This window comes from Aquipseudomonas alcaligenes NBRC 14159, assembly GCF_000467105.1.
Taxonomy (GTDB): domain Bacteria; phylum Pseudomonadota; class Gammaproteobacteria; order Pseudomonadales; family Pseudomonadaceae; genus Aquipseudomonas; species Aquipseudomonas alcaligenes.
Genome location: NZ_BATI01000017.1, coordinates 55,884 through 113,554, shown reverse-complemented (window position 1 = coordinate 113,554; position 57,671 = coordinate 55,884). Strand labels below are relative to the sequence as shown.

At 66.9% G+C, this 57,671-nt stretch carries 44 protein-coding genes, 2 tRNA genes and 1 riboswitch (2 of these 47 cut by a window edge); of the genes, 19 read left to right on the top strand and 27 right to left on the bottom strand.

The features are described 5' to 3' along the window. Nucleotides 1–362 carry the 5' portion of a DUF4345 family protein gene (locus tag PA6_RS11395; RefSeq protein ID WP_021701071.1) on the bottom strand. It extends 28 nt beyond the left edge of the window, so the window shows 362 of its 390 coding nt (coding positions 1–362); the start codon lies at nt 360–362; its stop codon lies beyond the left edge, outside the window. Nucleotides 363–491: 129 nt separating this feature from the next. On the opposite strand from PA6_RS11395, the gene PA6_RS11390 reads away from it, so the two are divergent. Continuing rightward, nucleotides 492–923: a DUF411 domain-containing protein gene (locus PA6_RS11390; RefSeq protein WP_021701070.1), complete on the top strand. Its 432-nt coding sequence runs from the start codon at nt 492–494 to the stop codon at nt 921–923. Nucleotides 924–992: 69 nt separating this feature from the next. After that, entirely contained in the window at nt 993–1,859 is an 867-nt protein-coding gene (gene ypfJ, locus PA6_RS11385; protein ID WP_021701069.1) for a KPN_02809 family neutral zinc metallopeptidase, read from the top strand. A gap of 63 nt (nt 1,860–1,922) precedes the next feature. On the opposite strand, the gene PA6_RS22485 is transcribed toward ypfJ, so the two are convergent. Further along, complete coding sequence (locus tag PA6_RS22485; protein WP_021701068.1) at nt 1,923–2,930, bottom strand: AraC family transcriptional regulator; 1,008 nt, start codon at nt 2,928–2,930, stop codon at nt 1,923–1,925. Nucleotides 2,931–3,076: 146 nt separating this feature from the next. Between PA6_RS22485 and PA6_RS11375 the strand changes: the two genes are divergently transcribed. After that, nucleotides 3,077–4,906, top strand: a complete 1,830-nt coding sequence (locus PA6_RS11375) for a long-chain-acyl-CoA synthetase (protein WP_021701067.1) — start codon at nt 3,077–3,079, stop codon at nt 4,904–4,906. A 147-nt stretch (nt 4,907–5,053) separates the two neighbouring features. On the opposite strand, the gene PA6_RS11370 is transcribed toward PA6_RS11375, so the two are convergent. Both PA6_RS11370 and tesB read right to left on the bottom strand, forming a co-directional pair. Next, on the bottom strand, nt 5,054–5,671 hold the full coding sequence (locus PA6_RS11370) for an HAD family hydrolase (protein ID WP_043216579.1): 618 nt from the start codon (nt 5,669–5,671) through the stop codon (nt 5,054–5,056). Nucleotides 5,672–5,718: 47 nt separating this feature from the next. Next, complete coding sequence (gene tesB, locus PA6_RS11365; RefSeq protein WP_021701065.1) at nt 5,719–6,588, bottom strand: acyl-CoA thioesterase II; 870 nt, start codon at nt 6,586–6,588, stop codon at nt 5,719–5,721. A 209-nt stretch (nt 6,589–6,797) separates the two neighbouring features. Here tesB and PA6_RS11360 point away from each other — a divergent pair, with 209 nt between their 5' ends. After that, on the top strand, nt 6,798–9,338 hold the full coding sequence (locus tag PA6_RS11360) for an EAL domain-containing protein (protein WP_021701064.1): 2,541 nt from the start codon (nt 6,798–6,800) through the stop codon (nt 9,336–9,338). Between the two features lie 3 nt (nt 9,339–9,341). On the opposite strand, the gene PA6_RS11355 is transcribed toward PA6_RS11360, so the two are convergent. After that, nucleotides 9,342–9,884: a GNAT family N-acetyltransferase gene (locus PA6_RS11355; RefSeq protein WP_021701063.1), complete on the bottom strand. Its 543-nt coding sequence runs from the start codon at nt 9,882–9,884 to the stop codon at nt 9,342–9,344. Nucleotides 9,885–9,928: 44 nt separating this feature from the next. Between PA6_RS11355 and PA6_RS11350 the strand changes: the two genes are divergently transcribed. The 5 genes from PA6_RS11350 (at nt 9,929) to PA6_RS11330 (ending at nt 15,786) form a co-directional block, all read left to right on the top strand. Then, on the top strand, nt 9,929–10,843 hold the full coding sequence (locus PA6_RS11350) for a histone deacetylase family protein (RefSeq protein ID WP_043216601.1): 915 nt from the start codon (nt 9,929–9,931) through the stop codon (nt 10,841–10,843). Between the two features lie 31 nt (nt 10,844–10,874). Then, complete coding sequence (locus tag PA6_RS11345; RefSeq protein ID WP_021701061.1) at nt 10,875–12,128, top strand: BaiN/RdsA family NAD(P)/FAD-dependent oxidoreductase; 1,254 nt, start codon at nt 10,875–10,877, stop codon at nt 12,126–12,128. A gap of 89 nt (nt 12,129–12,217) precedes the next feature. Continuing rightward, on the top strand, nt 12,218–12,688 hold the full coding sequence (locus PA6_RS11340) for a DUF2271 domain-containing protein (protein ID WP_021701060.1): 471 nt from the start codon (nt 12,218–12,220) through the stop codon (nt 12,686–12,688). 16 nt (nt 12,689–12,704) lie between these two features. Next, nucleotides 12,705–14,885, top strand: coding sequence for a PepSY domain-containing protein (locus PA6_RS11335; protein WP_021701059.1), 2,181 nt, complete (start codon nt 12,705–12,707; stop codon nt 14,883–14,885). Then, complete coding sequence (locus tag PA6_RS11330; RefSeq protein WP_021701058.1) at nt 14,875–15,786, top strand: FAD:protein FMN transferase; 912 nt, start codon at nt 14,875–14,877, stop codon at nt 15,784–15,786. Before PA6_RS11335 ends, PA6_RS11330 begins: the two co-directional genes overlap by 11 nt. 410 nt (nt 15,787–16,196) lie before the next feature. On the opposite strand, the gene PA6_RS11325 is transcribed toward PA6_RS11330, so the two are convergent. The 3 genes from PA6_RS11325 to PA6_RS11315 all read right to left on the bottom strand — a co-directional run bounded on the left by PA6_RS11325 (nt 16,197) and on the right by PA6_RS11315 (nt 23,028). After that, complete coding sequence (locus PA6_RS11325) at nt 16,197–17,111, bottom strand: transglutaminase family protein (protein WP_021701057.1); 915 nt, start codon at nt 17,109–17,111, stop codon at nt 16,197–16,199. After that, nucleotides 17,108–19,603, bottom strand: a complete 2,496-nt coding sequence (locus PA6_RS11320) for a circularly permuted type 2 ATP-grasp protein (protein WP_021701056.1) — start codon at nt 19,601–19,603, stop codon at nt 17,108–17,110. The genes PA6_RS11325 and PA6_RS11320 overlap by 4 nt, the downstream gene beginning before the upstream one ends. Before the next feature lie 113 nt (nt 19,604–19,716). After that, nucleotides 19,717–23,028, bottom strand: coding sequence for a transglutaminase family protein (locus PA6_RS11315; RefSeq protein WP_021701055.1), 3,312 nt, complete (start codon nt 23,026–23,028; stop codon nt 19,717–19,719). A gap of 47 nt (nt 23,029–23,075) precedes the next feature. Between PA6_RS11315 and PA6_RS11310 the strand changes: the two genes are divergently transcribed. After that, nucleotides 23,076–23,498: a bacteriohemerythrin gene (locus PA6_RS11310; protein WP_021701054.1), complete on the top strand. Its 423-nt coding sequence runs from the start codon at nt 23,076–23,078 to the stop codon at nt 23,496–23,498. Nucleotides 23,499–23,605: 107 nt separating this feature from the next. Here the strand turns inward: PA6_RS11310 and PA6_RS11305 are convergent, their stop codons facing one another. Then, nucleotides 23,606–25,918, bottom strand: coding sequence for a YgiQ family radical SAM protein (locus PA6_RS11305; protein ID WP_021701053.1), 2,313 nt, complete (start codon nt 25,916–25,918; stop codon nt 23,606–23,608). Nucleotides 25,919–26,103: 185 nt separating this feature from the next. Between PA6_RS11305 and PA6_RS11300 the strand changes: the two genes are divergently transcribed. Then, nucleotides 26,104–28,020 carry a diguanylate cyclase gene (locus PA6_RS11300; RefSeq protein WP_021701052.1) on the top strand — a complete coding sequence of 639 codons (1,917 nt, stop codon included), beginning with the start codon at nt 26,104–26,106 and terminating at the stop codon, nt 28,018–28,020. 6 nt (nt 28,021–28,026) lie between these two features. On the opposite strand, the gene alr is transcribed toward PA6_RS11300, so the two are convergent. The 8 genes from alr to rnr form a co-directional block, all read right to left on the bottom strand. Beyond that, entirely contained in the window at nt 28,027–29,103 is a 1,077-nt protein-coding gene (alr, locus tag PA6_RS11295; RefSeq protein ID WP_021701051.1) for an alanine racemase, read from the bottom strand. 83 nt (nt 29,104–29,186) lie between these two features. Continuing rightward, a complete protein-coding gene (dnaB, locus tag PA6_RS11290) occupies nt 29,187–30,581 on the bottom strand; it encodes a replicative DNA helicase (protein WP_021701050.1) in 1,395 nt (464 codons plus the stop codon). A gap of 152 nt (nt 30,582–30,733) precedes the next feature. Then, on the bottom strand, nt 30,734–31,180 hold the full coding sequence (gene rplI / locus PA6_RS11285; protein WP_021701049.1) for a 50S ribosomal protein L9: 447 nt from the start codon (nt 31,178–31,180) through the stop codon (nt 30,734–30,736). Between the two features lie 21 nt (nt 31,181–31,201). Then, nucleotides 31,202–32,071, bottom strand: a complete 870-nt coding sequence (locus PA6_RS11280; RefSeq protein WP_021701048.1) for a hypothetical protein — start codon at nt 32,069–32,071, stop codon at nt 31,202–31,204. Between the two features lie 36 nt (nt 32,072–32,107). Beyond that, a complete protein-coding gene (gene rpsR, locus PA6_RS11275) occupies nt 32,108–32,338 on the bottom strand; it encodes a 30S ribosomal protein S18 (RefSeq protein ID WP_021701047.1) in 231 nt (76 codons plus the stop codon). Between the two features lie 28 nt (nt 32,339–32,366). Continuing rightward, nucleotides 32,367–32,780: a 30S ribosomal protein S6 gene (gene rpsF / locus PA6_RS11270; protein WP_021701046.1), complete on the bottom strand. Its 414-nt coding sequence runs from the start codon at nt 32,778–32,780 to the stop codon at nt 32,367–32,369. A gap of 169 nt (nt 32,781–32,949) precedes the next feature. Next, on the bottom strand, nt 32,950–33,702 hold the full coding sequence (gene rlmB, locus PA6_RS11265; protein ID WP_021701045.1) for a 23S rRNA (guanosine(2251)-2'-O)-methyltransferase RlmB: 753 nt from the start codon (nt 33,700–33,702) through the stop codon (nt 32,950–32,952). Then, complete coding sequence (gene rnr, locus PA6_RS11260; RefSeq protein ID WP_021701044.1) at nt 33,699–36,203, bottom strand: ribonuclease R; 2,505 nt, start codon at nt 36,201–36,203, stop codon at nt 33,699–33,701. Before rnr ends, rlmB begins: the two co-directional genes overlap by 4 nt. 434 nt (nt 36,204–36,637) lie before the next feature. Here rnr and PA6_RS11255 point away from each other — a divergent pair. Both PA6_RS11255 and PA6_RS11250 read left to right on the top strand, forming a co-directional pair. Continuing rightward, nucleotides 36,638–36,724: transfer RNA gene (locus PA6_RS11255), tRNA-Leu, on the top strand. A 108-nt stretch (nt 36,725–36,832) separates the two neighbouring features. After that, nucleotides 36,833–36,919: transfer RNA gene (locus PA6_RS11250), tRNA-Leu, on the top strand. A gap of 110 nt (nt 36,920–37,029) precedes the next feature. Here PA6_RS11250 and PA6_RS24785 read toward each other — a convergent pair. Together PA6_RS24785 and PA6_RS11240 are read right to left on the bottom strand one after the other, a co-directional pair. Then, nucleotides 37,030–38,964, bottom strand: a complete 1,935-nt coding sequence (locus PA6_RS24785) for a methyl-accepting chemotaxis protein (RefSeq protein ID WP_021701043.1) — start codon at nt 38,962–38,964, stop codon at nt 37,030–37,032. A gap of 136 nt (nt 38,965–39,100) precedes the next feature. After that, entirely contained in the window at nt 39,101–40,543 is a 1,443-nt protein-coding gene (locus PA6_RS11240) for a TolC family outer membrane protein (protein WP_021701042.1), read from the bottom strand. A gap of 208 nt (nt 40,544–40,751) precedes the next feature. Further along, nucleotides 40,752–40,858: riboswitch (TPP riboswitch) on the top strand. Between the two features lie 83 nt (nt 40,859–40,941). Between PA6_RS11240 and thiC the strand changes: the two genes are divergently transcribed. After that, nucleotides 40,942–42,825 carry a phosphomethylpyrimidine synthase ThiC gene (gene thiC, locus PA6_RS11235; RefSeq protein WP_021701041.1) on the top strand — a complete coding sequence of 628 codons (1,884 nt, stop codon included), beginning with the start codon at nt 40,942–40,944 and terminating at the stop codon, nt 42,823–42,825. 55 nt (nt 42,826–42,880) lie between these two features. On the opposite strand, the gene PA6_RS11230 is transcribed toward thiC, so the two are convergent. The 8 genes from PA6_RS11230 to PA6_RS11195 all read right to left on the bottom strand — a co-directional run bounded on the left by PA6_RS11230 (nt 42,881) and on the right by PA6_RS11195 (nt 53,199). Then, the gene (locus tag PA6_RS11230) at nt 42,881–43,630 is read right to left on the bottom strand and encodes an RsiV family protein (protein WP_021701040.1); all 750 of its coding nucleotides are present in this window, start codon (nt 43,628–43,630) and stop codon (nt 42,881–42,883) included. 112 nt (nt 43,631–43,742) lie between these two features. Then, on the bottom strand, nt 43,743–44,945 hold the full coding sequence (locus PA6_RS11225; protein ID WP_021701039.1) for a DUF1302 family protein: 1,203 nt from the start codon (nt 44,943–44,945) through the stop codon (nt 43,743–43,745). Next, nucleotides 44,945–45,727, bottom strand: a complete 783-nt coding sequence (locus tag PA6_RS11220; protein WP_021701038.1) for an outer membrane lipoprotein-sorting protein — start codon at nt 45,725–45,727, stop codon at nt 44,945–44,947. Before PA6_RS11220 ends, PA6_RS11225 begins: the two co-directional genes overlap by 1 nt. A gap of 11 nt (nt 45,728–45,738) precedes the next feature. Beyond that, on the bottom strand, nt 45,739–46,626 hold the full coding sequence (locus tag PA6_RS11215) for a hypothetical protein (RefSeq protein ID WP_021701037.1): 888 nt from the start codon (nt 46,624–46,626) through the stop codon (nt 45,739–45,741). Beyond that, the gene (locus tag PA6_RS11210) at nt 46,619–49,144 is read right to left on the bottom strand and encodes an efflux RND transporter permease subunit (RefSeq protein WP_021701036.1); all 2,526 of its coding nucleotides are present in this window, start codon (nt 49,142–49,144) and stop codon (nt 46,619–46,621) included. The genes PA6_RS11215 and PA6_RS11210 overlap by 8 nt, the downstream gene beginning before the upstream one ends. After that, nucleotides 49,141–50,355 carry an acyl-CoA dehydrogenase family protein gene (locus PA6_RS11205; protein ID WP_021701035.1) on the bottom strand — a complete coding sequence of 405 codons (1,215 nt, stop codon included), beginning with the start codon at nt 50,353–50,355 and terminating at the stop codon, nt 49,141–49,143. The genes PA6_RS11210 and PA6_RS11205 overlap by 4 nt, the downstream gene beginning before the upstream one ends. A 2-nt stretch (nt 50,356–50,357) precedes the next feature. Then, a complete protein-coding gene (locus tag PA6_RS22480) occupies nt 50,358–52,097 on the bottom strand; it encodes a HesA/MoeB/ThiF family protein (RefSeq protein ID WP_021701034.1) in 1,740 nt (579 codons plus the stop codon). Nucleotides 52,098–52,320: 223 nt separating this feature from the next. Beyond that, complete coding sequence (locus tag PA6_RS11195) at nt 52,321–53,199, bottom strand: PAS domain S-box protein (RefSeq protein ID WP_021701033.1); 879 nt, start codon at nt 53,197–53,199, stop codon at nt 52,321–52,323. A gap of 220 nt (nt 53,200–53,419) precedes the next feature. Between PA6_RS11195 and PA6_RS11190 the strand changes: the two genes are divergently transcribed. The 5 genes from PA6_RS11190 to parE form a co-directional block, all read left to right on the top strand. Further along, nucleotides 53,420–54,019, top strand: a complete 600-nt coding sequence (locus tag PA6_RS11190; protein WP_021701032.1) for an NUDIX domain-containing protein — start codon at nt 53,420–53,422, stop codon at nt 54,017–54,019. Continuing rightward, complete coding sequence (locus tag PA6_RS11185; RefSeq protein WP_043216576.1) at nt 54,010–54,462, top strand: DUF1249 domain-containing protein; 453 nt, start codon at nt 54,010–54,012, stop codon at nt 54,460–54,462. The genes PA6_RS11190 and PA6_RS11185 overlap by 10 nt, the downstream gene beginning before the upstream one ends. Nucleotides 54,463–54,558: 96 nt before the next feature. Continuing rightward, nucleotides 54,559–55,374, top strand: a complete 816-nt coding sequence (cpdA, locus tag PA6_RS11180; RefSeq protein WP_021701030.1) for a 3',5'-cyclic-AMP phosphodiesterase — start codon at nt 54,559–54,561, stop codon at nt 55,372–55,374. 62 nt (nt 55,375–55,436) lie between these two features. Continuing rightward, nucleotides 55,437–56,045, top strand: coding sequence for a YqiA/YcfP family alpha/beta fold hydrolase (locus tag PA6_RS11175; protein WP_021701029.1), 609 nt, complete (start codon nt 55,437–55,439; stop codon nt 56,043–56,045). 15 nt (nt 56,046–56,060) lie between these two features. Continuing rightward, a protein-coding gene (gene parE, locus PA6_RS11170) for a DNA topoisomerase IV subunit B (RefSeq protein WP_021701028.1) crosses the window boundary here: on the top strand, nt 56,061–57,671 show its 5' portion. Its footprint extends 288 nt past the window's final position; 1,611 of the gene's 1,899 nt are visible here — the first part of the coding sequence; the start codon lies at nt 56,061–56,063; the stop codon falls past the right edge of the window.

Below are 57,671 nucleotides of genomic sequence, written 5' to 3'. Positions count from 1 at the left end.
AGCCAGAACGCCAGCGCGGCGGAGACGCCCTCGAACAGCATGGCGTAGAGGTTGAAGGTCTGCTGCGCGCCGCCGTCCAGCCATAGTCCGCCCAGCCGCGCGAGGAACAACGCGCTGTAGAGCAGCACCAGCAGCATCAGTGCCGGGCGCAGCAGGTCGCCCCGCAACAGGGCCAGCCCCAGCCAGGCCGCCAGCCCCAGCTGCAGGCCACCGTAGTAGGCACGCACATCGGTGAGCGCCGCCGGCGCCATCAGCAGCATGCCACTGAGGTTGGCCGTCTCCTGCGGGCGGACGAAATAGGCCAGGCCGAAGCCGGCGAGAGTCAGGATCTGGGCGATCAGGAACAGGCGAACGGATAGCATCGGCGATCTCCATGGCGGGTGCTGGCAGCGAGCATAGGCGCTGGCGACTCACCCGGAAACAGTCACAGCCTGGGCCGCCAATGCCGCGGGGTTTATCCTCGGCGTTTTGTACCCGTTCGAGGAAATCCCATGCGCCTCCTGCCTCTCGCCGCCCTGCTCTTCGCCGCCTCCGCCCAGGCCGCCGAGCCGATCACCATGGACGTGCACCGCGACGCCAACTGCGGTTGCTGCAAGGACTGGATCAGCCACCTGGAAGCCAACGGTATCCGGGTCAACGACCATGTCGAGAGCGACATGAACGCAGTCAAGCAACGCCTCGGCGTGCCCCCGCGCCTGGCGTCGTGCCACACCGGGGTGATCGACGGCAAATTCGTCGAGGGCCACGTACCGGCCAGAGACGTGCTCGACCTGCGCCAGCGCCGCGACCTGCTCGGCGCCGCCGTACCGGGCATGCCGCACGGCTCGCCGGGCATGGAAACCGGCCGGGTGGATGCCTACCAGGTGATCGGCCTGAGCAAGGATGGCCAGGAAAGCGTGCTGGCCGACTATCCGGCCGAGTAACGCGCCGCTGGCGCACTGCCCGTCCGAGGACGACACTGTCAGCCCCGGACGGAGAAAAGGAGTGCGCACATGCGCTGGGAACGCGGCAGACGCAGCGACAACGTGGTGGATGCGCGCGGTGGCGGCAGACGCCTCGGCGGCGGCAAGGGCCTGAGCCTGGGCGGCATTGCCGTGGTGGTGGTGATCGGCCTGCTGATGGGCCAGGACCCGCTGACCATCCTCGGCAGCGTGGTCAACCAGGGCCTGCAGCAGGGCGCGCCGGTGCCGGAACAGCGCGCGCCGGCCGCCAACGATCCGCAGCGTGAATTCGTCCGCGCCGTGCTCGGCGATACCGAGGACACCTGGCGCGCGATCTTCCAGGCCTCCGGCAAGCAGTACCAGGACCCGAAACTCGTGCTCTTCAGCGGCGGCGTGCGCTCGGCCTGCGGTTTCGCCGATGCCGCCGTCGGGCCCTTCTACTGCCCCGGTGATCGCCAGGTCTATCTCGACCTGAGCTTCTTCCGCGAGATGGAGACCCGCTTCGCCGCCGCCGGCGACTTCGCCCAGGCCTATGTGATCGCCCATGAGGTCGGCCACCATGTGCAGACCCTGCTCGGCGTCTCGGCCAGGGTCAACGCGGCACGCCAGCGCGGCGAGCGGGTGGAAGGCGACAACGGCCTGCTGGTGCGCCAGGAGCTGCAGGCCGACTGCTTGGCCGGCGTCTGGGCACACCATGCGCAGCAGCGCCTGAACTGGCTGGAGCCGGGCGACCTGGAAGAGGCACTGAACGCCGCCAACGCCATCGGCGACGACCGCCTGCAGAAGCAGAGCCGCGGCACCGTGATGCCGGACTCCTTCACCCACGGCACCTCGGCGCAACGCGTGCGTTGGTTCCGTAACGGCTTCGACAACGGCGAGCCGGGGCGCTGCGATACCTTCAAGGCAACGAAACTGTAGGGCGGGTGAAGCCCGCGTCGATGTAGCGTCTCAGGCAATTCGCGGGCGCGGATTTCACCCGCCCTACCGGCTTTCCTGGTAGGCCTTGGGCGATACCCCGAACCAGCCCTTGAACGCCTTGTAGAAGGCACTCGGCTCGGCAAAGCCCAGCTCGCGGCTGAGCTGCTCGATGCGGCAGTCTGCCTGGCACAGGCGCCGCAGCGCGTGCTCGCGACGCACCTCGGCGAGCAGTTCGGAGAAGCTGCAGCCCTCCTCGCGCAGGTGGCGGTGCAGGGTCTGCCGGCTGGTATGCAGACGGCGCGCCACCGCCTCCACCGACAGCGCACCGTCGATCAGCCCCAGCTCGATCAGCTGCTGCACCTGCTGACGCAGGCTGCGGTGGCTGGGCAACTGCGCCTGCATGTCGCTGACCCGCTGCAGCAGAAGGCCCTTGATGTAGTCGTTGCCGCCGAGCAGCGGCAAACGCATGTCCGCCGCCGTCATCTCGATATAGTCCAGCGGCTCGCCGAAGCGCACCGGACAACCGAGGATCTGCCGGTAGCTGGCGGGGCCGGCCAGCGGCCTATGGCGAAAGCCCACCCGCAGCGGCATCAGCCGCGTGCCGCTCATCTGCCGCCCCCAGCACAGTGCGGAGCTGAGGCTGTATTCGCAGGCAGGCGGATGGCCGGCCAAAGGAGCGGTGAACAGGAAGTCGATGCGCACGCGATCGCCGCTCTGCTCCACCCGCAGGTTCTCGCATTCGCTCATCACCGGACTGTGCCGGCGGAACAGCTCCAGCGCCTCGCCGAGGGTGGCACTCATCGCCGCCAGGTTGGCCACCGGACCGCGGCTCTGCAGGCCACGCTGCTGGCCCAGTTGCAGACCGAGATCGGCCGGCGCGCCACGCTCGGCCGCCAGCTGCCACAAGCGCAGCAGCCAGGCCACCGGGATGCGCGCCTCCAGGTCCAGCGGCGCGTTCGGCGCCAGGCCCAGTTCGACCAGATCGGCCGGGCCGACCAGCTGCCGGCGGCGCAGGCTCTGGTACAGGTCGAGGAGCAGCGAGGCAGTGGCGCTGGGCGCGGTGTGCAGCATGACGGCAAATCCTTTCACCCACGAGATGACCGATTGTGCGGCGCCCTTGAGACGAATTGCCAGTCCGATGCGACCTTCGGCTATCAACAGCTCGCGTCGGCCTTGCGTAGATTGCGGCGAATAACAACAACATCGCAGGTCCCGCCATGAACCATGCCGCCGCTCTCTCCTTGCCACGCCTGTTGTCCCGCGTGCCCTATCTGCTCGCCGGCCTGCCCGGCATTCTCCGTGGCCTGCGCCTGGCCAGCCGTGCCCGCGGCAGCGCCGTCGGCGGCCTGGCCGACTGCGTGGAGCGCGCCGCCCGCGGCAACCCACAGGGCGTGGCGCTGATCCAGGGCGACGAGCGCCTCAGCTACGCCGAGCTGGACCAGTGGGCCAATCGTCTGGCCCATCGCCTGCGCGCCGGCGGCCTGGAACAGGGCGACTGCGCCGCGCTGCTGCTGGAGAATCGCCTGGAGTTGCTGGCCTGCGTCATCGCCTGCGCCAAACTCGGCGCCGTCTCCGCACTGCTCAACAGCAGCCAGCGCGGCCAGGTGCTGGCGCACAGCATCAACCTGGTGAAGCCACGCATCGCCCTGGTCGGCGAGGAGCTGCTGGGCGCCTTCGAGGAAGTCCAGGAACAGCTGCAGCTGCCGGCGGACGGCCGCTACTACTTCGCCGACCGCCCGAACTGGCGCGACCCTGGCCAGGCCCCGGCCGGCTGGCAGCACCCGGCCGCCGAGCTGACCGCACAGCCGGATACGCCGCCCATGCTGGCGCGCCCGGTAAAGGCCGAAGACCCCTGCTTCTACATCTACACCTCCGGCACCACCGGCCTGCCCAAGGCCGTGGTGTTCAACCACGGGCGCTTCCTCAAGGGCTACGGAATCTTCGGCTTCGGCGCCGTGCGCCTGGGCCGCGACGATCGCCTGTACTGCAGCCTGCCCTTCTACCACGCCACCGCCATGGTGGTGTGCTGGGGCTCGGTGCTGTCCGCCGGCGCGGCGCTGATCATGGTGCGCAAGTTCAGCGCCAGTCGCTTCCTCGACGAGGTGCGCCGCCACGGCGCCACCGCCTTCGGCTATGTCGGCGAGCTGTGCCGCTACCTGCTGGACCGTCCTGCACGCCCGGACGACGCCGACAACCCGCTGCGCATCATGGTCGGCAACGGCATGCGCCCGGCCATCTGGGGCAGCTTCAAGCAGCGCTTCGGTATTCAGCGGGTGGTCGAATTCTACGCCTCCAGCGAGGGCAATATTGGCTTCACCAACCTGCTCAACCTGGACAACACGGTGGGCTTTACCCCCTACCCCTACGCCATCGTCCGCTACGACCGCGACAGCGAGGCGCCGCTGCGCGATACCCAGGGGCGCCTGCAACGGGTTAGTCCTGGCGAGCCCGGTCTGCTGATCGGCGAGATCACCGCGAAGACGCCATTCCACGGCTACACCGACCCGGCCAAGACCGAAAGCTGCATCCTGCGCGACGTGTTCAAGCCGGGCGATGCCTGGTTCAACACCGGCGACCTGATGCTGCACCAGGGCTGGCGCCACGCCCAGTTCGTCGACCGCCTCGGCGACACCTTCCGCTGGAAAGGCGAGAACGTGTCCACCACCGAAGTGGAGACGGTGCTGGACAGCATCGAGGGGGTCGGCGAGGCGGTGGTCTACGGCGTCGAGATCGCCGGCACCAACGGCCGCGCCGGCATGGCCTGTATCCGTCTGGACCGCGATCCGGCCGACTTCGACTTCCAGGGCTTGCTGACTGAGCTGCGCCGCGAATTGCCGCACTATGCGGTGCCGCTGTTCCTGCGCCTGAGCGAGAGGATGGAGACCACCGGCACCTTCAAGCACAAGAAGGCGCCACTCAAGGACCAGGGATTCGACCCGATGCGCTGCGCCGACCCGCTGTATGCCTGGCTGCCCGGCGAGGAGCGCTACGTGCCGGTGGACGCCGAGCTGCATGCGGCGATTCAGGGAGGCGAGTACCGCTATTGAAGGGTGGAGGAGCCTGAGCGTCCCTCACCCTACGCGGGCCGCCCCATCCCTCTCCCAAAGGGAGAGAGTGACCAATCCCGAAGCTCCCTGCCAAATCTCCCTTCTCCCTCCGAGAGAGAGGTGGGGCTGCTCGGCACTAACAAGCCCCTATGAGGTGATCTGCGCCAGCAGCGCCGCACAGTCCACCGCATGCAGATCGGTCAGCTCCGGCCACGGATTGTCCGCCAGGTTGACCAGTACGCCCTGGGCGCCGGCGGCGCGGGCGCAGTCGAGGTCGAAGCGGTAGTCGCCGACCATCACCAGCGCACCGGGCTGCACCTGCCAGCGCGCCGCCAGATGCAGCAGGCCTCCGGGATGCGGCTTGGGCGGCGCCTCGTCGCGGCCGATCACATCGTGCGGCTCGAAACAGTGGCCCAGGCCGATGGCGTCCAGGGTCAGCAGCGCCAGTTCGTGGGCGTTGCGGGTGAGGATGCCGAGGCGGCAGCCGCACCCGTGCAGATGGCGCACCAGCTCGACGGCACCGGGAGCGGCCACCGAGCCAAGCGCCAGCTCGCGCTCGTGCTCCAGCAGCCAGGCGTGCTTGGCCGCGGCCTCGTCCGCCGGTAGCGCGGCGAGGTGATGGAGGATGTCGTCATCCTGAGGAATGCCCAGCGCGCGCTTGATCGCCGGAAAGTCGTGCACGGCCACCGTCAGGGTGCCGTCCATGTCGAACACCCAGTGGCGGCAGCTCTGCAGGGTGGGTGCAGCCCACTCCGTCGCTTCCATTTGCAGGGCGGGTGAAACCCGCGAGCGGGTTTCGCCCGCACCATCCGTCACTTCCAGTCCTCGCGCAGACGGGTAAGGCCCTCCTGCGCCGACGAGGCCACCAGGCGGCCGCTGCGGTCGAAGATGCTGGCGCGGGAGAATCCGCGGGCGTTGCCCGACCAGGGGCTGTCCATGGCGTACAGCAGCCAGTCGTCCATGCGCAGGTCGCCGTGGAACCACAGCGAGTGGTCGAGGCTGGCCACCTGCATGAACTTCTGGAACACCGACACGCCATGCGGCTGCATCGAGGTGGTGAGCAGGTTGAAGTCGCTGGCGTAGGCCAGCAGCAACTTGTGCAGCTGCGGCTCGGCGGGCAGCTCGCCGGCGGCGCGGAACCACACGTACTTGACCGGCTCGCAAGGCTGCGGGGCGAAGGGGTTGATGCGCGTGACCGGACGAATCTCGATCGGCTTGTCGCTGGTCATGCGCTCGCGCATGCGCTCGGGAATCAGGTGCGCCACCTGGCGCGCCAGCTCGGTTTCCGAGGGCAGGCCTTCGGGGCCGGGCACCTCGGGCATCGCCAGCTGGTGGTGGAAGCCCTCCTCGTCGGCCTGGAACGAGGCGGCGCAGGTGAAGATCGGCTGGCCCTTCTGGATCGCGGTGACGCGCCGGGTGCTGAAGCTGCCGCCGTCGCGCACGCGGTCGACGCTGTACACCACCGGCAGGCCGGCATCGCCGGGGCGCAGGAAGTAGCCGTGCAGCGAGTGCACATGGCGCGCCGGCTCGACCGTCTGGTTGGCGGCAGAGACGCACTGGCCGAGCACCTGGCCGCCAAACAGCTGGCGGAAGCCCAGGTCCTGGCTGCGCCCACGGAACAGGTTCTCCTCGATCTGCTCCATGCTCAGCAGGGACACCAGATCATCCAGCACTTGGCTCATTCGACTACTCCTCGCAAACACGCCACCGAAAGGATGCCCATGTTACTGGATTGAGTCGCGAGGCGACGATTACCGAGCAGTCGGCCCGACTCGTTGACATGGAGCAAGAAAGCCTCTCGAAGGCTGATGCACCGGTTGCTGGCAACTGGCCACTTGGCTAACGTCATCGGATTACCCCGCTCGGCTTCCCAGCCGTACAGGCGATCCGCATGCCAAATCGCAACCTCTCGAAGATTTTCATCCAGACCCTGGAACAGGCTGTCGACAGTGTGGTGGTCATCGACAGCCGTAACCAGGTAATCCTGTTCAACCGTTCGGCTGAACATCTGTGGGGGTTGCCGCGCGAAAAGGTCATCGGCCACAACGTCAGCATCCTGGTACCGCCGGACATCCGCGCGGACCACGATGGCTACATCGAGGCCAATCGCCGTACCGGCATCAACAAGATCGTCGGCAGCAGCCGTACCCTGCATGTCCAGCGCCCCGACGGTAGCCGCCGCTGGGCCTCGATGTCGATTTCCAAGATCGAGGCCGACGACGAGGTGCTGTACACCGCCTTCATCAAGGACATTACCGAGCAGCACCAACAGGACGAGAAGCTGCGCCTGGTCTCGCTGGTGGTCGACCGCACCGACAGCGCGATCATGATCATCGACGGCGAATGGCGCACGCTGTACGTCAACGACGGCTTCAACCGCCTGCTCGGCTATTCCCGGGAACACCTGGACTCGCACACCCCGCTGAGGCTGCTGGCGCCCTACATGTCAGACGAGCACATCGCCGCCATCCGGGCCCAGCTGGCTGCCGGCCAGCCCTATAACAGCGACGAGCTGGCCTACTGCGCCGACGGCCAGCGCATCTGGTGCCATGTCGCGATCAACCCGGTACTGGATGCCGACGGCGTGATGAGCAATGCCGTGGTGGTGCTCACCGACATCACCCAGTCGAAGATGCACGAGGTCTTGCAGCATCGCATCCTCGAGGCCATGGCGCGCGAGGAACCGCTGGAAGCCCTGATGGAAAAGGCCTGCCGCGAAGTCGAGCGCATCTGCCCGGAAATCACCGCCTCCATCCTGCGGGTCAGCGAAGGCGGCCTGCTGCATTCGCTGGCGGGGCCGAAACTGCCCGCCAGCTACTGCGCGGCGCTCGAAGGTGTCGCCATCGGCCCGAGCGTCGGTTCCTGCGGCACTGCCGCGTTTCGCGGCGAACCGGTGCTGGTCGAGGACATCGCCAGCGACCCGCTGTGGGACAACTTCCGCCACCTGGCCCTGCCCATCGACCTGCGTGCCTGCTGGTCGACGCCGATCAAGGACAACCACAACCGGGTGCTCGGCACCTTCGCCTTCTACTATCGCGAACCGCGCGGCCCCAGCGCCTTCCACAAGCGCCTGCTGGACGTGCTGGCGCATCTCTGCTCGCTGGCCCTGCAGCGCGAGGAGAGCCGTACGCAGATCCGCCAGCTGGCGTTCTACGACAGCCTCACCCAGCTGCCTAACCGCAGCCTGCTGCATGCCAGGGCCGACCAGGCGCTGGCCGAGGCCGCACGCAACAGGACGCCATTGAGCGTGCTGTTCGTCGATCTGGATCGCTTCAAGCAGGTCAACGACTCGCTCGGTCATCCGGCCGGGGACGAGCTGCTGCGCCTGATCGCCGGTCGCCTGTGCGAGAACCGCCGCAGCAGCGATATCGTCGGCCGCCTGTCTGGCGACGAATTCGTCGTGGTCCTGCCGCAGTGCGGCAGCCAGCAGATCGCCGAAATGCTCGAACAGCTGCGCCACACCCTGAGCCAGTCTTGCGAGATTGCCGGCAGCACCATTCGCCCCTCGGCCAGCATCGGCATTGCCATGTACCCGGCGGACGGACACGACATGGGCACCCTGGTCCACCGCGCCGACATGGCCATGTACCAGGCCAAGAGCTCCGGGCGTGGCCGTTACAGCTTCTTCAGCCACGAGCTGAACCAGCTGGCCCAGGAGCGCCTGGCCCTGGAAAGCGCCCTGCGCGACGCCCTGGAACAGAACCAGCTGAGCCTGCATTACCAACCGCAGGTACGCATGAGCGACGGCATGCTTTACGGCGTCGAGGCCCTGGCGCGCTGGCACCATCCGCAATTCGGCGACATCTCGCCGGCGCGCTTCATTCCGCTGGCAGAGGAATGCGGCCTGATCAACCAGCTCGGCCTGTGGGCCGTACGCGAGGCGTGCAGCCAGCTGGCGCAGTGGCGTCGGCAAGGCCTGGCCATCCCGTCCGTCTCGGTGAACCTGTCGCCCACCAACTTCCACAACCTCGACCTGCCCGGGATGATCGCCCAGACCCTGGAGCAGAACCGCCTGCAGCCCTCCGACCTGACCCTGGAGATCACCGAAAGCGTACTGCTGGATACCAACCCCAGCACGCTGAAGACCCTCGACGAGGTGCACAACCAGGGTATCCGCCTGTCCATGGACGACTTCGGCACCGGCTATTCCAGCCTCAGCTACCTGCGCCGCCTGCCGATCCAGGAACTCAAGCTGGACCGCAGTTTCGTCCTCGACCTGGAGCAGGACACCACCAATCAGGCCCTCAGCGAGGCGGTGATCCGCCTGGGCGAGAGCCTGCACTTGACCGTGGTGGCCGAAGGCGTGGAAAACCACGGCCAGCAGCGCATCCTCAAGCAGCAGCGTTACCACGTGGGCCAGGGCTATCTGTTTTCCCGCCCGCTGTCGGCTGCCGACCTCGAGAGTTGGCTGCGCAGTGTCAGCGAGGACTGACTCTCAGCTGTCGCGCTCGATGCGATAGAGCCAGTGCGGGCGCAGCGGGTGGCCGACCGGCAGGTTGGGATGCTCGAAGTCGCCTGCCGCGTCGCGGCGCATGCCCAGGCGCTGCATCAGGCCCCAGGAACGCTGGTTGGCCGGTACAGTGAAGGACACTACTTCATCCAGCTGCAGATCCTCGAAGGCGAACTGCAGCGCACGCCGCGCCGCCTCCAGCGCATAGCCCTGGCCCCAGTAGGGCCGGGCCAGGCGCCAGCCGATTTCCACCGCCGGCACGAAGGGCGCCGCGAAACCGACCCGCGCCAGGCCGGTAAAACCGACAAAGGCCGCGTCCTCGCGCCGCTGCAGCGCCCAGAAGGTGAAGCCATGCTCGGCCTGGTGCGCCATCAGCTTGCCGAGCAGCGCGGCGCTGCCAGCGCGGTCCAGGGGCGCGGGGAAATGCGCCATTACCTCGGGGTCAGCGCACAGCTGCGCCAGGGCGTCGAGATCGTCCTCGCGCCAGGGCCGCAGGATCAGGCGTTCGCTGCTCAGGGTTGTGCTCATATACTGGGCTCGCCTCGATTTTCAAATGGCTGCGAGAGTTGCTCATTATGCTGCCGCTGGTCTACCACGACGACTACAGTCCGCCCTTCCCGGCCAACCATCGCTTCCCCATGGAGAAGTTCCGCCTGCTACGCGACCACCTGGTGGACAGCGGCCTGGTGCGCGACGGCGAACTGCATCGTCCCGAAATCTGCCCTGCGGACGTGCTCGCTCTGGCCCATTGCCCGGCCTATATCGAGCGCTTCGCCAGCGGCGAGCTGACCTACCAGGAACAGCGCCGTCTCGGCCTGCCCTGGAGCGAACCGCTGGCCCGGCGCACCGTGCGCGCGGTGGGCGGCTCGCTGCTGGCCGCCGAACTGGCGCTCAAGCATGGAGCGGCCTGCCACCTGGCCGGCGGCACCCACCACGCACACTTCGACGAGGCCTCCGGCTTCTGCATCTTCAACGACCTGGCCGTGGTTGCCCGCTACATGCTGGAGAGCGGGCGCGCCGGCCGGGTGCTGATCTACGACTGCGACGTGCACCAGGGCGATGGCACCGCGCGCCTGCTGGAGAACGTGCCGGACGCCATCACCGTATCCCTGCACTGCGAGAAGAACTTCCCGGCGCGCAAGGCCAAAAGCGACTGGGACATCGGCCTGCCGATCGGCATGGGCGACACCGACTACCTCAAGGTGGTGCACGACAGCCTGGGCTACCTGCTGGCCCTGTACCAGCCCGATATCGTGCTCTACGACGGCGGAGTCGACGTGCACAAGGACGACGCCCTCGGCTATCTGCAACTGACCGACGCCGGCATCGCCGCCCGCGACGAGGCGGTGTTCCGTCATTGCCTGGAACGCGACATCCCGGTGGTCGGCCTGATCGGCGGCGGCTACGACAAGGACCGCGCCGTCCTCGCCCGCCGCCACGGCATCCTTCATCACAGTGCGGCGCGGGTGTTGGCGCAGCTGCGCTAGAATGCGCACCCGCCCTCGCCGCCGAACCGCCATGTCCGCTCGTCCCGCCTCTACGTCTCCCCTGGTCGCCATCATCGGCGGCGGCCCTGCCGGGCTGATGGCCGCCGAAGTGCTGGCCAACGCCGGCGTGCGGGTCGAGCTGTTCGACGCCATGCCTTCGGTCGGGCGCAAGTTTCTACTGGCCGGGGTCGGCGGCATGAACATCACCCACTCCGAGGCCAAGGCACCGTTCCTCGCCCGCTACCGCGAGCGCGAGGGCGAAATCGCCGCGCTGCTGGCGGACTTCGATGCCGAAGCCCTGCGCGCCTGGATTCATGATCTCGGCATCGACACCTTCGTCGGCACCTCCGGTCGGGTGTTCCCCGCCGATATGAAGGCCGCACCGCTGCTGCGCGCCTGGCTCAAGCGCCTGCGCGAGTCCGGCGTGGCCATCCACACCCGCAGCCGCTGGCTGGGCTGGGACAAGAGCGGCGCGCTACGGATTGCCACGCCCGAGGGTGAGCGCCTGGTTACAGCCGATGCCTGCGTGCTGGCCCTGGGCGGCGGCAGCTGGGCACGACTCGGCTCGGACGGCGCCTGGGTGCCGCTGCTGGAGCAGCTCGGAGTCGAGGTGTCGCCGCTGCGCCCGGCCAACAGCGGCTTCGAGGTGGCCGGCTGGAGCGAGCACCTGCGCGGCAAGTTCGCCGGCGCGCCGCTGAAGAACGTGACCCTGGGGCTGGACGGAGAAGCACCACGGCGCGGCGAATTCGTCCTCACCGAGCACGGCATCGAGGGCAGCCTGGTCTATGCGCTGTCCGCCGCCATCCGCCAGCGCATCGAGCAGCACGGCAGCGCGCAGGTGTATCTGGATCTGCAGCCGGAGCGCACGATCGAGAAAGTCGAGGCGCTGCTGAGCAAGCCGCGCGGCTCGGCCTCCATGGCCAAGCACCTGCACCGCCAGCTCGGCCTGGACGGCGCCAAGGCGGCATTGCTGCGCGAGCTGACCACGCCTGCGGATTTCGCCGATATGAACCGCCTGGCTCGCGCGATCAAGGCGCTGCCGATCGAGCTGCTGCGCACCCGCCCGCTGGACGAAGCCATCTCCAGCGCCGGCGGCGTGACCTTCGAGGCGCTGGAGCAGAACCTGATGCTGCGCGCCCTGCCCGGCACCTTCTGCGCCGGCGAGATGCTCGACTGGGAAGCCCCGACCGGCGGCTACCTGCTCACCGCCTGTTTCGCCAGTGGCCGCGCGGCCGGGCTGGGTGCACTGGCGTGGCTGCGCAGCGCAGGATCAGAACAGTCTTAAGATCTCCTTAAGGCCCGTCCTAGAGGGGTTCAGCTTCGCTTAAGTGAAGCCCGATAAGGTTGTCTCCAGCACTTCTGGAGGACCTTGAAATGAACAAGACCGCACTCTCTTTCGCCCTGGCGGGCATCTCGGCATTGCCGGCCATCAGCCAGGCCCGCGAAATCCACCTGACCACCACCCTGCAGGAATACCGCGGCAACGAAGCCTACCTGGCGATCTATGTCACCGATGCCCAGGGCGCCTACCAGCGCACGCTGTGGGTGGCCGGCAAAAAGGCCAAGTACTACCGGCATCTGCGTGACTGGGCCCAGGGCGGTGGCAACCGGCCGGCGGAGTTCGACGGGCTGACCGGCGCCAGCGTCGGCAGCGGCGAAACCCTGGAGGTTGCCGTCGAGCTGGAAGACGCCCTGATCGATGCCGGCTACCAGATCCGCATCGACACTGCCGTGGAAGACAAGCGCGACAACCGCGGCGAAATCCAGGTACCGCTGTCCAGCCAGGCGACCAGCGTCAAGGGTGGCGGGCAGGGCTACATCGACAGCTTCGGCTATACGTTCTGAGCCCCGGAGCCCGCCCATGTCGCAGCGCATCCATCTGTATCTCAGCCTGGCCCTCGGCCTCCTCCTCATGCTCTCGGCGGCCAGCGGCCTGGTGCTGTCCGCCAGCGTACTGAGCGGGCACCTGCAGGCCCCCGCGAGCGATACGCAGTCGGTCGGTCAGGTCGCCGAGCGCCTGGCGCAACAGTTGCCGAACATCGAGCGCCTGGAGCGGGCGCCCGACGGTGAACTGCGGGCCACCCTCGCTACGGCCGAGGGCACCGATCAGGTACGGATCGATCCGCTCACGGCAGCGGTCATCGGCCCGTACCAGCCTTCGGCAACCCTGGGCTGGATCCGTGACCTGCATCGCGAGCTGCTGCTGGGCTCCGCCGGGCGCTGGCTCAGCGGCCTTGCCGCGCTGGCCCTGCTGGCGCTGGCCGTGAGCGGCGGCTGGCTGCTGGCCCGGCGCCTGGGCGGCTGGCATCGGTTGCTGCTGCCGATCAAGCCGGGCCACGGCCTGGCGCACTGGCACAGCGTGGTGGCGCGCTGGGCGCTGCCGGTGCTGCTGGTCAGCGCCGGCAGCGGCCTCTATCTCGCCGGCAGTAGCCAGGGCTGGATCAACGACGGCCAGGACGTGGAGCTGGCCTACCCCGAGAGCGTCGACGCCGCGCCGGCGGCAGCGCCGGGCACCCTGTCGGCCTTGCGCAACCTGGCGCTGCAGGACCTGCGCGAGCTGGAGTTCCCCAGCGCCAACCAGGCCAGCTACTTCACCGTCCGCACGGCGACCGGCGAGGGCTTCGTCAACGCCGGCAGCGGCAACTGGATCAGCTACCAGCCCCATGGGCCGGCGCGCCAGCTGTACGAGACGATGTACGAGCTGCATACCGCTGCCGGCTCGCCGATGTGGTCGCTGATCCTCGGCGCCGCCAGCCTGGCGTGCCTGTTCCTTGGCATCACCGGCACCTTCGCCTGGTGGCGGCGCCAGCGTCAGTCGCGCACCGTTGCCGACAGCAGCCCGGCGCAACAGGCCGAGGCCATCATCCTGGTCGGCAGCCAGAGCGGCAGCACCTGGGACTACGCCCGCCAGCTGCATGAGCAACTGGCGGCCAGCGGCATGTCGGTGCACAGCGCCAGCATGAACCAGCTGCAGCCCAGCTACCCGCAGGCCAGATACCTGCTGATCCTCACTGCCACCCATGGCGACGGCCAGGCGCCGCAGTCGGCCTCGGCATTCCTCCAGCGCCTGGCCCAGAGCCGGATGGCGCCGGAGTTACAGGCGGCGGTCCTGGGCCTTGGCGACAGCAGCTTCCAGCACTTCTGCGGCTATGCCGAGCAGGTCGAGGAACAGCTGTGCGCGCTGGGCATCAAGCCGCTCCTGGCGCTGCACAAGGTCGATCGCGGCAATCCTGGTGGCCTCGACCTGTGGGCTCAGCGCCTGGGCCGCGCGCTGGACATCGACCTCAAGCTGACAGCGGTGCAGTCCATGCCGGCCCTGCAGCCGCTGCGCCTGCTGAGCCGCGAAGTCTTCGGCGAAGCCGACGAGGCGACGGCCGCCATCCTGCGCTTTGCGCTCGATGCCGGGCAGCCGCTGGCACGCTTTGCCCCCGGCGATCTGCTGGCGGTCAGCCCGGGCCCCGGACTGGCGCCACGCTACTACTCGATCGCCAGCGCCGATGACGACGGCGCGGTGGAAATCTGCGTACGCCGGCAGCCACAGGGGCTCTGCTCCCAGCTGCTGCATGAACTGCCGGTCGGCGCGTGCGTTCAGGGCTTCCTCCAGCCGCACCCGGATTTCCGCCCCGATGCCGGCCAGCATCCGCTGATCCTGGTGGGTGCCGGCACCGGCCTGGCACCGCTGATCGGCTTCGCTCGCAAGAACCTCGCGCAACGTCCGTTGCACCTCTACTGGGGTGGTCGCCATGCACAGGCGGGCTTCCCCTACCAGGCCGAACTGCAGGAGTGCCTGGCCGATGGCCGCTTGACCCGGCTGGGCCTGGCCTTCTCCCAGGGCTCCGCGGCGATGTACGTGCAGGATCGCCTGGGTCAGGACGCGACTGAACTGCAGCGGCTGCTGGCCCAGGGCGCGCAGATACTGGTGTGCGGCTCCAGAGAGATGGCGGCCGGCGTGCGCGCCGTGGTGGAAACGCTGCTGGCCGGCCAGGGCGGCAGCGTCGAACAATTGAGGCAACAGGGCAGGTACCGCGAAGATGTCTACTGAGCAGCGCTACAGCCTCAGCGGCGCGACCATGGGCACGCGCTACAGCGCCGTGTTCTATGCCGCAGAGAGCATCGACCAGGGCGCCCAGCAGGCCGAGCTGCAACAGGCGGTCGACCGCGTCGACCGGCAGATGTCGACCTGGCAGGCCGACTCCGACCTGATGCGCCTCAACGCCGCGCCGCCGGGCCAGTGGGTCGAGCTGCCAGAGGAACTGCTGTGGGTGCTGGCCACCGCCCTGCAGATTGGCGAACAGGCCGGCGGCGCCTTCGATATCGGCGTCGGCGCTCTGGTCAGCGCCTACGGCTTCGGTCCGCAGGCCGCCACCGAGCAGCTACCGCCGCGGCCACCGCGCGCGCGGGATGCGCTGGAGCTGGATGTGCCTCGGCGCGCGGCGCGCACCCACAGCCGCATCAGCCTGGACCTCAACGGTATCGCCAAGGGCTTCGCCGTCGACCAACTGGCGCGCTGCCTGCGAGAACACGGCGTGAACAACTTCCTGGTGGGCATCGACGGCGAGATGCGTGCCGCCGGGCACAAGCCCGACGGCAGCGCCTGGGCGGTAGCCCTGGAGAAGCCGCTGCGCGGCCGCCGCGAAGTGCTCGGAGCCCTGGAGCTGACGGATGCGTCGATTGCAACCTCAGGCGACTACCGGCACTGGCGCGAACGCGACGGCACCAGCGTCTCGCACACCATGGACCCGCACAGCGGCGCACCGCTGCTGTCGCCGCTCACCTCGGTCTCGGTCATCTGCACCAGCTGCATGCATGCCGACGCCTGGGCCACCGCCCTGCTGGTGCTGGGCGTCGAAGCCGGTTCGCGGGTGGCGCGGCAACAGGGACTGAGCGCGATCTTCGTGGTGCGTGAAGGCGATGCGCTGCGCGAGGTGCTGGTCGGCTTCTGAGCCGCAGCGCTCGGGCGTGATGCTCGACTGAGGCGCCCAGCGGCGGCGACCTGCTTTGCCGGTGGCCGGGCTGGGTGCGTTGCAGTAGCTCAACAGGTAGCCCGGATGCAATCCGGGAAGCAGGCAACTCCGGTCCCGGATTGCATCCGGGCTACGGACTGAAGAGCCAGGGCGCATTGCCGACATGAACTACCAGCCGCCATTACCCTCTCCCCCGGCCCCTCTCCCGCAAGCAGGAGAGGGGAGCACGACAGGAGCCGCCCTCCAGTGACGCCAATACGGACTCTGCCGCCGGTAGCGGTCCTGAGTGCCGAAGAAAATCCGAGCCCCGACTGACATTCCCTCTCCCATTTATGGGAGAGGGCTAGGGAGAGGGCCGAGGCCACCCCGCCCTCTCCCGCGAAGTGCTGTCAGCCCACCGCCGGCAAAGGCGCCTCCAACGGCGTCACCGTCACCCGTACGTCCGGATCGTGGCTGCCGCCGCCGAGGATCACCCCGCGCAGCGGCGATACATCGGCGAAGTCGCGGCCCCAGCCGAGGGTGATGTGCTCCAGGTTGGGCAGCAGGTTGTTGGTCGGGTCGAAGTCGACCCAGCCGTGGCGCGGGCAGTACAGCGATATCCAGGCGTGCGAGGCGTCGGCGCCGATCAGGCGGGGCTGGCCGGGCGGTGGCTGGGTCAGCAGATAGCCGCTGACATAGCGCGCGGCCAGGCCCTGCGAGCGCAGGCAGGCGAGCATCAGGTGAGCGAAGTCCTGGCACACGCCACGGCGCTGTTCCAGCACCTGCACCAGCGGCGTCGCCACCTGGGTGGCGGCGGCATCGAAGGTGAATTCGCGGAAGATCTTCTGCATCAGCAGCTGCGCCGCACGCAACAGCGGCCGGCCGGGGGCGAAGCAGTCGGCGGCGTAGTCGGCGAACAGGCGCTTGAGGTGCACGTAGGGCGACTGGAAGCGGTAACGCGCAGCCTCCAGCAGCTCCGGCGCCAGCGGCTGGCCGGAGTAGCCGAGCGCCGCTACCACGCTTTCCCAGGCCGGAGAGTCGTCCAGCACCAGGCTGTCGCGGGCCAGCACCTCGACGCGCAGGCTGGCGATCACCCGCAACTGCTCGTGCGGGCGCTCGAAGACCAGGCGGGTCAGCGGATTGCCGAACGTATCGAGGCCGTCCTGGTGCGCGGTCGGCGGCGGGGTGACGGTCAGGTGCCGCTCCTGGCACAGCTGCCGGGCGCAGTCGCGCGGCCACAGGTGGGCCAGCTGCTGGGCCAGGGACACCGGCGCCGAGTAGCGGTAGTGGGTATCGTGCAGGACCTGGTACAGGGCGCGTTTCATGAGGAAAGTGTCCCGCGGCTGGCATCGACATGCACGAAAAAGCGCAGCGCCAGCTGATCGGAGACCCGCCCGGAGACCTCGGCGATCTGCAGCAGCAGGTCGGCCAGGCCGCCGAGCACCGCGCGCTGGCCGGAGCTGCCGAACAGCGGGCTCTCCAGGCTGCCCAGGCGGAAGGCGGCGAGCTTGCTCGCCAGCTCGCCCAGGGTGGGGCCGGCGCGGAAGTCGAAGCCCTCCTCCAGGCGCTCCAGCGAACGCAGCAACTGGCGCAGCTGGAACAGCACCGCATGCGGGTTCTGCTCGTCGAGCAGCAGCAGGTCGAGCACCGGGATCAGCTGCGGCGCGGCCAGGTAGCGGGTGCGGTAGGTGATGATGCTGTTGCCCAGCTCCAGCAGCCACTCCAGCGCCGACTGGTCCTGTGCCGCGTGGCTGCGCAGCAGCCCGGCGACGCTCTCGCAGAGGAACTGCAGGCGCTCGATGCAGCGGCCGAGCATGAGGAAGCGCCAGCCGTCGTCGCGGGTCATGTCATCCAGGGCGAAGCCTGACAGCGCCGCCAGCGACATCAGCAGGCGGTCGAGAAAATCCAGCAGCTCGCCGAAGTCGGCGGGCTGCCCTTCCAGGGCCTGGGCCTCGCGCTGCAGCTCCACCAGTGCCTGCCAGTTGGCCTGGGACAGCTTGCCGCGCACGCTGCCGGCCGCCCACTGCAGGCGCTGCAGGTTGGCGCGCAGGCTGGTCGGCCAGTCGGCGCCGAACAACGCCTGCTGCAGGCGGGCCTGCAGCGAGCCGCTGGCCGCGCCGGGCAGCAGGCCGAGGCCTTCGGCCAGGGCCAGCGCAGCCTGCAGGGCCTGCGGATCATCGTCATCGTCGACATAACGCTGCAGCAGGATGCGCAGCAGGCGCGCACTGTCCTCGCAGCGCTCGCCGTAACGGCCGAACCAGAACAGGTTCTCCACCACCCGCGACGGCAGGTAGGGGTCGCTGCGCACCAGGTCGGCGACCCCGAGCGGGCGCAGCCATTGCCAGGGCTCGCCGCCGGGGTGACGCTCGCCGAGCACCCAGGTGTCCTTGCTGGCGCCGCCGCGCTGCATCGACACCACCTCGGCATCGGCATCGGCCGCCACCCGGGTCAGGCCACCGGGCAGCGCCCGGTAACCTTCGGCACTGGCCACGGCGAACACGCGCATGCCGATGGCGCGCGACGCCAGGCCGCCCTCCTCGGCCAGCCACACCGGCGCCTGCGACAGCTGGGCGCGAGCCTGTGCCACATAGGCATAGGGACGGCTGCGGATGCGCTCGGCCAGCGCGCTGCGCTGCGCCTCGTCGAGGTCGCGGGCGAATACCGGGGCGAAGCTCTGCGAAGGGAAGCTGGGGCGCACCAGTAGCTCGTCGAGCTTGTCCAGCGCCTCGTCCAGCACCGGCGCCTCGCCGCACCACCAACTGGCGATGGAGGGCAGCAGCAGCTCCTCGCCGAGCAGCTTCTCGGCAATCGCCGGCAGGAATCCGGGCAGGCCCGGCGATTCCAGCACACCGCTGCCGAGGGCGTTGGCCACCAGCACATTGCCCTGGCGCACCGCCTCCAGCAGGCCGGGCACGCCGAGGGCGGAGTCGGTGCGCAGTTCCAGCGGGTCGCAGTAGTCGTCGTCCAGGCGACGCAGCACGGCATGCACGCGGCGCAGGCCGGCCAGGGTCTTGAGGTAGAGCTTGGCGTCGCGCACGGTCAGGTCGCTGCCCTCGACCAGCGGATAGCCGAGCTGGCGCGCCAGGTACAGGTGCTCGAAATAGCTCTCGTTGAAGCGCCCCGGGGTGAGCAGCACCACCAGCGGTGTCTCGCCGCCGTCGACCGGCGCCTGGCGGGCCAGAGTGTCCTGCAGGGTGCGGAAGAAGCCGGCCAGGTACTGCACGCGCAGGTCGCGGTAAAGCTCGGGGAAGGCGCGCGAGAGGATCTGCCGGTTCTCCAGCGCGTAGCCGGCACCGGACGGCGCCTGGGTACGGTCGGCGGTGACCCACCAGCGGCCGTCCGGCGCACGGGCCAGGTCCACCGCATACAGGTGCAGGAAGGTGCCGCCCGGCGGCTGCACGCCCTGGCAGGGCCAGAGGAAGTTGTCGTGGCCGAACACCAGCTCGCTCGGCAGCAGGCCTTCGGCGAGCAGCTGCTGCGGGCCGTACAGGTCGGCCAGCACGGAATTCAGCAGGCCGGCACGCTGGGCCACGCCGGCGGCGATCTGCTGCCACTCGTCGGCGGGGATCAGGTTGGGCAGCAGGTCCAGTTCCCAGGGACGGTCGGCGCCCTCCGGGTCGGCGTAGACGTTGTAGGTCACGCCGTTTTCCTGAATCTGCCGCGCCAGCGTGGCCTGGCGCTGCTGCAGCTGCGCCGGGGTACTGCGCTGCAGCTGGTCGAGCAGGCGCCGCCAGTGCGGGCGCACCTGGCCCTGGGCATCGAGCAGTTCGTGGTAGGCCGCGTGGGGGCGCGGGTAATCGGCAAGCAGGTCAGGCATGGCAGGCTCTATCAGGCACAGCGCGCCCCTCGCCTATTCAGGGGAGAGGGATCGAGGGAGAGGGAAGCAGTCCGCCCCTCTCCCCAACCCTCTCCCGCAAGCGGGAGAGGGAGCTAAACGCGGCGCAAATCCAAAGTCATGGGCAGTTCATTATTGTTGATGGGCTCGCTCAGCGTCTGCTCACCCGGGCTGTGCCCGTGGCGGAAGAAACGCGCCAGGCGCCGGCTCTCGGCGGCGTAGGCATTCACCGGCAAAGCCTCGAAGTTGCGCCCACCGGGATGCGCCACATGGTACTGGCAACCGCCAAGCGAGCGCTGCATCCAGGTATCCACCAGGTCGAACACCAGCGGCGCGTGCACGCCGATGGTCGGCTGCAGGCAGCTGGCCGGCTGCCAGGCGCGGTAGCGCACGCCGCCGACGAACTCGCCGACCTTACCGGTGGGCCGCAGCGGCACCGGCACGCCATTGCAGGTCAGCAGGTAGCGGTCCGGGGCCAGGCCGGCGAGGCGCACCTGCACCCGCTCCAGCGAGGAATCCACATAGCGCACGGTACCGCCGACGGCGCCTTCCTCGCCCAGCACATGCCAAGGCTCCAGGGCCTGCCGCAGCTCCAGGTCGATGCCTTTCACCGCGTAGTCGCCCAGCTTGGGGAAACGGAACTCCAGGTGCGGGGCGAACCACTCGGCGCGTAGCGGGTAGCCGGCGGCATTCAACTCCTGGATGACATCGGCGAAGTCCTGCTCGACGAAATGTGGCAGCAGGAAGCGGTCGTGCAGCTCGGTGCCCCAGCGCGCCAGGCGCGGCGGACGGTAGGGTTCGTGCCAGAAGCGCGCGACCAGCGCACGCAACAGCAGTTGCTGGGCCAGGCTCATGCGCGCATGCGGCGGCATCTCGAAGGCGCGCAGTTCGAGCAGGCCAAGGCGGCCACTGGCGCTGTCCGGCGAGTACAGCTTGTCGATGCAGAACTCGGCGCGGTGGGTATTGCCGGTGACGTCCACCAGCAGGTGGCGCAGCAGGCGGTCGACCAGCCAGGGTGGGCACTCGCGGCCCGGCTCGGGCATCTGCGCGAAGGCGATCTCCAGCTCGTACAACGCATCGTTGCGCGCCTCGTCGACGCGCGGCGCCTGCGAAGTCGGGCCGATAAACAGGCCGCTGAACAGGTAGGACAGCGACGGGTGGTTGTGCCAGTAGCTGATCAGGCTGCGCAGCAGGTCCGGACGGCGCAGGAAAGGTGATTCCGCCGGTGTGGCGCCGCCGAGGACGAAGTGGTTGCCGCCGCCGGTGCCGGTATGGCGACCGTCGAGCATGAACTTCTCGCTGGAGAGGCGGCACTGGCGCGCGGCCTCGTAGAGAAATTCGGTGCGTTCGACCAGCTCGTCCCAGCTCGCCGCCGGGTGGATATTCACCTCGATCACGCCTGGGTCCGGGGTGACGCGGAAGTGGGTCAGGCGTGGATCGGCCGGCGGCTCGTAGCCCTCCAGCAGCACCGGGCAGCGCAGTTCGCGGGCAGTGGCCTCGATGGCGGCGACCAGCTCCAGGTAGTCATCGAGACGGTCCAAGGGCGGCATAAACAGGTACAGGCGACCGTCGCGCGGCTCGGCACACAACGCGGTACGTACCACGCCGCCGGCCGACTCGAACGGCCCCGGCGCCGCCGGCCCCTCGCCCTCGCCCGGCTTGCCGTGGCCATTGCCCGGGTGCAGCGGAGTGCGCAGCTGCTGCTGGATGCTCTGCCGGCTCGGCAGCGGCGGGAATGGCTGATGCGGGTCCTGCGGCGTGACGTAGGGGTAGTCCAGCTCGCCGACCCAGGGCTGCGAGTCCAGCGGCAGGCGGTAGCCCAGCGGCGAGTCGCCGGGAATCAGCCGGCAGTGCTCGTCGCGCAGGAACCAGGGGCCGGTCAGCCAGGCATCATCGCCGGCGCTGCGCATCAGCGGCAGGACCTGCCCGACCACCTCGCCGAGACCGCGGCAGAACACCTTGCGCAGGCGCTCACGCTCCAGCGGGTCACTCAGACGCGCATCCTCCGGGGTGACGTTGGCCGGCAAGCGGCGCTCGCGCCACAGGTAATAGAGCCAGTCCTCATAGGCCGGGAACACATGCTCGGCGGACAGTCCCAGGCGCCCGGCCAGGCTGGCCAGGAAGCGCGCAGCCAGGCGTGCGTCGGCGCCGTAGTAGCGGGTTTCGTCGGCATACAGCGCCGGGTCCTGCCAGATCGGCTCGCCGTCCTTGCGCCAGAAGCAGTTGAGCGACCAGCGTGGCAGCTGCTCGCCCGGATACCACTTGCCCTGACCGAAATGCACCAGGGCGTGCGGCGCATAGTGCGCGCGCAGGCGGTGGAACAGCTCGGCAGCCAGGCGGCGCTTGTTCGGCCCCATGGCGGCGGTGTTCCACTCGGCATCATCCGGGTAGTCGAGCGCGACGAAGGTCGGCTCGCCGCCCATGGTCAGGCGCACATCGCCGTAGGCCAGCTCGGCATCGACCTGACGGCCGACGCTGAGGATGTCGTGCCACTGCTCGTCGCTGTAGGGCTTGGTGACCCGCGGCGCCTCCCAGATGCGCTGCACGCGCATGTCGTGGGCGAACTCGCACTCGCATTCGTCGAGTACCCCGCTGATCGGCGCCGCCGAGGAAGGCTCCGGGCTGCAGGCCAGCGGCACATGCCCCTCGCCGGCGAACAGGCCGGAGGTCGGGTCGAGGCCGATCCAGCCGGCGCCGGGCAGATACACCTCGCACCAGGCGTGTAGGTCGGTGAAGTCCTGCTCGGTGCCGCTGGGGCCGTCGAGGGCTTTGACGTCGGCCGTGAGCTGGATCAGGTAGCCGGAGACGAAACGCGCCGCCAGCCCCAGGTGGCGCAGCAGCTGCACCAGCAGCCAGGCCGAGTCGCGGCATGAGCCGGAAGCCAGCTGCAGAGTTTCTTCCGGCGACTGCACGCCCGGCTCCATGCGGATCAGGTAGCGGATGTCCTGCGCCACGCGCTGGTTGAGCGCCACCAGGAAGTCGACGCTGGGCGTGGGCTTGCGTTCGACGCCGGCCAGGTACTTGGCGAACAGCGGCCCGCCGGCCTCGGTGACCAGATAGGGCGCCAGCTCGCGGCGCTCGGCCTCGACATAGGCGAAGGGAATCTTCTCGGCATGCGGCTCGAGGAAGAAGTCGAAGGGGTTGAACACCGCCATCTCGGCGACCAGGTCGACGGTGACCTTGAGCTCTTCGGTCTTCTCCGGGAACACCAGGCGCGCCAGGTAGTTGCCCTGCGGGTCCTGCTGCCAGTTGACGAAGTGCTCGCCAGGCCAGACCTGCAGCGCATAGGAGAGGATGCGCGTGCGGCTGTGCGGCGCCGGGCGCAGGCGTACCACCTGCGGGCCGAGGTTGATCGGGCGGTCGTAGCGGTAGTGCGTGACGTGCTGCAGTGCGACATGGATCGACACGGCGTGCCTCCTGCGAGCCAGGGCGATACCTGCAAGGGGCAAGACTTGTGCCACCGCCATTGACCGGGATCAACGAGGCCCCGGCCGTGGCGGGCAAGATCGGCAAAAAACAACGAAGGGAGCAGGACCGCATGACCTTCATGCCGTGGACGCAAGCGCTTGAGGTGGGGATAGCGGAGATCGACGAGCAGCACCGCTGGCTGGTGGAACAGACCAACGCGCTGCACCAGGCGCTGCAGGGCGAGGCCCCGCGGGAGCAGGTGGGCGCGCTGCTGGAGGGGCTGATGGACTACGTGATGAACCACTTCATCGTCGAGGAGCACCTGTTCATCCGCCTGGGCTACCCGGACACCGAGGCCCACCAGGCGCAGCACAACCTGTTCAGCGGCCAGGTGATGAGCCTGCTGCACGCCACGACTGCGGCGAAACGGTCGGCGCCGAGACCCTGGAGCTGCTCAAGGACTGGCTGACACACCACATTCTCAAGGTGGACAAGGCCTACGTGGCGCACTTTCGCGCCCACGGCCTGGGCTGAGGGCCGCGCGCACCAGAAAGGTGCACGCATTCGCCGTCAGACTCAGCGCGGGGCGACCGGACGCTTGCTCGGCTTCTTGCTGACGGGCTTGCCGGCGCCGGCCTTCTCCGCCTTGCGTCGCGCTTCGGCGGCGGCCTTGGCCTGCTCGCGCTTGTCCCAGCTCTTGCTGCCGTCGCTACCGCGCGGCGGCAGGCCGGTGTGCTGGGTGAGGATGCGCCCGACCGTCTTGCCCTTGTCGCCGCCACCGACCTTCTTGCTGCCGGCCGGCGTCGAGTTCTTCCGTCGCGCGCTCTGGTACTCGTCGGTCTGCGGCTGGTAGGTCGGGATCAGGTGATGCTTGCCGTTGCCGATCAGGTCGGCGCGGCCCATGCGCTCCAGCGCCTCGCGCAGCATCGGCCAGCCCTTGGGGTCGTGGTAGCGCAGGAAGGCCTTGTGCAGGCGGCGCTGCTGCTCGCTCTTGACGATGGTCACGCCGTCGCTCTTGTAGGTGACCTTGCGCAGCGGGTTCTTGCCCGAGTGGTACATGGCGGTGGCCGACGCCATCGGCGACGGGTAGAAGGCCTGCACCTGGTCGGCGCGGAAGTCGTTGCGCTTGAGCCACAGGGCGAGGTTCATCATGTCCTCGTCGGTGGTGCCCGGGTGCGCGGCGATAAAGTACGGGATCAGGTACTGCTCTTTGCCGGCTTCCTTCGAGTACTTCTCGAACATGCGCTTGAACTTGTCGTAGCTGCCGATGCCCGGCTTCATCATCTGATTCAGCGGGCCTTCCTCGGTGTGCTCCGGGGCGATCTTCAGGTAGCCACCGACGTGGTGGGTGACCAGCTCCCTGACGTACTCCGGCGACTCCACGGCGAGGTCGTAGCGCAGGCCGGAGGCGATCAGGATCTTCTTCACGCCCGGCAGGGCGCGGGCCTTGCGGTACAGCTCGATCAGCGAACTGTGGTCGGTGTTCAGGTTCGGGCAGATGCCGGGGAACACGCACGACGGCTTGCGGCAAGCGGATTCGATTTCCGGGCTCTTGCAGGCGATGCGGTACATGTTGGCGGTCGGCCCGCCGAGGTCGGAGACCACGCCGGTAAAGCCCGGCACCTTGTCGCGCATCTCCTCGATCTCGCGAATGATCGACTCGTGCGAGCGGTTCTGGATGATGCGGCCCTCGTGCTCGGTGATCGAGCAGAAGGTGCAGCCGCCGAAGCAGCCACGCATGATGTTGACCGAGAAGCGGATCATCTCGTAGGCCGGGATCTTCGCCTTGCCGTACGCCGGGTGCGGCACGCGCGCATAGGGCATGCCGAACACGTAGTCCATTTCCTCGGTGGTCATCGGGATGGGCGGCGGGTTGAACCACACGTCCACCTCGCCGTGCTTCTGCACCAGGGCGCGGGCGTTGCCCGGGTTGGTCTCCAGGTGCAGCACGCGGTTGGCGTGGGCGTAGAGCACCGGGTCGTTGCGCACCTTCTCGAAGGACGGCAGGCGGATCACGGTCTTGGCGCGGGTCATCTTCGGGCTGGGCAGCAGCTCGACGACCTTGGCCTCGTTGGGGTCCTCGAGCGCCGCCTCGCCCTTCTGCTGCTCGATGGCGCAGGCGGCGGTGTCCTGGGTGTTCACATAGGGGTTGATGATCTTGTCGACCTTGCCCGGACGGTCGATACGGGTGGAGTCCACCTCGTACCAGCCTTCCGGCGTATCGCGGCGGACAAAGGCGGTGCCACGCACGTCGGTGATCTGCTCGACCTTCTCACCGAAGGCCAGGCGCTGGGCGATCTCGACCACGGCGCGCTCGGCATTGCCGTACAGCAGGATGTCGGCGGTGGCGTCCATCAGGATCGAGCGGCGCACCTTGTCCGACCAGTAATCGTAGTGGGCGATGCGGCGCAAGGAGGCCTCGATGCCGCCGAGCACCACCGGGGTGTTGCTGTAGGCTTCCTTGCAGCGCTGGCTGTACACCAGGCTGGCACGGTCGGGGCGCTTGCCGGCGACGCCGCCGGGGGTGTAGGCATCGTCGCTGCGGATCTTCTTGTCCGCGGTGTAGCGGTTGATCATCGAGTCCATGTTGCCCGCCGCCACGCCGAAGAACAGGTTGGGCTGGCCGAGCTTCATGAAGTCGTCTTTCGAGCGCCAGTCCGGCTGCGCGATGATGCCGACGCGGAAGCCCTGGGCTTCCAGCAGGCGGCCGATGATGGCCATGCCGAAGGACGGGTGATCGACGTAGGCATCACCGGTGACGATGATGATGTCGCAACTGTCCCAGCCGAGTTGATCCATCTCTTCCCGGCTCATCGGCAGGAAAGGTGCGGGACCGAAACACTCGGCCCAGTACTTCGGGTAGTCGAACAGCGGCTTGGCGGCTTGCATATTTTTTGATCAGACGGGCTCTCACGGGGGCGCGGAATATAGCACAAAAAATATACAGAGTCCGACCGAAACGCTCTGGTGTTTATCGACGTTGATCACTGCATATTTGTGATCACAGTCACTTCCGTGGCTATACTCCAGCATGATTGCCAATTGCCAGCCACCAGGGCCAACAAGGAGTCACCATGGTGCGTTTCCCCGTTCTGCGTGCGCTGCTCGCACTACTGTGCATCAGCCTGGCCGCCGGCCAGCTAAGGGCTGCGCCGGTAGAACTGCGGAGTGACGCCAGCGGGCAATCGCTGAACGGGCAGATCGAGCTGCTGGAGGATGTCGGCGGCACGCTGAGCATCGCCGACATGGCCGACCCGGCCATCCAGCAGCGCTTCACCCCGGCCAACGGCCGTGCCAGCGTCGGCCAGAATCCCAACCCCTGGTGGATCAAGCTGCAATTGCAGCGTGGCACCGAGGCACCCGCGCGCTGGTGGCTGGAAATCGGCGCGGTGACCCAGCTCGACCTGCAGCTGTACAGCCCGGACGGTCAGGGTGGCTGGATACAGCGGCAGTCCGGCGAACGGGTCAGCTTCGCCGAGGGGCGCGACCACCCCTATCGGCGTATGGTGCTGGAGCTGCCGGAGCTGGGCACGACACCCACCACCTTCTACCTGCGCAGCTTCGACCCGGCCGGCAACTCCTTCCCGCTGCGGGTCTGGCAGCTGGAAGACCTGGATCACCAGGCAATCAGCGAAAACCTGGGCCTGGGCCTGATCTACGGCATCATCGCCGCCCTGCTGCTGTACAACCTGTTCATCTTCTTCACCCTGCGCGACAACGCCTATTTCTGGTACGTGCTGACCACCGCCGGCGCCCTGCTGATGATCGTCAGCATGAGCGGCCATGGCTTCCAGTACCTGTGGCCGGAGGGCCCGGTGCCGTTCTGGCTGGACCGCGTCACCCTGCCTTCGCTGTGGGGCTTCTGCGCCTGTCGCTTCACCCAGACGCTGCTGCAGACCCGCCAGCACGTGCGCTGGGCGCATCACCTGCTGAGCTTTGCCTGTGTCTGCTATGTCATCGCCGTGACCCTGGAAGGCCTCGGCCAGCGCAACCTGGCCGCCTGGCTGATCGCCCTGCTGTCGCTGACCAGCATCCCGGCTGCACTCGGCTCGGCACTGGTGCGCTGGCGCCAGGGCTACTTCCCCGCCCTGCTCTACCTGTGCGGCTACGGCCTGATCCTCGGCAGCATCAGCCTGGCCCTGATGCGCTCTACCGGCCTGGTCCAGCCGGCGACCTGGAACGCCTATGTGTTCCCGCTGGCCGTGGCGGCCGAGTCGATCCTGTTCTCCTTCGCCCTGGCCTACCGCATCCAGATGCTCAAACAGGAGAAGGCCGAGGCGTTGCGGCAGGCCGATCGCGAAAAAGGCGCACGCCTGGCGCAGATGCAGGCCAGCGCCGATGACCTGCAGGAGGCGGTGCGCCTGCGTACCGCCGAGCTGGCCCAGGCCAATCAGCAGCTGTGCGAACGCGAACAGCGCCTGCAGCATGCCGCCTTCCATGATCCGCTGACCGAGCTACCGAACCGCCGCTACCTGATCGAGCGCGCCGAAGTGGCGCTGGCCGATGCCCAGCGCCGCGGCGAGTCGGTGGCACTGATGCTGGTCGATCTGGATCATTTCAAGCCGATCAACGACCGCTATGGCCACGATGCCGGCGACCTGATGCTGCGCACCATCGGCCACCGCCTGCGTGAACACGTGCGTACCCACGACATGGTGGCGCGCCTGGGGGGAGATGAATTCGCCGTGCTGGTCTGCGGCCCCGACGCCCAGCAACACACGCAGGAGATCGCCAACCGCCTGCTCGCCGAGCTGTCGCGACCGGTGCTCTACGGTGCCAACCGCCTGGCCGTGACCATCAGCATCGGCGCCGCCTTCTATCCCCAGCATGCGCTGCAGTTCGCCGGACTCTACAAGGCTGCCGACGAGGCCATGTACCGGGCCAAGCAGAAGGGCCGCTCGGGCTTCGTGCTGCAGGGCTGCGACGGCGAACTGAGCCCGCAGACCTGCCTGATACTGGACGTACTCAAGGTCCCCAGCGGGCTGAGCTGAGTTCGATCAGGCCTTGTAACGACGCGGCACGCGCGCCGTGACCTTGGTCAGCAGCTCGTAGCCGATGGTGCCGGCAGCGTGGGCCACTTCATCTATCGGCAGATTGGCCCCCCACAACTCCACGGCGTCGCCCACGGCAGCCTCGGGCAGGTCGGTCAGATCGACGCTGAGCATGTCCATCGACACGCGCCCGGCCAGCGCGGCGCGGCGACCACCGACGTACAGCGGCGTACCGCTCGGCGCATGCCGCGGATAGCCGTCGGCATAGCCGCAGCTGACGGTACCGATACGCGACGGCCGCTCAGCGACCCAGCCGGCGCCATAACCGACACTCTCCCCCACCGCCACCTCGCGCACCGCGATCAGCTGCGCGCTCAGCGTCATCGCCGGCTTCAGGCCCAGCTCGGCGGCGCTCAGGTCGGAGAAGGGGCTGGCGCCATACAGCATGATGCCGGGGCGCAGCCAATCCATGTGCGCCGCCGGAATCATCAGCACAGCAGCCGAGTTGGCCAGGCTGCGCTGGTCGAAATCCAGGTCGAGCAGGTCAAGGAAGCACTCCAGCTGCACCTCGGTCAGCGAGTGGCCGCGCTCATCGGCGCAGGCGAAGTGGCTGAGCAGGTTCAGCTCGGCCACCTGGGCCGCGCCGCGCAGGCGCGGGAACAGCTCGCGCACGGCGACCGGCGCGAGGCCCAGGCGGTGCATGCCGGAGTCCAGCTTGAGCCAGACATTCAGCGGACGCGACAGCTCGGCGGCGAGCAGCGCTTCGATCTGCTCCGCGCCCTGCACCACCAGGTCGAGCCCCAGGTGCGCGGCCATCGGCAGCTCGTCGGCGGCGAAGCAGCCTTCCAGCAGCAGGATGCGCGCCTCGCCATGCATGGCACGGACCTCGGCGGCCTCCTCCAGGCTGGCCACGGCGAAACCGTCAGCCTCCTCATGCAGCGCACTGACCACCTCGCGCACGCCATGCCCGTAGGCATTCGCCTTGACCACCGCGAAAGCCTGGCGGCCCGGTGCGCAGCGCTTGGCAACGGCATAGTTGTGGCGAATGGCGGCCAGATCGATGGTGGCGACGAGGGGACGCATGACGAGCTTCCGAATAGAAAACGGGCGCCCATCTTAACCGCTGGGCGCCCGTTTTCATTGAGCAGGATCAGCCCCGCGCGGGGTCAGTCCTCTTCGAAGTTGTACAGCCCCGGTGCCAGGTTGTCGAAGCGCGTGTACTTGCCGATGAAGGCCAGGCGGCAGGTGCCGATGGGGCCGTTACGCTGCTTGCCGATGATGATCTCGGCCACGCCCTTGTACTCGGTCTCCGGGTGATACACCTCGTCGCGGTAGACGAACATGATGATGTCGGCGTCCTGCTCGATCGCTCCGGATTCACGCAGGTCGGAGTTGACCGGGCGCTTGTTGGGGCGCTGTTCCAGCGAGCGGTTGAGCTGCGACAGGGCGATCACCGGGCAATTGAATTCCTTGGCCAGGGCCTTGAGCGAGCGCGAGATCTCGGAAATCTCGTTGGTGCGGTTGTCGCCGGAAGAGCCCGGGATGCGCATCAGCTGCAGGTAGTCGACCATGATCATGCCGATCTCGCCGTGCTCGCGCGCCAGGCGGCGGGCGCGGGCGCGCATTTCGGTCGGCGAGATGCCGGCGGTATCGTCGATGAACAGCTTGCGCTCGTTGAGCAGGTTGACCGCCGAGGTCAGGCGCGGCCAGTCATCGTCGTCCAGCTTGCCGGAGCGCACCTTGGTCTGGTCGATGCGGCCGAGCGAGGACAGCATACGCATCACGATCGAGTCGCTGGGCATCTCCAGGGAGAACACCAGGATCACCTTGTCCGAGCGCAGTACCGCGTTCTCCACCAGGTTCATGGCGAAGGTGGTCTTACCCATGGACGGACGGCCGGCGACGATCACCAGGTCGGCCGGCTGCAGGCCGCTGGTCATGCCGTCCAGATCGGTGAAGCCGGTGGAGATGCCGGTCAGGCCCTCGTTGGTGTTGAACAGCTCGTCGATGCGGTCGATGGTCTTGACCAGGATCTCGTTGATCCCCACCGGGCCGCCGGCCTTGGGCCGCGCTTCGGCGATCTGGAAGATCTGCCGCTCGGCCTCGTCGAGCACTTCCACGGCGCTCTTGCCCTGCGGCGCGTAGGCCATGTCGGCGATGTCGTTGCTGATGCCGATCAGCTGACGCAGGGTGGCGCGCTCGCGAATGATCTGCGCATAGGCCTTGATGTTGGCCACCGACGGCGTGTTCTTGGCCAGCTCGCCGAGGTAGCCGAGACCACCGACCTGGCTCAGGTGGCCCTCCTTGTCCAGCTGCTCGGACAGGGTCACCACGTCGAACGGCGAGTTGCGCTCGGCCAGGGTGAAGATGGCGCGGAAGATCAGCCGGTGGTCATGGCGATAGAAGTCGCCATCGGAGACCGCGTCGGAGACCCGTTCCCAGGCGTTGTTGTCGAGCATCAGGCCGCCCAGCACGGCCTGTTCGGCCTCGATGGAATGCGGCGGCACCTTGAGTGCGGCGGTTTCCAGGTCGTATTGCTGAGGGACGCTGATATCGTTCATGGCACCTGTGATTCCAAAAGCTCAGAGGCCTTGGCGAAGCCTGGAGGCTTGGCCAAAGGCTCTACAAAAAACAACGGGCACGCACCGCAAAACGGTGAGTGCCCGATTGTCGGCAGGCTCGCACCTTCGTGCAAGCCCACAGGTCGCTGCCCTTAGGCGGCTACCACGATCACCTTGACGGTGGCTTCAACGTCGGTGTGCAGGTGCACAGCTACGTCGAACTCGCCAACCTGGCGAATGGTGCCGTTCGGCAGACGCACTTCGGCCTTGGCTACTTCAACACCGGAAGCGGTCAGGGCTTCGGCGATGTCGTGAGTACCGATGGAACCGAACAGCTTGCCTTCGTCACCGGCCACGGCAGTGATGGTGACTTCCAGCTCGGCCAGCTGAGCAGCGCGCGATTCGGCCGAAGCCTTCTTCGCGGCAGCGGCAGCTTCCAGCTCGGCGCGACGGGCTTCGAACGCAGCGACGTTCTCGGCGGTAGCGGCGGTGGCCTTGCCCTGCGGCAGCAGGTAGTTACGGCCGTAACCGGCCTTGACGTTCACCTTGTCGCCCAGGTTGCCCAGGTTGGCGATTTTTTCCAGCAGGATAACTTCCATTTGGGTCTTACCTCTTAACTTTTAACCTTCACCGTTCGCGGGGCCGGCGCCATTTTTGCGCGCCAGGCGACCACGAAAATCAAACAGCCCGTCGATAACCGCCAACAAACAGATCAAGTTCCCCAGCAGCAGCACCGCCACGTACAGGCCGAACACCCAGAAGCTGGACAACCGCTTCATGGCAATCAGCCCATGCCCGAGCGCCACACCTGCGAACAGCAGCGGCACCGTGAACACGGTCGCCAGCATCGCAGCCTGCGGGCCAAGGCTCGGAGCGAACAGCATCCCGAGCAACAGCGCCACACTCGCCACTGGCGACAGACGTATGGCCCGGAACTCCTGTCCGAAGCCTCCGGGGTTGTACAGCGCCGCCTGCCAGTAGCGTGCGAGTGCCAGACAGAGCAGGGAGGTCACCTGCAACGAGGAGGCCATCGCCCCTGTCAGAGCCGGTATCAGCGACTCCTGCACCGCAGCGAGTTCCTCGGCCGATGCGTTGCCCAACAACTGCGGCAACGATGACCGGATACGCTCGGCCAACGGTTCGATGAACTCTCCGGACACCGTGCTCAGTACCAAGACGAACACCGCACCCAGCAACACACTGGACAACAGCACCCGAGTCCAGGACGCGGTCGAGCGCAGAACCTGCGCCAGAACCACCGTACCGGCCATGATCAGGAAGACACTCGAGTTACCGAGATACCACCAGAGCAAGGCGGGCAACGATGCCCAGAAAAGGATGCCCGAAGCATCTGCCAGCCCACGCCGGAGCAGCACCAGGCTGCCCCCTGCGGCACTTAACCAGCACAGCAGCGGAAACGCCGCCGAACCGACCACCCCAAGGGTGGCCTGCATGCGGCCGCGCATCACAAACTCGGCAAAGGCACGCATGCGATCTATCTCTTAACGCTTATCGACAATCCGCTATCAACGGCCGTGGCTGTCGGTGTAGGGCAGCAGGGCCAGGTAGCGGGCGCGCTTGATGGCGACGGCCAGCTGACGCTGGTACTTGGCCTTGGTACCGGTGATACGGCTCGGAACGATCTTGCCGGTTTCGGAGATGTAGGCCTTCAGGGTGTTGAGATCCTTGAAGTCGATCTCTTTCACGCCTTCAGCGGTGAAACGGCAGAATTTACGACGACGGAAGAAACGTGCCATGAATGTGGCTCCTCAATAGATCCGTGGATTACTCGTCAGCGTTGTCGCTGTTGTCACCGTCTTCGCCTTCGGCGGATTCGGTTTCAACGCGCTCACGGCGCTCGCGGCGCTCGCTGCGGTTTTCTTCGGCCTTGAGCATCTCGGACTGGCCGGTAACGGCTTCGTCGCGACGGATGACCAGGTTACGGATCACGGCGTCGTTGTAGCGGAAGTTGTCTTCCAGCTCGGCCAGGGCTTTGCCGCTGCACTCAACGTTCAGCATCACGTAGTGAGCCTTGTGAACGTTGTTGATGGCGTAGGCCAGCTGGCGACGACCCCAGTCTTCCAGGCGGTGTACTTTGCCGCCGTCTTCTTCGATCAGCTTGGTGTAACGCTCGACCATGCCGCCGACTTGCTCGCTCTGGTCCGGGTGAACCAGGAAGATGATTTCGTAATGACGCATGAATGCTCCTTACGGGTTGCAGCCTGCCAACGGAAAGTGGTCAGGCAAGGAGTGAATGACTCGTTTGAGCTTGCCGAAGCGAAGGCGCGAATACGCCTGCCGTCACGGCAAGGGGCGACATCATAGAGAAGCCCCTGGCCGCACGCAAGGCGAATTGGCGATTATTTGATCAGGCCTTGCCCGCCGCACGGCGCTGGCGCACCGCCTCGAACAGGCAGACGCCAGTGGCGACCGAGACGTTGAGACTGCTGACGCTGCCGCCCATGGGCAGCTTCACCAGGTAATCGCAGTGCTCGCGGGTCAGGCGGCGCATGCCCTTGCCCTCGGCCCCCATGACCAGCACCGTGGGGCCGGTCATATCCAGCTGATACAGCTCCTGGTCGACCTCGCCGGCGGTGCCGACAACCCACAGGCCCTTCTTCTGCAGCTTTTCCAGGGTGCGCGCCAGGTTGGTCACCGCCACCAGCGGAATCACCTCGGCGGCGCCGCAGGCCACCTTGCGCACGGTGGCGTTGAGGGTGGCCGACTTGTCCTTGGGCACGATCACCGCCTGGGCGCCAGCGGCGTCGGCGGTGCGCAGGCAGGCGCCAAGGTTATGCGGGTCGGTCACACCGTCCAGCACCAGCAACAGCGCCGGCCCCTCGCTGCGCTCGAGCAGCTCGTCGAGCATGTTTTCGCCCCATACCTGGCTGGGGCTGACCTCGGCGACCACGCCCTGGTGCACGCCCTCGGCCCACTCGTCCAGCTCCTGGCGCTCCTTGTGGCCGACCGCGACGCGGTTCTGCGCAGCCAGCTCGAGCAACGCCTGCACCCGCGGAGCCTGCCGGCTTTCGGCCAGCCACAGCTGCTTGACCCGCTTGGGATGATGACGCAGCAGCGCCTCGACGGCGTGCACGCCGTAGACCTTCTCCAGCTGACTCATCGCTTGGCCTTACGCCCGCTCGGCTTGCCGCCCGCCGGCGCCGCGCCGGACTTGGGCGCGCCCTTGCGGTGCGCGGAAGGCTTCTTGCCTGCCGGCGCCTTGCCACCGCCCTTCTTGGCCCCGTCGAGCAGAGCCTTCTTCACATCACGGCTCTTCTGCACATCGGTATTGCCCGTCCCGACGGACTTGGCCGGCGACTTCTTGCGACTGTCACCGCCACGGCCACGCCCCGCAGAAGCCTGATCGGTCTTGCCTTCGCTCAGCTCGAACTCGATCTTGCGCTCGTCGAGATCGACGCGCATGACCTTCACCGCCACGCTGTCGCCCAGACGGAAACTGCGCCCGCTGCGCTCGCCAGCCAGGCGATGATGGACCGGATCGAAGTGGTAGTAGTCGGCCGGCAGCGCGGTGACATGCACCAGGCCCTCGACATAAATGTCCTTCAGCTCAACGAAGATGCCGAAGCCAGTCGCCGCGGTAATCACACCCTCGAAGATCTCGCCAACCCGATCCTGCATGAACTCGCACTTGAGCCAGTTCACCACGTCACGCGTGGCCTCGTCGGCACGCCGCTCGGTCATCGAGCATTGCTCGCCGAGCTTTTCCAGCGCCGCTTCGTCGTAGGGATAGATACGCGCCTTGGGCATGCTCGCCGCTCCAGCACGCTGCACATGCTTGGTCTCGCGCTTGGAGCGAATCACGCTACGGATGGCACGATGCACCAGCAGGTCCGGATAACGCCGAATCGGCGAGGTGAAGTGGGTGTAGGCCTCGTAGTTCAGGCCGAAGTGGCCGTTGTTCTCGGCGCTGTACACCGCCTGGCTCAGCGAGCGCAGCATCACGGTCTGGATCAGGTGGAAGTCCGGACGCCCCTGGATGCTGGCCAGCAGCTTCTGGTAGTCCTTCGGCACCGGCCCCAGCTTGCCCTTGTGCAGCGCCAGGCCCAGCTCACCGAGGAAGGCCTTGAGCTTCTCCACCCGCTCGGCCGGCGGGCCGTCGTGCACGCGATACAGCGACGGCATCTGGTGATCGAGCATGAAGCGCGCAGTCGCCACGTTGGCGGCCAGCATGCACTCCTCGATCAGCTTGTGCGCATCGTTGCGCTGGGTCGGGCGGATCTCGGCGATCTTGCGCCCGGCGCCGAAGACGATACGCGTCTCCTGGGTTTCGAAGTCGATGGCGCCACGCTCGTGACGAGCCGCCAGCAGGGCCTGGTACAGCGCATAGAGCTGCTTGAGGTGCGGCAGGACTTCCTGATACTCCTCGCGCAGGGCCTTGCCCTCGCTGCTCTTGGGCTGCTCCAGCATGTAGCTGACCTTGTTGTAGGTCAGGCGCGCATGGGAGTGGATCACCGCCTCGTAGAACTGGTAGTCGAGCAGCTCGCCGGACTTGGACATGTTCATTTCGCAGACCATGGCCAGGCGATCGACATGCGGGTTCAGCGAGCACAGGCCGTTGGACAGCTCTTCCGGCAGCATCGGCACCACGCGCTCGGGGAAGTACACCGAGTTGCCGCGCTTCTGCGCCTCTTCGTCCAGCGCCGAGCCGACCTTGACGTAGTGAGACACGTCGGCGATGGCGACATAGAGCTTCCAGCCACCGGAAAACAGCTTCCAGCGACCGCTGTTCTTCTCGCAATAGACGGCGTCGTCGAAGTCGCGGGCGTCCTCGCCATCGATGGTGACGAACGGCAGGTGGCGCAGGTCGACCCGGTGCTCCTTGTCCTTCTCCTCCACCTCGGGCTTGAGCTTGCGCGCTTCCTTGACCACGGCCTCGGGCCAGACATGCGGGATGTCATAGCTGCGCAGGGCAACGTCGATCTCCATGCCCGGCGCCATGTAGTTGCCGATCACCTCGACGATATCGCCCTGCGGCTGGAACCGCGCGGTCGGCCAGTGGGTGATCTTTATCGCGACGAACTGGCCGATCCGGGCACCACCGGTGCGCCCCGGCGTGACCAGCACTTCCTGCTGGATCTTCGGGTTGTCGGCCTCGACGAAGCCGATACCGGCCTCTTCGAAATAGCGCCCGACGATGGTCTCGTGGGCACGCTCGATGACCTCGACGATGGCACCTTCGCGGCGACCACGGCGATCGAGACCGGCAACGCGGGCGAGCACGCGGTCGCCATCGAACACCAGGCGCATCTGCGCCGGGCTGAGGAACAGGTCGTCGCTGCCGTCGTCCGGCACCATGAAGCCGAAGCCGTCACGGTGACCGCTGATGCGGCCGCGGATCAGATCAAGCTTGTCCACCGGGGCGTAGGTGCCACGGCGGGTGTAGATGAGCTGACCGTCGCGCTCCATGGCGCGCAGGCGGCGCCGCAGCGCCTCGAGTTGCTCATCGGTGGTCAGGCCGAACTCGGCCACCAGCTCCTCGCGAGCGGCGGGCGAACCACGCTCGGACAGGTGCTGCAGAATCAGCTCACGGCTGGGGATGGGGTTGTCGTATTTTTCCGCCTCGCGGGCGGCCTCAGGATCGAGGGATTGCCAATCGGCCATTAAGTGAAATCACCTTTACTCATATATAGACGGCTTGCCATATGCCTATTGAAGCGCGAAACGGCGGTTGGGTCTGCTCCCGTTTCGCTCTCGTGCCACGCCAAGGTGCCCAATGGCACCCGCTCGGGCTGCGATCCGCTAGGCGCGGAATGCAGGCAACAGTAGATCCGCTGGCAAGTCCCGCAACGACGCATGGTGCGATTGTGCACGCAACCCATAGGAACGGGCCAGTTTTTGCGCAGACGGCCAGGAGACTATCCCCTTGGCGGGCGACTGAAAGCCGCCGCGAACCGAACGCCAGCACCCCGGAAGCAGCACAATAATTTTTTTGCTGTCAGGGGTTTACAAGCAAAAACCGCATCCGTATAGTTCGCGGCCACAACGTTGCTGAGACGTTGTAACACGGAAACGACTGATTCATCATAGTTTCCCGTGCCCAGGTGGCGGAATTGGTAGACGCACTAGGTTCAGGTCCTAGCGGTGGCAACACCGTGGAAGTTCGAGTCTTCTCCTGGGCACCACTCTTCAGAAACCGAGCTGATAGCTCGGTTTCGCTTTTAACGGAGCAGCTTCCGTACCGTCAAAAACGGTGAATGCTGCAAAAAGTCGGCGAGCAATCGTCGCAATGTGCCCAGGTGGCGGAATTGGTAGACGCACTAGGTTCAGGTCCTAGCGGTGGCAACACCGTGGAAGTTCGAGTCTTCTCCTGGGCACCACTCTTCAAAACAGAACCGAGCCAATGGCTCGGTTTTGTCTTTTCTGACTTCCGGAAATCCTTGCCCCCCCCGACCGCAGCTCATAGAGCTGCGGTCGGGGCATCCGGCTGTCAGACCTTGAACTGGGCGAAGCTGGCCTTGAGCTGACTGACCAGGCCATCGACCACGCGACCACTGGCCGCCGTCTCGCTGACCGCCTGCGCCGCACGCTGGGCCTCGCTGTGAATCACCTCGACCCGACCGCGCACCGCCGAGGCGCCATCGGCCTGGTGGGCAGCGGAGCGGGTGGCGGTATCGATGGCGCCATGCACCTCGTCCACCGACGCCTGTACCGACTGCTGCAGGCGCGCACTGTCGCGCAGCGCCTGCAACCCTTCGGCCGCCTGACCACCGGCCTGGCCGATCACCGCCACCGCCTCACGCGCCCCCTGCTGCAGGGCGGTGATGTGAGCCTGGATGTCGCCGGTGGACTGCTGGGTCTTGCTGGCCAGGGCGCGCACTTCGTCGGCCACCACGGCGAAGCCGCGACCGCTCTCCCCTGCCCGCGCCGCCTCGATGGCGGCGTTCAGGGCCAGTAGGTTGGTCTGCTCGGCAATCGACTGGATCACCGTCAATACCACCTCGATCTGCTCGCTCTGCTTGGCCAGCTTCTCGATCACCGCCGAGCCGCTGTCGACTCTGGCCACCAGCGCCTCGATCAGGCTGCCGACCTTGGCGGCGATCGCCGCATTCTCGTGCGCCGCCTGGCGGATGGCCGCGACTCGCTGCTGGGCATCGTGCATGGCCTGGCTTTCCGCCTGGGCCGCTGCCGCCATTTCCTCCAGGGCCTGCAGGCTGCCGGCCACCTCGTCGCGCTGCCGCCCGGCCGCTGCTTCCGCCGCCGCACTGCGCTTGGCCAGGCTGCGAATCTCCTCGCCGGTACGCTGCGCCACCTCACCAGCCTCGCGAATGATCGGCTGCAGCTTGGCGATGAAGCGGTTGACCGCATCGGCCATCTCGCCGACCTCATCGTCGCTGTCCAGCTGCACTCGCCGCGTCAGATCACCTTCACCCGCCGCCAGATCCTGCAGGGCAGCGATCAGCAGCTGCAGACGGCTGAGCACCCGCCAGCCGAGCACCAGGGCCACCACTGCAAGCGTCAGCAGGCCGACCACCAGCAGGCCGGAGGCAATCCGCCAGCGCAGGCTTTCGGCCGCCTGCTGCACGGTCTCGCTGCCATTGCGCGCCATGTCGGTGGTGGCCTGCTCGGCCATTTTCAGGCGCTGCTGCAGGGCTTGCGTGCTTTCCTGAGCCGCGCCAGTCAGGCTTTTGTCGACCAATTCGCCGGCATTGCCGACCAGGGTGGCGAAACGGCTATCCAGCGCGGCCAGCTCCTGCTCCACACCGTCCAGCGACATGCCCAGCTGCACCTTGCCGATCGAAGCGCCCATCGGATTGATGTCGACCTCGACCATATGCACCTTCGGGTCGCGCGAAGCGGCATCGACCAGCTTGGCCAGCGCCGTGTCACCCTGCCCGGCCGCCACCAGCTCACGCACCCGCGGGCTGCTGCGGTTGAAGTTGCGGGTCAGGCGCTGGCCCTGGGCGTCATAGAACACTGCGAACAGCACCGCCGGATCACGCTGAACGATGCGGGTCAGCGCGGTCAGCGCCGGGGCATCGTTGTCCCAGATGGACTTGGGCGCCACACCGGCCAGCAGCTGGGCCATGGAGTTGCCGGACTGCTTGAGATTCTCCTCCAGCACCTTGCGCAGCTGCGCCTGCTCGTCCTTGAGCTGGCCGGTAAGGCCACCGGAGAGGCGCTCACGGGTGTTGCTGGAAAGTGCGGCGAGGCCGGCGCTCATTTCCTTTTCGGCGCTACCCAGCTCGGCAGCCAGACGCTGGCTCTCGCCACCGAGGCGCTGCGTCAGGTCGTTGACCAGACCGTCGACGGTAGCACGCGTCAGCCAGACGGCAAGCCCGACCTGGACCAGCATGGCCAGGCCGAGAGCGATGAAGACGGGGCGCAGCAGGCGGCTGCGCAGCAGTGAAAACAGGACGGACACAACGAAACTCCTTCCGGTCAGACGAACCGATGACAGTGCATCGGCCGTATTGGGCAAAGCTGTAGCTAAGCAAGGTATAGGCCATTTGCCAGCATAAAAAAAACCCCGCATGTGCGGGGTTTTCTTGGCGAGCGACTCAGAAGTTCGAGTTGCCCTTGAGCTGCGCTTCCGCGGCCTTGGCCAGGTCCTGCGGCAGGAAATCACGATCCGGGTCGTAGTCCGGCTTGAGGAAACTGGACAGCGCTTCCAGATCGCTCGGCGCCAGGGTACCGGCAGCCTGCTTCAGACGCAGGTTGTTGAGGATGTAGTCATAGCGTGCATCGTTGTAGTTGCGCACCGAGCTGTACAGCTGACGCTGGGCATCGAGCACGTCGACGATGTTGCGGGTACCGACCTGATAGCCGATTTCGGTGGCTTCCAGGGCGCTCTGGTTGGAGATGATCGACTGGCGACGGGCCTGCACGGTTTCCACGTCGGTGTTCACCGCGCGATGCAGGTTGCGGGTGTTCTCCACCACCTTGCGGCGCAGGCTCTCGCGTTCCTGCTCGCTCTGGTTCAGGCGCTGGTAGGCCTCGCGCACCTGCGAGCTGGTCAGGCCGCCGCTGTAGATCGGGATGTTCAGCTGCAGGCCGATACTGGTCTGCTCGGCGTCACCGTCATAGGGCGACAGGGCATCGGTGTTGGAGAAGCCGAGGTTGTCGTTGTCACCCTTCTGGTACTGGGCCACGGCGTCCAGGGTCGGCGCATGGCCGGCCTTGTTCTGGCGCAGGGTTTCCTCGGCCGCATTGACCGCGTAGTTGCTGGCCTGCAGGTTGAGGTTCTGCTGGGCAGCAGTGTCGACCCAGGCCTTGGCGTCGTTCGGCGTCGGCTCCAGCACCGGCAGGCTGTGCAGAATGCCTTCGATGGAGGCGTACTCGCGGTTGGTCAGGGTGACCAGGGCCTGGAACGCGTCATCCACGGCGCGCTCGGCGAGAATGCGGTTGGCGCGGGCGGTGTCGTAACCGGCCTGGGCTTCGAGCACATCGGTCTTGTCCGACAGGCCCACGTCGAAACGCTCGTTGGCCTGGTCCAGCTGGCGCTTGAATGCCGCTTCCTCGGCCTTGGTCGAGGCCAGGGTGTCCTGGGCGCGCAGCACGGCGAAGTAGGTTTCGGCGCTCTGCAGGATCAGGTTCTGCTCGGTGGCCGAGAGCTGCAGGGCGTACTGCTGATCGGTGGCCTTGGCTGCCTGGAACTGGTACCAGCGGTCGGCACGGAACAGCGGCTGGCTCAGATTGGCGCGATAGGACAGGCCGCTGCGCGAGCTGTCGATGTCACCGTTGCGGGTGTCCACCTTGGTATCGGTATTCATGCTGTCGGCGCCGGCCGACAGATTCGGCAGCAGACCGGCCCGGGCCTGCGGCACCACTTCCTTGATCGCCGCGTAGTTGGCACGTGCGGCGGCGAGGTCGGCGTTGTTCTTCACCGCTTCGTTGTAGACGGTGACCAGATCGGTCTTGCTTGCCAGGGGGGCCTCTTCGGCCCAGGCCATTCCTGTGGTGGCAGCAGCTACTGCGAGCGCCAGAGAGAGTCTGCGTAGCATGATCAGTCCTAGATGCGGGGTAATCGGGCAAGGCTAAGGCTGCGACCGGCAGCGGTCAAGGCGGCCACGGCGCAACAGCGGGCCAGTTTGCGACAAGCTTTGTTTCTTCGCCGCAACAATGCCTGCTGCCGGACAGATTCCCGACGAAACGTCGCGCGGCCACCGGATAGCGCTTGGTGTTCCTCGGCACGCTTGATTAGACTGCCGGCAGTTCTTGTCGGGGTGCCCAGAGTCGTGGGCTGAGATCGGATAGTTCCGGATCCCGTTGAACCTGATCAGGTTAAGGCCTGCGTAGGGAACAAGATGTCCTCGCCTCCTTGTGGCGAGTCCTCTCGCACCAGCCATGGTGCACCTTGCGCCATCAGGTTCGCTCCGACATTCAGCCAGGAGCCGTGCCGATGAGTGTCAAACAACAGAAGAATCTCAGCGAGAGCGCCCAGGTCGACCAGCAGTCGATCCAGCCCTTCCCGCGTTCGCAGAAGATCTACGTGCAGGGCTCGCGCCCGGACATCCGCGTGCCGATGCGCGAAATCAGCCTGGACGTTACCCCCACCGCCTTCGGCGGCGAGATCAACGCCCCGGTCACCGTCTACGACACCTCCGGCCCCTACACCGACCCGAATGTGACCATCGACGTGCGCCAGGGCCTGGCCGATGTGCGCAGCGCCTGGATCGAGGATCGTGGCGATACCGAGAAGCTGCCGGGCCTCTCCTCCGAATTCGGCCAGCGCCGCCTCAATGATGCCGAGCTGTCCGCCATGCGCTTCGCCCACGTGCGTAACCCGCGCCGCGCCAAGGCCGGCTGCAACGTCAGTCAGATGCACTACGCGAAGAAGGGCATCATCACGCCCGAGATGGAATACGTCGCCATCCGCGAAAATATGAAGCTGGCGGAAGCGCGCGAAGCCGGCCTGCTCAAGGAACAGCACGGAGGCCAGAGCTTCGGCGCCTCGATCCCGAAAGAGATCACCGCCGAGTTCGTGCGCAGCGAGATCGCCCGTGGCCGCGCCATCATCCCGGCCAACATCAACCACGTGGAGCTGGAGCCGATGATCATCGGCCGCAACTTCCTGGTGAAGATCAACGGCAACATCGGCAACTCGGCGCTGGGTTCCTCGATTGAAGAGGAAGTGGCCAAGCTGACCTGGGGCATCCGCTGGGGTTCGGACACGGTCATGGACCTGTCCACCGGCAAGCACATCCACGAGACCCGCGAGTGGATCATCCGCAACTCGCCGGTGCCGATCGGCACCGTGCCGGTCTACCAGGCGCTGGAGAAGGTCGGTGGCATCGCCGAGGACCTGACCTGGGAGCTGTTCCGCGACACCCTGATCGAGCAGGCCGAGCAGGGCGTGGACTACTTCACCATCCACGCCGGCGTGCTGCTGCGCTATGTGCCGCTGACCGCCAAGCGCGTCACCGGCATCGTCAGCCGCGGCGGCTCGATCATGGCCAAGTGGTGCCTGGCGCACCACAAGGAGAACTTCCTCTATACGCACTTCGAGGAAATCTGCGAAATCATGAAGGCCTACGACGTCAGCTTCTCGCTGGGCGACGGCCTGCGTCCCGGTTCTATCGCCGACGCCAACGACGCCGCGCAGTTCGGCGAGCTGGAAACCCTCGGCGAGCTGACCAAGATCGCCTGGAAGCACGACGTGCAGACCATGATCGAAGGCCCCGGCCATGTGCCGATGCAGCTGATCAAGGAGAACATGGACAAGCAGCTGGAATGCTGCGACGAAGCGCCGTTCTACACCCTCGGCCCGCTGACCACCGACATCGCCCCCGGCTATGACCACATCACCTCGGGCATCGGCGCGGCGATGATCGGCTGGTTCGGCTGCGCCATGCTCTGCTACGTCACGCCCAAGGAGCACCTGGGCCTGCCGAATAAGGATGACGTGAAGACCGGCATCATCACCTACAAGATCGCCGCGCACGCCGCCGACCTCGCCAAGGGCCATCCGGGCGCACAGATCCGCGACAACGCCCTGAGCAAGGCGCGCTTCGAGTTCCGCTGGGAAGACCAGTTCAACCTCGGCCTCGACCCGGACACCGCGCGCAGCTACCACGACGAGACCCTGCCCAAGGAGTCGGCCAAGGTGGCGCACTTCTGCTCCATGTGCGGGCCGAAGTTCTGCTCGATGAAGATCACCCAGGAGGTGCGCGAGTACGCCGCCGAGCACGGTCTGACCGACGAGCAGAAGGCCATCGAGGCCGGCTTCGCCGAGCAGTCCGAGCGCTTCAAGGAAGAAGGCGCTGTGATCTACAAGCAGGTCTGAGCCGCGCTGCAGAGATGAAAAAGCCGGGCATGCCCGGCTTTTTCATGTGCGCCGTTCAGCGCGACGAGGGAAAGTAGATGGGCTTGAGGATGCCGTTCAGCCGCGCGTAGGGAATACGCAGCTCGGGGTGGCCGCTGGCATAGGGGGCGATACGCCCGACCTCGTACTTGAGCATGACCGAGTCGCGCAGCAGGGCGACATTGGCGGTGCGCACGAACGGCCACTCGGCCTGGTACTGCAGATCCTGATCCAGGCCATTGGCCTTGAGCCAGGCCTGGTAGGCCAGCTCGGCCTGCTGCCAGAAGGCCGTTTCGCCGTCCGGCAGCAGCAGGTCGCCCAGGCTCAGCAGGCGGCCCTTGTCGCGGTCATAGTTGAGGTAGGCACGTCCGGGAATGCCGTGAGCACCGCCGGTGAAGCGGTAGCTGGACAGCTCGATCACCGCCAGACGGCCGTGCTGCTGCAGCACCTTGGATTGCAGGTAGCTCATCCAGCCCGGCTGGGCGCTGGCCAGGAACTCCTGCTCGTAGACCGCCAGCGAGGGCGGCGCTGGATCACCCGGCAGCTCGATGGTCAGCTTGAGCAGCTCCTGCTCGAGGCGCGCATTCAGTTCCGGCAGCTCGTCGAAGGTCTGCAGGTCGATATTGATCAGCGCGCAGTCCTTGCCCTCGCAGCCCGGTGCGCGATGCTCCCAGGCCTGGCGACTGACGGCCAGCCCCGATTCAGGCTTGGCGGCAAGCAGCAAGGCCTGGCAACCACTGAGCAGCAGCGACAGGGACAGCAGGCCGGCAACGGCAATGGCACGCATGGATTCTCCTCGGGACGGCGACGGGCGGTTCGACTGCGCGCCGCCCCGGGTGTTCCCGGGCACGGCGGCGGCCATTGTCGCCGCCCGCGCGGCGCCATCCAAGTGGCAGGAATCACAGGCTGAAGTCGCGACGCACCTGCAGGTAGAGACGATCGCGATTGTCGAACTGGCCGTACTGGGTGGTCTGCCCGCCGCTGAAGGCGATGTAGCCCGTTTCCAGGTACCACTGGTTCCACGGCCGGTAGCCGAGGTTGGCCTTGACCATGTGGCTGCCCTGCACCTCGCGGTTGTACAGCCAGAGGATGCCGGCGTTGAGGCGCTGCTTGGACCAGTCCTTGAGCACCGCCGCCGACGCCTCCCAGCCGGTCTCGCGCTGCAGGCTGTCCGGCGCGCCATGGCGATGGCTGACCGTGGCCTGCAGGTTGACCGTCCATTCGTTGCGGGTCAGGTCGAGGCCGAGCAGCGCCGCCGACTTGGGTACGTTATCCGCACCTTCCGGGGTCTGCAGCGGTTCGTTGAACAGATGCACCAGGTCGCCACGCACCACCCAGTCGCCGGCCGGGCGGGCGAACGAGGCGCCGACCAGGCTACGCCGGCGCTGCTGCTCGACCATCTGACCCTCCTCCACCACGTACAGCGGATCGGGGCTGAGGCCGTCGAACAGGTAGAAGTCCAGATCGGTGCCGTCGACCAGCATCTTGCCGCGCCAGCCGATATCCGGGCGCTCGTGTTCGTCGTCCTCGTTCAGCCCCTCCGGCCGCCCGGCCACGGCGAAGTCGGCGCCGGCCGGGGCGTAGCGGGTGGTCTTGGCCCTGGGCGCGACGACGAACTGCTGCTCCAGGCTGTCGCCGTAGATCTCCACCACCGCCATCGGCCGGGTCTGCCGGCCGAGGGAGTAGTCGTCGATGTAGGGCAGCAGGAACTCGCGCAGGTCCAGCGGGTTGAGCACGTCGACCAGGCGGAAGTAGTCGCCGCGGCCCCAGGCGATCTGCTGCTGACCGAGGCGCCACTGCCAGTCGTCGCCGGCCCAGGTCAAATACAGCTCGCGCAGGTCCTGGTCGGACTCCATGCGGTCTTCCAGCTTGCCGCCGGCATCGTCGTACTGGCTGCGGTAGCGGCCGAGCAGCACGCTGTCGAGGGTCCAGTTGCCCTGGCTGATGCGGCTTTCCAGCAGCGCCTCGACGCGGTGGCCGGAGCTGCTGGCGCCCGTGGTGTCGTGGTGGTAGCCGTCCTCCACATGGCCGCGACTACTGAGGGTCGCCGCGGCCAGCGGCAGGCTGGTCAGGCCCAGCAGGCCGATAAGCACTGCACGCATCAGCGAATCCCGTTGCGCAGGGCGCGCTCGCTGAAGTTCTGGTCGCCCAGGTCCAGGTTGTAGTCGGCGGCGGTGCGCAGCAGGCGGGTCTGGCCACCCTCGACCAGGTTGCTCATCAGCGATTCGTTGACCGTCCAGAAGCCTTCCACCTGGCTCACATCGACCACTTCGAAGGTCTTGATCTGGCGGCCGCCACGGAAGAACTCGTCACGCAGGATCAGCTGGCGCTCGCGGTCGACGTAGACCAGGCGCTGGCTGTAACCGGTGCGCGGATTTTCCAGGCCATCGGCGGTGCGCGCCTCGATCACGTAGACCGGGCGGCCCTTGAACTCATCCTCGCGCAGCAGCCGGTACTGGTAGTCGTCGACGCGCATGCGCTCGATGTCGGCGAAGGAGAAGTCGGTACCGAGGAACGGGCCCTCCTTGGAGTTGGTGGCGATGCGCCGGGTCTTGCGTAGAGCCGGCAGGTACAGCCACTGGTCGTCCTCGCGGGCGGCGGCCTCGGCGTAGCTGTGCATGAGGATGCCGGTGCCGGCGGTGTCACTGGGCGCGGTGAAGTACAGGGTGGCCTTGCGCTCCTCGCCGTACTCCTTCTCCAGCATCAGCAGCTTGCGCTCGCGGACGAAGCCGTCGGCCATGGTCTGCACCAGGGTCACTTCGGAGCGGCGGTCCTGGCCTTCGTCGCGGTCGCGCACGGCGCGCATGATGGCGGCGGGGTCGAGAGCCTCGGCGAGAGCCGGGAAGCTGAGCAGCAGGCCGATGGCGAGCAGGGAAATACGCATGGGGAAACTCCTTAACGACAGTCGACTGTCAGGTAGCTGTTCGGGGTGGATGACCACTGCGCGGTGGTCTCCAGGCGGTAGCCGGGCAGGCTCGGCACCTCGGCGCGCTGGCGACCCAGGGCGACCAGCTTGAGGCGCTGGAAGTCGGGCCGTGCCAGGTCCTGCAGGTCACGGCTGCGCAGGCTCTCGGCGATCAGGTAGAGCTGTGCCACTTCGTCATCGCTGGTCGGCAGACCAGACTCGCCGTTGAGTACCTGGCGCAGGTAGACCAGGATGTCGACGGCCGAATAGGCCTGCAGGCTGCGCTGGCGCAGCGTCGCGGCGGCCTGCTGCAGGCCCTGCAGGGTGGTGGTGCGCGGCGGCACCGGACCGCTGGCCTGCAACGTCCACTCCTGCAGGGTGTAACCCTGCAATACGCCCTGGGCGCCGCTGGCCACCCGGCAGCCGGGAGCGAAGTCGGCGGCCAGGCGCTTGGCGTAGCGCAGCAACAGCTCGGCCTTGTCCGCTTCGGCGTAGGGCCGCGCCAGGCGCAGCCAGAAGTGCGTGCCGTCGGCTTCGGCAGTCACCAGGCGCGGGCCGAGCAGCGGATGCCGCTCGACCAGCCCGGCCAGGGTCTTGAGGCCCGCGGGCGTCAGCTCGCGGGTCTCGATCAACCGGCGAAAACGCACGTCGTCGCCCTGGACGGCAATGGCATTGGTGCTGGCCAGGCTGTCCAGGGACTGGATCGGCGTCCGTCCCTGGCCATCCTTCACTTCCCACAGGTTCTGCGTGGCGCCGACCAGGCGCTGCAGGTGCTCGGCCTGGTACAGCTCGCCGCCCGGATAGAGGGTCAGCGCCAGCCAGTCCTGGGCGCCAGCCGGCAGGGCCACGCACAGCAGCCAGAGCAGGTGCTTACGCATTGGCCGGCTCCAGCTGCGCGGCGGCCTCTGGCTGCTGGCGGGTGCGCACGAATACCGGCAGCACCAGCAGGGCGAACAGCGCGGAGAACAGCATGGTCAGCGAGATGAAGATGCCCAGGTTGACCAGCGACTGGTAGCCCGACAGGCACAGCACCAGGAAGCCCAGCCCCAGCGCCAGGGTATTGATCAGGATCGGCTTGCCGGTATGCCGCAGGGCGTACTGGGTGGCCTGCTGGGCCGAGCCCGGACTGTGGCGCATGGCGGCGATCACGTGGATCGCGTAGTCGATACCGATGCCGAAGGAGATCGCCGCGATGATCGAGGTGCCGATGTCCAGGTCGGTGCCGCTCAGCGCCATCAGCGCGCTGATGCCCACCAGGGTGAACAGCAGCGGCAGCAGGGCGACGAAGCCCAGGCGAATCGAGTGGAACATGGCCATGACCATCAGCACGATCAGCGCCGGCGAGGACAGGATGCTGTTGACCTGGCCCCAGACCACCGCGTCGGTGGTGGCCACCAGCACTTCGCCGTAACCGGACACGCGCACGCTCATGCCGGCCGGCAGCACCTCACGGGCGTAGTCGAGGGCACCACGCATCAGCGCGCCGACTTCCGAGGAGCGGTCGGTGTGCAGGATGGCCAGCACCCGGCCGCTCTGGAAGCGGCGGTCAACCACGTCGAACAGGTCGCGGCCGTTGGCGTTCTCGTAGAGCAGGTAGTACTGCGCCAGCAGGCTGGCGCTGATGTCGTCCGGCAGGCGGTACTGCTCGGCGGCGAAGGTGTCCTGGGTTACCTGGTGCAGACGCTTGACGAAGTCGGCCGGCGAGTAGGTGAAACCGACCAGCTGCTGCTGGCGCAGATGCTCCTGCAGCCTGGCCACACCCTGGATCACCGCCGGGTCCTTGAAGGCGTCGGCCCTGTCGCTCTCGATCATGATGCTGATCGGCGTAGTGCCGCCGAACTTGGCGTTGATCGCCGCGTCGTCCTGGCGGATGCGGCTGTCCTGCTCGAAGTAGCCGATCACCTGGTTGTCGATGGTGAGGTTCTCCACCACGTACCAGCTGCACAGCACGATGACCACCAGCATGCCGAAGGCCAGGCGTCTGCCGTAGCGGGCGAAGTGGCCGAGGGCGGCGATCATGCGGTCCAGACGATCGCTGACCAGCAGGCCGTGGCGCGGCGGCTCGGCCTTCCACAGGATGACGATGGCCGGCAGGAAGACGATGGTGATCAGCCAGGCGAAGAAGATGCCGAAGCCGGTGAAGATGCCGAACTCGCGGATGAAGGTGACGTCGGTCCAGATCAGCGAGAAGAAGCCGACCAGGGTGGTCATGCAGGTCACGAACATCGGCCAGAACAGCTGCTGCATCACCGCGAAGGCGGTGTCGATGCGCGCCTGGCGGTCCGGCTTGGGCGGCAGGTTGCGGTAGTAGTCGGCGAGGAAGTGGATGGCGTCGCACACCGCGATGGAGATGATGAACACCGGCATGATCGAGGTGATGATGTTCTGCTTCACCCCGCACGCGGCCATCAGGCCCAGGGTCCAGATCAGGCTGAAGATGGCGATCAGCAGCGGCGCCACCACGCCCTGCACCCGGCCGAAGCTGACGAACAGCACCAGCAGGATCACCAGCAACACCGCCGGCAGCAGGGTCTGGTTGTCCTGCTCCATGTTCGACGCGGTCTGCGCGGCGATCATCGGCGGGCCGCTGAGGTAGATGCGATCGTCGCCCTGCACCTTGTCGGTGATGTCGACGATGGCCTGGTACACCTGCAGCATGGCCGGCGAGTCGTCCTGGGCGATGTTGAACTCGACCTGGATGGTGGTGGCGCTGCCGTCACGCGAGACCAGGCTGTCGAGGAACAGCGGGTTGCCCATGGCCTCGGCGCGCAGGGCCGCAAGCCCGGCCGGGTCGGTCGGCACCTGCGGCATCAGCGGATGCACGTCGAGCGCCTCGTCGATGGTCAGCAGGTTCTCGATGGTCACCAGGCTGCGCACCTTGCGGATCGGCACCAGGCGGGTGTGCAGGCTGTCCAGCCAGGCTTCCTGGGTATGGCTGAGCTCACCGGCCTCGGCCAGGCGCTGCTTCAGCGCGGCCAGGCGCGGCTGGTCGGCCGGGGTCAGGCCGCCTTCGAGGATGGCCTCGACATCGGCCTGCAGGCGCGGATCTTCGGCCAGGGCGCGCAGCTTGTCGCTGTCGCCCGGCAGGACCATCTCGATGGCCTGGAAGGCGCGGGTCAGCTCGGCCACCCGCTGCAGGCTGCCCGGGTTGAAGATATTGCCCTGGGGGTTTTCCAGGGCGACGAAGGCCTGCTCGCCGGTGTTGGAAAAAAGACGTTTGTTTTCGGCATCGGCCATCCGGCTGGGGTGGCTCTTGTCGATCATGTAGGGAGTGCTGTTGATCTCCAGGCGGCCCAGCGCGACCACCGCCGCAGCGGTAATCAGCAGCAGGAGGGCGAGCATCAGCCAGGGCCGATGCAGCATCCAGGAGAGCAGCGCGACGGCGCGGGGCTTCATGCGGCGGCTCCCGCGCCGGTGTAGGCGTCCAGACGCAGGTCGTCCTTGGCCTTGCTGCGGTTCTGCGCCTCGGCCACCAGGTTGGCCCAGATCACCGTCTTGTGGATCTCGCTGGTGCCGCCGGCGAAGAACAGGCCGATGGAGTCGCGCAGCAGGCGCTCGAAGTGGAAGTCGCGGCGGTAGCCGTAGTTGCCGTGGATGCGCATGGCGTTGAGGCAGGCCTCGTGCATCGCCTCGCTGGCGAGCATCTTGATGATCGAGGCCAGGGTCGAGCAGTCCTGGCCTTTCTCCAGGGCGGTGAGGCCGCGCACCACCACGCTGCGCAGCAGTTCCAACTGGGTGTAGGCCTGCACGATGTGGCCCTGGACGTACTGGTTGTCGCTGATCGGCCGGCCGAAGGCCTCGCGCTTGAGGCTGTACTGCAGGCACTCGTCGATCACCGGCTGCATGCAGCCGACGATGGACACACCGGTGAAGATGCGCTCGACCAGGAAACCGAAGTACAGCACGCGCAGGCCCTGCCCCTCGACGCCGACCAGGCTGTCGGCGGCCAGCGCCACGTTGTCGAAGGTCAGGCTGCCGATCGGCGTGCCACGGTTGCCCATCAGGTCGAACGGCACGGACTGGGTCAGGCCGGGTGCAGCGGTTTCGCTGATGAAGCAGGAAATGGCATTGGGGCCGGCCTCTTCCAGGCGGGCGAAGGTCATGCAGATGTCGGCCACCGGGGCATTGGTGATGTTCCATTTCATGCCGTTGAGGCGGTAGCCGCTGCCATCGCGACTGGCCGCCAGCTTCAGCGAGCGCACGTCGGAGCCACAGCCCTGCTCGGTGATGGCGAAGCAGCCGATCTTCTCGCCGCTGATCAGCGGCGGCAGCCAGCGCTGCAGCTGCTCCTCGCTGCCGTAGCTGAGCAGCGCGGCCTGCACCAGGGCCACCTGGGCGACGAAGGAAACCAGCACGCCCATGTCCTGGCAGCCCTCGGAGAAGCCTTCCAGCGCGGCGGAGAACTCCCACACGCCAAGCCCCTGGCCGCCGAAGCGCTCGGGCATGTGCACGCCAAACAGCCCGGTTGCGCCCAGGGCGCGCCACAGCTCGCGGTCGAAGCCCAGCGCCTGGTCGCGCTCAGCCGAGGTCGGGCGCACCAGGTCGCGGCCGACGGCCAGGTAATGGGCGCGGATCGCCTGCTGCTGTTGGTTCCAGATACCGTTCATGTTCATGCTCCTATGTGCAGGGTGTTCTGCTGCTTGGCGTCACGCAGCCGGGAAAGGAATTCGTCGCCGTCGAGCTCGATCAGCGCCTCGATCTGCGCCACGCGTTGCTGATCGATGGCGTCCAGGCGCAGCCAGAACGGGTGCACCTCACGGCCCTGATAGCGATTGGCATAGAGGTGCTGGGGCGGGATGCAGGCGATACGCGCCGGCAGGATCTGCGGACGGAAGCCGAAGAAGCTGAGGTTGCGCAGGGTGACCTGGCGCTCGCCGTCGCCGACCATCGCCGCCACACCGCTGTCGGCCTGGCACAGCAGGCGACCGTAGGCGCTGAGCAGGAGCATGCCGGCCTTGGCCTCGAGCAGCGGATCGCCGATCTGCGCCTTGGTCACCCGACCGATCTCGCGCACCTGCTCCACCGGCAGGTCCTGCAGTTCACCTATCTGAGCGTAAAGGTCGCGGCCGAAGGCGGTTTCCACGCCGAAGGACGGTCGCTGGCTGTCGTCAAAACGCTTGCCGCGGGCGATCGGCGCCTTGAGGGTGGAATAGGCCAGCAACTGCTGATCGCTGTCGCGCACCAGGACGATATGCACATCTTCAGGGGCCAGGTGCTCCAGCGGTTCGGCGTGCAGCTGGCGCAACGCCGCGGCCTGCGGATTGATGAAACCGACCTTGGCGTAGTGGACGAAGGCAAAGCGCAGCAGCTGGCGGGTCAGGTTGTTGTCCAGCTGGTAGTTGGGAATGGCGTAGGTGGCGATGCCGGCGCGACGGTCGATGCAGAACTGCGAGTAGCTCTGCAGGCTACCCAGCAGCGGCGCCTGGTAGTGCTTCACCGAACGCTCGAGGAAGAACGCATCGGGCCGCTCCGGCGGCAGCTGGCGCCACTGCGCCAGGGCCTGGCGTCCCTGATCGAGCAGCCGCTGATGCTCGCGCTCGGCCTGGGCGTCACGCCGCCGGGTCAGTTCCCAGACATCGACATAGACAGCGTCGCGCACCGGGCGACCATTGAGCAGGTCGATGATCAGTGCAGTCGCCAGGGTGCCGAACAGGTGCGCGGCGATGCCCAGCTGCGAGGTGTAGTCCTTGCCGGCCAGGTGGCGGTCCAGCTCGCCGTACATCTCCAGCGGCACGCACTCCACCGGCACCAGGAAGCTGCAGGCCTGCATCGGGTCGAGGGTGGCCACCTGCTCGGCGCTGAGCTGGTTGTCCAGCACCTGCAGATCGGGGTTGCGGTAGTCGAACACCGGAATATATTGCGCGGCGGCCATGTCGTAGCCGCACACCACCGGCTTGTACTGACGCTGGCAGACACGGTGCAGCAGGTACTTCATCTCCAGGCCGGAGCGGCCGGTGACGTCGATGGCGTCCACCACCACGTCGGCCTGGGCGACCATGGCCTCGACGTTGTCCGGGGTGACGCCGTGGCCATGCAGCTCCAGCTTGATATAGGGGTTGATCTGCCGTACGCGCTCGGCAAACACCTCCACCTTGGCCCGGCCGATATCGCTGACCACCATGTTCTGCCGGTTGGCGTTGTTCAGCTCGTAGCTGCCGTTGTCAGCCAGGATCAGGTGTTCGGCGCCGCTGCGCACCAGCAGCTCGATCACACTGCCGCCGGTGGAACCGCAGCCGGCGATGAGAATCACCGCCTCGCGCAGGCCGCACTGGTCGTCGCTGCTGATGAACCCGGCGTTGCGCAGGGTGAGTTCGCGATAAAACTGATCGTGATCCAGGGGAGGCGTCATGGTTGCGTCCTGCTGAGTAGGGAGGCGGGCATCCTATTCAGCGCTTTAATGGCACAACAAGGACCAATCCGGCCTCGCTGCCATTAATCGAATCAACTATAACTATTTGATTTATATGTATTTTTTATATTTGATCACAGACCGATGAGTTCTCAATCGCAAACCGCCCCGAAATGGGGCGGCCTGTCATGGAGCTGTCATGGAAAAAAGCCCGTGGACGGTTCTAGCCCACCAGTTTGCGCTGGTCCTGCGGCACCCTGGCCAGCTCCCAGAGAAAGCTGTCGAGTTTGAACGTGGAGGTACGGATCTTCTCCTCGATGTCCTGCAGCTCGCGACACACTTCCTGGTAGCGTTGCTCGCGACGCACGGCAGCCAGCGCCTCGTTGATCCGCTCCGGCTGCGCGCCAATGTATTCGCGCACGCGCTTGCCGTCCTTCTGCGGGCGCACCAGGTAGAGGTAGCGCTGCTGGTGCCAGTAAGGCGTGGCGGCGATACGCGGCGAATCCTGCAGCACCTCGAATTCGGCCAGCAGGTTGACCCGCAGCGACTTGAGGCTGTCCAGCTGCTCGGAGATGCGCCAGACCTTCTGGCCCAGGCTTTCCTGGTCGGCGAGCTTGTGCGCATGGGCCTCGCGGTGGGAGATGTCGGTGATGGTCAGCAGGCTGCCACGGTCGCTGCCGTCGATACTGGGAATCGGCGCGGCGCTCATCTGCACCCAGCGCACCTGGCCATCGCAGGCCTGGATGCGCATCGGGTAGCGCTCGGCCGTCGGGCCCTGGCAGCGCTGCTTGAGCACCACCTCCACCAGGTCGGCGGAGATCACCTGAGCCAGCGGTCGACCCAGGGCCTCGGCCGGGGGATAGCCGAGAAGCTGCTGCATGAACGGATTCATGTAGGTAATGCGCCCACGCGGGTCGAGCACCACCAGCCCCTCCTGCGCCTGTTCGACCAGATTCTGGTAACAGCGCGTGTCGCCCGTGCTGTAGCAGCTGGCTACCTGCACGCCGGGCTGGCCGCCGAAATCGGCGTCGGTGTAGGCCACCGGAATGTCCGTGTCCGGGTCATATTGCCGGAGCAGATCGATCAACTCTGCAGCGCGCATCCACCCTGCCTCCCTGTTAAGTCGTAACAGACGTGCCGAGTATACTCAGCGGCAGCCAATGAAATAGGCTGCTATTTACGTTAGATACCGTCGCACAGCGCCGGCGCCAACCGCTCCGGGACGGGCACCAGCGCTTGCCAAAGCAGGGCCGCGACGCGCACATTCATCAACACCACAACGGATTCTGCGCGGAGCTTTGCCGCGCCACGAGGGGGATTGCATGTCACAGGCCGATGTCGAAGTGCTGCAGCGGGAAACCTGCTTCAAGGGTTTCTACCGCCTGGATCGCCTGCAGCTGCGCCATCGCCAGTTCGCCGGCGGCATGGGCCCGCAGCTCAGCCGCGAGCTGTTCGTGCGCCACGATGCGGTGTGCGTACTGCCTTACGACCCGCAACGCGACAGCGTGGTGCTGATCGAGCAGTTCCGCGTCGGCGCCATGGACAAGAGCAGCAACCCCTGGCTGCTGGAGCTGGTCGCCGGGTTGATCGACAAGGACGAGCAACCCGAAGAAGTGGCGCGTCGCGAGGCCGTGGAAGAGGCCGACCTGGAGTTGACCGCGCTGTGGCCGATCACCCAGTACTACCCCTCCCCCGGCGGCTCCGACGAGCGCGTGCATCTCTATATCGGCCGTTGCGACAGCGAGGGCGCCGGCGGCGTGCATGGCCTGGCCGAGGAAGGCGAGGACATCCGTGTGCATGTCTGGCCGCTGGAGGACGCGTTGCAGGCGGTGAAGGACGGTCGCATCGACAACGCCGCCAGCATCATCGCCCTGCAATGGCTGGCGCTGAACCGTGCCGAAGTGCGGGGGCTGTGGTCGTGAACCTGCTGCGCGAGCGCTACCGGGTCGACCTGGTCGAACTGCAGGCCGCTTGCGAAGCCAACTACGCGCGCCTGCTGCGCCTGCTGCCGGACATGCGCGAGGCCCAGGGCGAGCGGCGCGTGGCGCTGAGCCAGGGCGACCTGCTGCTCGGCGTACTGCTGCTGCGCGTCACCGAAAACTGCCCCTACACCACCACCCTGGAAGTGCGCCAGGAACACAGCCTGGCGTGGCTGCCGGTACCGCGCCTGGAAGTGCGCGCCTACCACGACGCGCGCATGGCCGAGGTGATTGGCGCGGAGAACGCGCGGCGTTTTCGCGGCATCTATCCCTACCCCAATGCCGCCATGCACCAGCCGGACGAGAAGACCCAGCTCAACCTGTTCCTCGGTGAGTGGCTGAGCCATTGCATCGCCTGCGGCCACGAGCTGACGCCGGTGTTGTGATCACAACCACGCAAATGTGACGGGTTCACGTTTGCCGGGTTTACCGAATCGCATTTCACCCACCATAATCCTGAAACCCTGTTCAGGAGTTGGCCCTTGTCGCGCCCGTCGTCTCTTGCCTCTGATCGCCCGGTGCTGCTGGTTCAGCTCTCGGACAGTCACCTATTTGCCGAGGAAGACGGCAAGCTGCTCGGCATGGATACCTGCGACAGCCTGGCCAAGGTCATCGAGCGGGTGCAGACGGAACAGCCGCAGATCGACCTGATCCTCGCCAGCGGCGACCTCTCGCAGGACGGCAGCCTGGCCTCCTACCAGCGTTTTCGCGACCTCAGCGCGCAGCTCAACGCGCCGACGCGCTGGTTCCCCGGCAATCACGACGAGCTGCCAGCCATGCAGCAGGCCTGCGCCGGCAGCGATCTGCTGCAACCGGTCGTGGATCTGGGCCACTGGCGCATCATCCTGCTCGACTCCTCGATTCCCGGCGCCGTGCCCGGCTACCTGGCCGACGACCAGCTGCAGCTGCTGGAGCGCGCGCTGAGCGAAGCGCCCGAACGCCACCATCTGGTGTGTTTCCACCATCACCCGGTGTCCATCGGCTGCCGCTGGATGGAGCCGATCGGCCTGCGCAACCCGGACGCCCTGTTCGCCGTGCTGGAGCGCCACCCGCAGGTGCGCGCGGTGCTCTGGGGTCACATTCATCAGGAGTTCGACCAGCAGCGCGGTGGCATTCGCCTGCTCGCCTCGCCCTCGACCTGCGTGCAGTTCGCCCCCGGCAGCGAGGAATTCCAGGTCGACAGCACGGCGCCCGGCTACCGCTGGCTGCGCCTGCATGCCGACGGACGGCTGGAGACCGGCGTGTCGCGGGTCACCGGCATCCACTTCGAAGTCGACTACAGCGTCAAAGGCTACTAACTCCGCACCGCCGGATGTCAATGCTTGCGGCTGGCGCCGCCTAGCTTGTAGCCTCCCGCTCCATGACTCCCAGCATCCTCTATATCCACGGCCTCAACAGCTCGCCGACCTCGACCAAGGCCAGCCAGCTGCTCAAGGTGGCCGAACACTGCGGCATCGCCCAGCAGCTGCGCGTGCCGGCCCTGCACCATCACCCGCGCCAGGCCATGGCTCAGCTGCAAGCGGCCGTCGCCGAGCTGGGCCGGCCGTTGCTGGTCGGCAGCTCTCTCGGCGGTTTCTACGCCACCTACCTCGCCGAGCAGCATGGCCTCGATGCCCTGCTGATCAACCCGGCCGTGCGCCCGCACCGGCTGTTCGGCGGCAAGGAAGAGCTGCAGACCAACTACTACACCGGCGAAACCTGGCTGCTGACCCACGACCACGTTGCCGCCCTGGCCGAGCTGGAAATGCCCGAGCCGCGTGACGCCAAGCGCTACCAGGTGTGGCTGCAGACGGCCGACGAGACCCTCGACTACCGCCAGGCCGAGGCCTTCTACGCCGGCTGCAGCCTGGACATCCAGGAAGGCGGCGACCACAGCTACCAGGGCTTTGCCCGACGCATACCGGAAATCCTCACGCTGGCCGGCTTCGACCCGGCCCTGTGGGCAGACTTCGACTTTTCCACCCTTTAATAGACAAGAGACACCATGGCCCAGCAGAACGCCTACAACGCCGATGCCATCGAAGTACTGTCCGGTCTGGACCCGGTGCGCAAGCGCCCGGGCATGTACACCGACACGGCGCGGCCCAACCACCTGGCCCAGGAAGTCATCGACAACAGCGTCGACGAAGCGCTGGCCGGCCACGCCAAGACCATCCAGGTGATCCTCCATGCCGACAACTCGCTGGAGGTGATCGACGACGGCCGCGGCATGCCGGTGGACATTCACCCCGAAGAAGGCATCCCCGGCGTCGAGCTGATCCTCACCAAGCTGCACGCCGGCGGCAAGTTCTCCAACAAGAACTACCAGTTCTCCGGCGGTCTGCACGGCGTGGGCATCTCGGTGGTCAACGCCCTGTCCAACCAGGTCGAGGTCAAGGTCAAGCGTGACGGCAACGAGCACCGCATGACCTTCGCCGACGGCTTCAAGGCTACCGACCTGGAAGTGATTGGCACGGTCGGCAAGCGCAACACCGGCACCAGCGTGCGTTTCTGGCCCGATCCGCAGTACTTCGACTCGCCCAAGTTCTCCATCAGCCGCCTCAAGCATGTGCTCAAGGCCAAGGCCGTGCTCTGCCCGGGCCTGGAAGTCACCTTCACCGACAAGAACCTCGACGAGACCACCCGCTGGTACTTCGAGGACGGCCTGCGCTCCTACCTCACCGATGCGGTGAGCGAGTACGTGCGCCTGCCCGACGAGCCGTTCTGCGGCTCGCTGGCCGGCAACCAGGAAGCGGTGGACTGGGCCCTGCTGTGGCTGCCGGAAGGCGGCGAGTCGCTGCAGGAGAGCTACGTCAACCTGATCCCCACCGCCCAGGGCGGCACCCACGTCAACGGCCTGCGCCAGGGCCTGCTGGACGCCATGCGCGAGTTCTGCGAGTTCCGCAACCTGCTGCCACGCGGGGTCAAGCTGGCCCCGGAAGACGTCTGGGAACGCATCGCCTTCGTGCTGTCGATGAAGATGCAGGAGGCGCAGTTCTCCGGCCAGACCAAGGAGCGCCTGTCCTCGCGCGAGGCAGCCGCCTTCGTTTCGGGCGTAGTGAAGGACGCCTTCAGCCTGTGGCTCAACGCCCACCCGGAAACCGGCCTGCTGCTGGCCGAGCAGGCCATTGGCAACGCCGGTCGCCGCCTGAAAGCCGGCAAGAAGGTCGAGCGCAAGAAGATCACCCAGGGCCCGGCGCTGCCCGGCAAGCTGGCCGACTGCGCGGGGCAGGACCCGATGCGCGCCGAGCTGTTCCTGGTGGAAGGTGACTCCGCCGGTGGCTCGGCCAAGCAGGCGCGCGACAAGGAGTTCCAGGCGATCATGCCGCTGCGCGGCAAGATTCTGAACACCTGGGAAGTGGACGGCGGCGAAGTGCTGGCCTCGCAGGAAGTCCACGACATCGCTGTGGCCATCGGCATCGATCCGGGCTCCAGCGATCTGTCGCAGCTGCGCTACGGCAAGATCTGCATCCTCGCCGACGCCGACTCCGACGGCCTGCATATCGCCACCCTGCTTTGCGCCCTGTTCGTCCGTCACTTCCGCCCGCTGGTGGAAGCCGGCCACGTCTATGTGGCGATGCCGCCGCTGTACCGCATCGACCTGGGCAAGGAAGTC

What these genes read in the sequence shown, in the direction of transcription:
- PA6_RS11390 (WP_021701070.1), top strand. Translation starts at nt 492, where the DNA reads ATGCGCCTCCTGCCTCTCGCCGCCCTGCTCTTCGCCGCCTCCGCCCAG.
- ypfJ (WP_021701069.1), top strand. Translation starts at nt 993, where the DNA reads ATGCGCTGGGAACGCGGCAGACGCAGCGACAACGTGGTGGATGCGCGC.
- PA6_RS22485 (WP_021701068.1), bottom strand. Translation starts at nt 2,930, where the DNA reads ATGCTGCACACCGCGCCCAGCGCCACTGCCTCGCTGCTCCTCGACCTG.
- PA6_RS11375 (WP_021701067.1), top strand. Translation starts at nt 3,077, where the DNA reads ATGAACCATGCCGCCGCTCTCTCCTTGCCACGCCTGTTGTCCCGCGTG.
- PA6_RS11370 (WP_043216579.1), bottom strand. Translation starts at nt 5,671, where the DNA reads ATGGAAGCGACGGAGTGGGCTGCACCCACCCTGCAGAGCTGCCGCCAC.
- tesB (WP_021701065.1), bottom strand. Translation starts at nt 6,588, where the DNA reads ATGAGCCAAGTGCTGGATGATCTGGTGTCCCTGCTGAGCATGGAGCAG.
- PA6_RS11360 (WP_021701064.1), top strand. Translation starts at nt 6,798, where the DNA reads ATGCCAAATCGCAACCTCTCGAAGATTTTCATCCAGACCCTGGAACAG.
- PA6_RS11355 (WP_021701063.1), bottom strand. Translation starts at nt 9,884, where the DNA reads ATGAGCACAACCCTGAGCAGCGAACGCCTGATCCTGCGGCCCTGGCGC.
- PA6_RS11345 (WP_021701061.1), top strand. Translation starts at nt 10,875, where the DNA reads ATGTCCGCTCGTCCCGCCTCTACGTCTCCCCTGGTCGCCATCATCGGC.
- PA6_RS11340 (WP_021701060.1), top strand. Translation starts at nt 12,218, where the DNA reads ATGAACAAGACCGCACTCTCTTTCGCCCTGGCGGGCATCTCGGCATTG.
- PA6_RS11335 (WP_021701059.1), top strand. Translation starts at nt 12,705, where the DNA reads ATGTCGCAGCGCATCCATCTGTATCTCAGCCTGGCCCTCGGCCTCCTC.
- PA6_RS11330 (WP_021701058.1), top strand. Translation starts at nt 14,875, where the DNA reads ATGTCTACTGAGCAGCGCTACAGCCTCAGCGGCGCGACCATGGGCACG.
- PA6_RS11325 (WP_021701057.1), bottom strand. Translation starts at nt 17,111, where the DNA reads ATGAAACGCGCCCTGTACCAGGTCCTGCACGATACCCACTACCGCTAC.
- PA6_RS11320 (WP_021701056.1), bottom strand. Translation starts at nt 19,603, where the DNA reads ATGCCTGACCTGCTTGCCGATTACCCGCGCCCCCACGCGGCCTACCAC.
- PA6_RS11305 (WP_021701053.1), bottom strand. Translation starts at nt 25,918, where the DNA reads ATGCAAGCCGCCAAGCCGCTGTTCGACTACCCGAAGTACTGGGCCGAG.
- PA6_RS11300 (WP_021701052.1), top strand. Translation starts at nt 26,104, where the DNA reads ATGGTGCGTTTCCCCGTTCTGCGTGCGCTGCTCGCACTACTGTGCATC.
- alr (WP_021701051.1), bottom strand. Translation starts at nt 29,103, where the DNA reads ATGCGTCCCCTCGTCGCCACCATCGATCTGGCCGCCATTCGCCACAAC.
- dnaB (WP_021701050.1), bottom strand. Translation starts at nt 30,581, where the DNA reads ATGAACGATATCAGCGTCCCTCAGCAATACGACCTGGAAACCGCCGCA.
- rplI (WP_021701049.1), bottom strand. Translation starts at nt 31,180, where the DNA reads ATGGAAGTTATCCTGCTGGAAAAAATCGCCAACCTGGGCAACCTGGGC.
- PA6_RS11280 (WP_021701048.1), bottom strand. Translation starts at nt 32,071, where the DNA reads ATGCGTGCCTTTGCCGAGTTTGTGATGCGCGGCCGCATGCAGGCCACC.
- rpsR (WP_021701047.1), bottom strand. Translation starts at nt 32,338, where the DNA reads ATGGCACGTTTCTTCCGTCGTCGTAAATTCTGCCGTTTCACCGCTGAA.
- rpsF (WP_021701046.1), bottom strand. Translation starts at nt 32,780, where the DNA reads ATGCGTCATTACGAAATCATCTTCCTGGTTCACCCGGACCAGAGCGAG.
- rlmB (WP_021701045.1), bottom strand. Translation starts at nt 33,702, where the DNA reads ATGAGTCAGCTGGAGAAGGTCTACGGCGTGCACGCCGTCGAGGCGCTG.
- rnr (WP_021701044.1), bottom strand. Translation starts at nt 36,203, where the DNA reads ATGGCCGATTGGCAATCCCTCGATCCTGAGGCCGCCCGCGAGGCGGAA.
- PA6_RS11240 (WP_021701042.1), bottom strand. Translation starts at nt 40,543, where the DNA reads ATGCTACGCAGACTCTCTCTGGCGCTCGCAGTAGCTGCTGCCACCACA.
- thiC (WP_021701041.1), top strand. Translation starts at nt 40,942, where the DNA reads ATGAGTGTCAAACAACAGAAGAATCTCAGCGAGAGCGCCCAGGTCGAC.
- PA6_RS11230 (WP_021701040.1), bottom strand. Translation starts at nt 43,630, where the DNA reads ATGCGTGCCATTGCCGTTGCCGGCCTGCTGTCCCTGTCGCTGCTGCTC.
- PA6_RS11225 (WP_021701039.1), bottom strand. Translation starts at nt 44,945, where the DNA reads ATGCGTGCAGTGCTTATCGGCCTGCTGGGCCTGACCAGCCTGCCGCTG.
- PA6_RS11220 (WP_021701038.1), bottom strand. Translation starts at nt 45,727, where the DNA reads ATGCGTATTTCCCTGCTCGCCATCGGCCTGCTGCTCAGCTTCCCGGCT.
- PA6_RS11215 (WP_021701037.1), bottom strand. Translation starts at nt 46,626, where the DNA reads ATGCGTAAGCACCTGCTCTGGCTGCTGTGCGTGGCCCTGCCGGCTGGC.
- PA6_RS11210 (WP_021701036.1), bottom strand. Translation starts at nt 49,144, where the DNA reads ATGAAGCCCCGCGCCGTCGCGCTGCTCTCCTGGATGCTGCATCGGCCC.
- PA6_RS11205 (WP_021701035.1), bottom strand. Translation starts at nt 50,355, where the DNA reads ATGAACGGTATCTGGAACCAACAGCAGCAGGCGATCCGCGCCCATTAC.
- PA6_RS22480 (WP_021701034.1), bottom strand. Translation starts at nt 52,097, where the DNA reads ATGACGCCTCCCCTGGATCACGATCAGTTTTATCGCGAACTCACCCTG.
- PA6_RS11195 (WP_021701033.1), bottom strand. Translation starts at nt 53,199, where the DNA reads ATGCGCGCTGCAGAGTTGATCGATCTGCTCCGGCAATATGACCCGGAC.
- PA6_RS11190 (WP_021701032.1), top strand. Translation starts at nt 53,420, where the DNA reads ATGTCACAGGCCGATGTCGAAGTGCTGCAGCGGGAAACCTGCTTCAAG.
- PA6_RS11175 (WP_021701029.1), top strand. Translation starts at nt 55,437, where the DNA reads ATGACTCCCAGCATCCTCTATATCCACGGCCTCAACAGCTCGCCGACC.